A 57671-nucleotide genomic window follows, 5' to 3' on the forward strand; every position below is an offset into this window, starting at 1 on the left:
AATTATTTTAAAGAAAATTGATCGTTTGATTAATCCCACAGCAAAACCCCACTTTATACTCATTTACCAACAGACTTATCCACAAATGGTTAGTTGGATTAAAATTTATCGAGCATCACGCAAACGTTTTCGTTACAATTCGGTGGCTAAAATCATTGCGTGATTTTAGCTGACTGTTCTGAAATGTTATTGCAGTGCCCATTTTTTACGTCCTGATAATAGTGGGCTCTTCCCAATAACATGTTATTGCCTTATAAAATCCAAGGGATCAAACCAATGCAACAGCTTCGTCCAATCCGTCATGCCCTGCTTAGTGTTTCCGATAAATCAGGGATTGTTGAATTTGCAAAAGCCTTATCTCAACGCGGTGTTGAATTACTTTCTACTGGCGGCACAGCCCGTTTACTGGCTGACTCTGGTCTGAAGGTTACTGAAGTTTCAGATTACACCGGCTTTCCTGAAATGATGGATGGACGCGTTAAGACCCTGCATCCCAAAGTGCATGGCGGAATCCTTGGTCGCCGCGGGCAAGATGATGAGATTATGGAACGACACCAAATCTCACCAATTGATATGGTAGTTGTGAATCTATATCCATTCGCGCAAACCGTTGCTAAACCAGATTGCACTTTGGAAGATGCTGTTGAAAACATTGATATCGGCGGACCAACAATGGTTCGCTCTGCTGCTAAGAACCACAAAGATGTCGCGATCGTAGTTAATAGTAATGATTATGAAAGAATCATTGAAGAGATGGATAATAATCAAGGTTCACTGACACAATCGACCCGTTTTGATTTAGCAATTAAGGCATTTGAACACACCGCTGCTTATGACAGTATGATTGCTAACTATTTTGGCAAACTGGTTCCGCCTTATTACGGTGACGTCACTCAACCATCAGGACGTTTCCCTCGTACCCTGAATCTGAATTTCACTAAAAAGCAGGATATGCGTTATGGCGAGAACAGTCATCAGGACGCCGCTTTCTATATAGAAGAGAATATCTCTGAAGCATCCATCGCAACGGCAACTCAATTACAAGGTAAAGCGCTTTCCTATAATAACATTGCTGATACAGACGCAGCTTTGGAATGTGTTAAGGAATTCTCAGAGCCTGCATGTGTTATCGTTAAGCACGCTAACCCATGCGGCGTAGCAATAGGTAAAGATATTCACGAAGCCTATGATCACGCATTCAAAACAGACCCTACCTCAGCTTTCGGCGGTATTATTGCGTTCAACCGTGAACTTGATACTAAAACTGCACAAGCCATTATCGATCGCCAATTCGTTGAGGTAATTATCGCCCCTTCAATAAATGAAGATGCATTACCCATTTTGGCTACCAAGCAAAATGTCCGTATTCTGGTCAGTGGCGAATGGGAAACCCGCGTTGCTGGTCTTGATTTCAAACGTGTTAATGGCGGCCTGCTGGTCCAAGATCGCGATCTTGGCATGGTAACTACAGATAGCTTACGTGTAGTTTCCAAACGTCAACCCACGGAACAAGAAATGAAAGATGCCCTGTTCTGTTGGAAAGTCGCTAAGTTTGTCAAATCAAATGCAATTGTTTATGCAAAAAATGATATGACCATCGGTATCGGTGCAGGCCAAATGAGCCGCGTCTATTCTGCAAAAATTGCTGGAATTAAAGCCGCCGACGAAGGTTTGGAGGTTCAGGGGTGTGCAATGGCTTCTGACGCATTTTTCCCATTCCGTGACGGCATTGATGCGGCGGCAGCTGTCGGCGTGCGCTGTGTTATCCAACCAGGCGGTTCTATCCGTGATGACGAAGTCATTGCAGCAGCTGATGAACACGGTCTCGCCATGATTTTTACTGGCATGCGCCATTTCCGCCACTAATCAATAGCAGGAGTGAACTGAATGAATATTTTAATTATTGGTAGCGGTGGACGCGAGCACGCTCTGGCATGGAAAGCAGCTCAGTCTCCTTTGGCTGATAAAGTCTATGTTGCTCCAGGAAATGCAGGAACCGCTCTGGAAAGCAATCTGGAAAATATTGATATCTCAACGACAGATATCAATAACCTGCTAGCATTTGCACAAAGCCATAATATCGGGCTGACTATCGTTGGCCCTGAAGCGCCATTGGTCATTGGCATTGTCGATGCATTCCAAAAAGCGGGGTTGACTATCTTTGGTCCAACTCAGGCAGCCGCTCAATTAGAAGGCTCAAAAGCATTCACCAAAGATTTTCTGGCGCGCCATCAAATCCCAACGGCGGCTTATCAGAATTTTACAGAAATCGAACCAGCTCTCGCCTATCTGGATACAGTCGGCGCACCTATTGTCATCAAAGCTGACGGGTTGGCTGCGGGTAAAGGTGTGATTGTTGCAATGACACTGGAAGAAGCCCAGTCCGCCATAAAAGATATGCTGGCCGGAAATGCATTTGGTGATGCAGGCCATCGGATTGTTATTGAAGAGTTTTTAACTGGCGAAGAAGCGAGTTTTATCGTTATGGTCGATGGCAAGAATGTTGTTCCTATGGCAACCAGCCAGGATCATAAGCGCGTAGGTGACGGTGACGCGGGTCCAAACACTGGGGGAATGGGGGCCTATTCACCCGCTCCGGTCGTCACAGATGCAATCCACCAGCGTATTATGGAAGAAATTATTTATCCTACGGTTAATGGTATGGCTGCTGAAGGTCATGTTTATACCGGTTTTCTTTATGCCGGGTTGATGATCAACCAGAATGGCGAGCCGAAAGTGATTGAATTTAACTGTCGCTTTGGTGATCCGGAAACTCAACCCATCATGATGCGTATGCGTTCCGATTTAGTTGAACTTTGTCTGGCAGGTGCAAAAGGCGAGCTTACTGGTAAAACTTCTGATTGGGACGAACGCCCTGCTCTGGGTGTAGTGCTGGCTGCTGGCGGATATCCTGCCGATTATCACAAAGGGGACATTATTCATGGCTTGCCCCAACAAGAAAATGAAAGCATCAAGGTTTTTCATGCAGGTACAGCACTGAAAGACGGTGATGTTATTACCGCAGGTGGGCGTGTTCTGTGTGTTACCGCCTTGGGAGAAACCATTGCCGATACACAGAAAAATGCTTACCAGCAAGCAGAAAAGATTGAATGGAGTGGCTGTTTTTACCGCAAGGATATTGGATACCGGGCAATTAACCGACTGAAGTAATCACAAAACTGACGGAGGTCAGAGGCTGTCCTTCGTCGGTTCCCAACGGCAGAAGTCGTTATTGGCCACCAGCAGTAATTCGCGGCCAGCCGAAGCTTCCAACCAGGCAATTGTTAATTGACCGTAGCTTCTTATTTCTCGCTGTTCAAGCCATGACCTCGCGTAGGGTTCAAACTCGACGGAAATCGTGTCACCCGCACAAGTAGTGACTTTGCCGTTATGCCAATGCCCTTGCATCAAACGCACATTTCCCACGATCAGTGCATCACTTAACTCAAGAGCCCGTTTAGCGTCAAACTGCATGCGAACAATATCATCACTGGAAAGTGGTTCACGCCGGGTTTTTGACTGCTTTTGCATAAAAATCACATCTCCGGATTTATCTAAACGAAGTTGTTCAGCCAATGGATTTTCATCATTCAGAATTTCACGACGAATTTGGCGTAAATCGCCCTGTTTATATTCATAAAAAGTCACGATGGTATTGCCATTACGGTAAGGGCTGTAAACACTCATTAGAACCAGAGGCTTACTATTTTGATCGTTGAGGCGCCACAAGCGGACAACGCCATCATCTGCGATGAATCCACTTGCACTAAAAGAAGGTTCTTTTGGTTGATTGGTACAGGCGCTGAGCGCGAAGACGAATCCTAGTGTCATCAGCCCCTGACGAACCAACAAAAGGGGAGAGATACCCCTTCTATCTTTTCTTTTTTGCAATGAAATTATTTAACTGCGTCTTTCAGTGCCTTGCCAGCAGAGAAAGCAGGTACGTTCGCAGCAGCGATTGTAATTTCTTTACCGGTTTGAGGGTTACGGCCAGTACGCTCTGCGCGATGGTTAACTTTGAAAGTACCAAAGCCCACCAGCTGTACTGAATCACCTTCTTTCAGGGATTCAGTAATTGCATTCAAAGTTGATTCCAGAGCAGCTTTCGCCTGAGCTTTGGTCAGGTCTGCGCTTTCTGCGATTGCATCAACTAATTCAGTCTTATTCATAGATTATCCTTACAGTGTGTTTATCGTTTGCAAAGCATCGAGTGCGACGGATATGCCGAATGACAGCACCCCTGCATACACGCACCGATAGCCACTTCTTTTCACCCCCCAAATGTAGAACAGAGTGGGGGCAAAAGTGAAGCCTTTGAACATGGCATTTAAAGCATTAAATCACGTTTTTTCACTTTACTGCGTTAAATTTATGCCAATGTTGCTAATTCCTGACTCCCGGAGGTCAGCTTTCAATCCTTTAATCAACTCAATATCCCGCTCTTCACAGCCGGCCAATAAGCGATAAATTTCCCATTGAATGTCCCACTCTTGTTCAATGGCAGGTAATACTTTTAATTCTTCATCGGTCATTTCTTTCCCGGCGTGGCTCATTTCAAGCATAGCAACGGTGCGAATTGAAATTTCACTCACTGCAATTGTATGCTCCAATGTCTCACCACTCAGACGGGCATGAATAATTTCCCCTAATGCAATACACGCATCAATTGCCGGGTACACACCGTAAATATCGTAATCATCTGCTGACGGAATAATTTGTTCCAACTTTTCCAGCTGATTATCAAAATTAACCTTGGCATCTTTTACAACTAATATTTCCCACACCAAATCCAAGATACGGCGGTAAAGAGCAGGTTCTGCGAACGCTGTCTGACGACAGAACATCTGGTAATTTGGATACATCCGTTCACATAAACTCGCCATGAAAGTCAGATGCTGCCAGCTTTCAAGTTTTTCCAGCCGTAAATGTATCGGGTTTCGTAACATTAGTTCTTACTCATTAATGCATAATTTGCTTCGCAGTTTACCTGAAATTCAAGAAGATCCACACGCTTACACCGAATTTAAGGATTTTTCTGCATCATTTGTTCAAAAAACACCCTATTTGAGGCGATACCATCCGCCCAGCGGGTAGTTTCAGGTAGACGATAACCTCTCACACAACGCTCTACCCATAGCAATGCACTATCAAGACTGATTCTGTGTCCTGTAGAAATATACAATGGATTACAATGTTTTTTACTCCGCCATACCCAACCAATCTGTTCCTCTTTATCAATCAAAGGTTGGTAACTGCCGGGTTGATCACCCAATGGTTCACTTTCACCACATAAACGACGTTTTGCCACGCCAATCGTCGGTACATTCGCCAATAAACCAAAATGGCTGGCAACACCTAAACGACGTGGATGAGCAATACCATGACCATCCACCATGACCAGATCAGGTGTGTGTTTCAGCAACTGCCAAGCAGCCATCAATGCAGGGTATTCACGAAAAGAGAGTAAACCAGGGATATAAGGAAGTGTAGTTTCAATTCGGGCTATCTGATACTCCACCAGTTCAAGGGCGGGATAAGAGAGAACAGCGATAGCTGCGCGGGTAACCGTTCCCTGCTGTTCAAAGCCCACATCAGCCCCAGCAATTAATTTTGGTGAAGAAAAATCATCATAATGGATGACTTGTTGAGCCTTTTCTATTTGTTCCTGACGTAATGCTTTCGTGTTAATCATATTCTTACTGATGATATTTAGCTGAAAGTTTATGTACCGCTTCAACAAATACACCAGCATGTTCCGGCGATACATCTTGATGGATACCATGACCAAGGTTAAAAACATGACCAGAACCCGCACCAAAACCTTGCAAAATTGTCGAAACTTCCTGTTCAATCCGCTCTGGAGCGGCATATAACATAGATGGATCCATGTTGCCCTGCAAAGCCACTTTATTCCCTACACGATGGCGTGCATCAGCAATATCTGTCGTCCAGTCCAAACCAAGGGCATCACAACCTGTTTCAGCCATTACTTCCAGCCATTGCCCACCACCTTTGGTAAACAATGTTACCGGCACACGGCGACCTTCATTTTCACGGATCAGGCCATCAACAATTTTGTGCATATAACGCAGGGAAAACTCGCGATAATCCCAACCAGTCAGCACGCCTCCCCAAGTATCGAAAATCATCACGGACTGAGCGCCCGCTTTAATCTGGGCATTAAGGTAAAGAATAACACTGTCTGCCAGTTTACCCAGTAATAAGTGCATGACGGTGGGTTCGGCATACATCATTTTTTTGATTTTAGTAAATGCCTTACTACTGCCGCCTTCCACCATATAAGTCGCCAGTGTCCACGGGCTACCGGAAAAGCCAATCAAAGGAACCTGACCCGCCAGTGCCTTACGGATGGTACGCACTGCATCCATCACATAACCCAGCTCCATTTCAGGATCAGGAACCGGTAGTTTTTCTACATCAGCACGACTCAAAATAGGGGATTTAAAACGCGGGCCTTCGCCTGCCTCAAAATAGAGTCCCAATCCCATTGCATCAGGAATAGTGAGAATATCAGAGAAGAGAATCGCCGCATCTAATGGATAACGCCGCAAAGGCTGTAAAGTGACTTCGCAGGCAAGTTCAGTGTTCTTACACAGAGAGATAAAATCACCTGCTTCGGTACGGCTAGCCTTATATTCCGGCAAATAACGACCAGCCTGACGCATCATCCATACAGGTGTAACATCAACGGGTTGGCGCAGTAAAGCTCGCAAATAGCGGTCGTTTTTCAACTCATTCATAACAGGCTCCATTTATTTATTGGCCGCAATATTATCTGGCTGCAATGATTTGCTGCCATTGTAGCATGGCAGACAAATCTCTCCCGCTGAATCGCGCCAAACAGTACATTACGCATTTCGGCATAAAACAACCGTGTCTTCAATCAACCGGCGGGCTATCGTATTGGCTGGCGGGATCAATGGCAGTTGATCATAGCGATACCAGTCTGCACTAATTAGCTCTTTCGGATCATGACGGATTTCACCGCTGTCATAATCAGCCAGAAATGCCATCATCAATGAATGAGGAAAAGGCCACGGTTGAGAAGCCACATAACGTAAGTTGCAGATTTTAATATTACTCTCTTCCATTACTTCACGGGATACCGCTTCTTCAAGTGTTTCACCGACTTCAACAAATCCTGCCAGTACTGTGTACCCCCCTCCACGATGGTGCTGATGCTGCGCCAGCAGAATCTGATCATTGCGACGAATACCGACAATAATGCAAGGCGCGATCTGAGGATAATAACGTTCATGACAGTGATGGCACAAACAAGCCCATTCACTGACACTATGATACATTTCACTACCGCAATAACCACAATACCGATGAGAGCGATAAAACTCCGCCAACTGCACTCCACGGCCAGCTAACTGAAACAGCCCACTATCACTTGAAATAATTTGCCGCAGCGAAACCATATCTGAAGCCATTTTCTGACAAATAAGCCAAACTTTCTCACCCTGCCATTCACCAATAGGCCACGCTATTTTTCCTTGCAATGACCATTGGACAGCAATTCCAAAAGGTAATTCCCCTTCCGGGAGCCAAATACGATTTTCATAGCTGATAATCCACCAGCCACGTTCTGTTCCTGTGATTTGTTGTTGCATCATCATGACATCATAATTACGATTAATATTTGTATAAATCATACGCTTTCTAGTCAGAAAAACGTGCTTTTATTGCTATTGGTCACTACACAGTATTACAAGCATTATTCTCAGCTATCAACGTGCTTTGACTTGAGGAACACAACATCATGCCACAACTGCTTGCCGTGTTTGATCTGGATGACACCTTAATCTCCGGTGATTCCAGCGCTATATGGACAGAATTCTTATGGGAAAAAGGCATAATTACTGATCCCAGTTTTATCGAAGCAGATGAAAAAATGATGGCTGATTACAATGCAGGTATGTTGAATATGAATGACTATCTGGCATTTAGCCTGCAAACATTGCATCAGGTTCCGCAAGAACAAGTTGATACCTGGCTAACCGAATTTGTCGCAGAAAGAATCAGACCACGGTTTTATCCACAAGCTAAAGCTCTGCTTGAAGAATATCAACAACAACAGGTTCCGGTCATTATTATCTCAGCCACCGTCTCTTTTATCGTGAAAAAGATTGCTGCCGAATTTGGTATTCACACTGCACTGGGCATTGATATGGTAGTAGAAAACAGCTGTTATACCGGCAAAATAGACGGCATTGCCACTTTTCGTGAAGGTAAAGTAAAACGAATGAAACAGTGGCTGGAGCAACAAAATAGTCATCCTGAAACTATCCGTTTTTACAGTGATTCGATTAATGATCTGCCGATGTGTCAGTTTGCCGATGAGGTGATTACTGTCAATGCCGATACCCGTTTGCAAGCTGAGGCAGAACAACATGGCTGGAAACAATTAACCTGGTCATTGTAAATACTTTCATTTATCAAGGGTTGTAGTTTTCATAATCCCTTCTATACTAATGTTTACTTTCTTGTCGGAGTGCCTAGCGTAAGCTGTTTTATCGCAGCATACACAGGCTGAGACCGTTAATTCGGGATCCGCGGAACCTGATCGGGTTAAGACCCGCGAAGGGAACAAGAGTAATCAACCGCTGTCGGCTCACCAGGTTTTCTAAGAGTCCATTCAGCCATCAATTATTACTCCCTGCGAGCTCCAGACAAGCAACTTTCCCAATAACACGGTTAGGAATTTGCTATGTCTAATAATATTGTTATCCCTGCAACTGATATTTCGCCAAAACCCAGCCCGGCACGTCCACGTAAAGCTCAACGCGATGCCGCTCAGGAATTTATTAATTCTATTCAGGGAGTCTCATTCCCTAACTCACGACGAATTTATCTCCAAGGTTCACGTGACGATATCCAAGTCCCAATGCGGGAAATTCAGTTATCACCTACTTTGATCAGTGGAACTAAAGAAAAACCTCAATATGAGGAAAACGAAGCTATCCCTGTTTATGATACTTCCGGCGCTTATGGCGATCCTGATTCCATGCTAGATGTGCATGTTGGGTTAACTAAACTGCGCCAGCAATGGATCGACGAACGTCAAGATACTGAACCTGTTACTGCCCTCAGCTCTGATTTTACTCAACAACGTCTGGCGGATGCTGGCCTCGATCATTTACGTTTCAATAACCGCCCTCATCCATTAAAAGCTGGTAAAGGCAAACGCGTGACTCAATTGCACTATGCCCGTAAAGGCATCATCACGCCGGAAATGGAATTTATTGCACTACGGGAAAATATGGGGCGTGAACGTATCCGCGGTGATGTGCTACGCCAACAACATGCCGGACAAGGCTTCGGCGCTCAGTTGCCAGAAAATATCACACCAGAATTTGTCCGTCAGGAAGTCGCGGCGGGTCGGGCAATTATCCCTGCCAATATCAATCATCCTGAATCAGAACCCATGATTATTGGTCGTAATTTTCTGGTGAAGGTTAACGCCAATATCGGTAACTCTTCAGTGACCTCTTCTATTGAAGAGGAAGTAGAAAAGCTAATCTGGTCTACCCGTTGGGGAGCGGATACGGTAATGGATCTCTCCACTGGCCGTTATATCCACGAAACCCGCGAATGGATCTTGCGTAACAGCCCGGTTCCTATCGGTACCGTCCCCATTTATCAAGCTCTGGAAAAAGTTAATGGCGTAGCGAAAAACCTCACCTGGGAAATGTTCCGTGATACCTTGCTGGAACAAGCGGAACAAGGGGTGGATTACTTCACTATTCACGCCGGCGTTCTGCTGCGCTATGTACCGATGACAGCCAAACGCCTAACCGGGATCGTCTCCCGCGGTGGCTCAATTATGGCGAAATGGTGCTTATCTCATCATCAGGAAAACTTCCTCTACCAACATTTTCGCGAGATTTGTGAAATCTGTGCCGCTTATGATGTTTCTCTATCATTAGGGGATGGCTTGCGCCCCGGCTCTATTCAAGATGCCAATGATGAAGCCCAGTTTGCAGAGTTACATACATTAGGCGAACTGACCAAAATTGCCTGGGAATATGATGTTCAGGTGATGATCGAAGGCCCCGGACATGTGCCAATGCAGATGATTCGCCGCAATATGACAGAAGAATTGGAGCACTGTCATGAAGCCCCTTTCTACACCCTTGGGCCACTGACGACAGATATTGCACCAGGTTATGACCATTTCACCTCGGGTATTGGTGCAGCGATGATTGGCTGGTTTGGTTGCGCCATGCTCTGCTATGTCACTCCGAAAGAACATCTTGGTCTGCCAAACAAAGATGATGTTAAGCAAGGACTGATAACCTACAAGATTGCTGCCCATGCCGCCGATCTCGCCAAAGGCCATCCAGGCGCACAAATCCGTGATAACGCTATGTCAAAAGCAAGATTTGAATTCCGTTGGGAAGATCAGTTTAATCTGGCACTCGATCCAGATACCGCACGTGCCTATCACGATGAAACTCTGCCACAAGCCTCCGGTAAAATTGCTCATTTCTGTTCTATGTGCGGGCCTAAATTCTGCTCGATGAAGATCTCTCAGGAAGTACGCGATTATGCCGCCGGTATGGAACAGATGTCAGAAGAATTCCGCACCCGCGGCAGCGAGCTGTATCACAGTGCAGAGGGTGTATCTCATGAGTAATCTGCCTAATGCCTCATTTGCCCCGACTGAACACAGATTGGGGCTGTATCCGGTTGTGGATTCGCTGGAATGGATTTCCCGCCTGTTAAAGGCAGGAATTACCACCATCCAGTTACGAATCAAAGACCTGCCAGAAGATCAGGTCGAGGGAGAAATTAAGCAGGCCATCACGCTCGGCCACCAATATAACGCTCGTTTATTTATTAATGATTACTGGCGACTGGCGATCAAACATGGCGCTTACGGTGTTCATCTGGGGCAGGAAGATTTAGATAACGCCGATCTGAATGCAATCCAAGAAGCCGGATTGCGGTTAGGCATTTCCACTCACAATGAACAAGAATTGGCACGGGCAAAATCTTTACGTCCATCTTATATCGCCCTCGGCCATATTTTCCCGACGACTACCAAAGCAATGCCCTCTTCTCCACAAGGGCTCGAAGCACTAAAACAACAGGTAGAAAACACACCGGATTACCCTACTGTCGCTATCGGAGGTATCTCTCTCGAACGTGTACCGGATGTTATTGCTACGGGAGTTGGCAGTGTGGCACTAGTCAGTGCGATTACCAAAGCAAAGGATTGGCGTCAGGCAACGGCGCAGTTGATTCACCTGGTTGAAGGCATTTAGTTGACGGTATTGAGAGGTTCTTATGCTGAATGATCAAGAATTTATGCGTTACAGCCGACAACTGTTGCTGGAAGATATCGGCCCTGAAGGACAGGAAAAACTGAAAACCAGCCGCGTACTGATTGTCGGTCTGGGAGGGCTGGGCGCCCCTGCGTCTCTCTATCTCGCTGCGGCGGGTGTGGGAACAATTTATCTCGCTGATGATGACCAACTGCACATCTCCAATTTACAACGACAAATCCTTTACCGCACAGAGGATATTCCTTCGGCAAAAGCTGAACTTGCAGCTAATCAACTCAATGCACTGAATCCACTGGTAAAAATAACTGTTCTTAATAAACGTCAAGACGTGGAATCGCTGAAAGAAATCGTAAAACAGGTCGATCTGGTTCTTGATTGCTGTGACAACATGGCAACCCGCCATGCTATCAATGCGGCTTGTGTAGCAACGCGAAAGCCCTTAATCAGCGGCAGTGCCGTTGGGTTCAGCGGTCAGCTTATGGTGCTTGAACCTCCTTATCCTCACGGCTGCTATACCTGCCTCTACCCTGATCAGGAAGAATCACAGCGCAATTGCCGAACTGCGGGTGTATTAGGTCCGGTAGTCGGCATCATCGGCACATTACAGGCATTGGAAGCCATCAAAATGTTAACCGGACTTCCCTCTCCGTTGAGCGGCAAACTTCGGCTGTTTGATGGTAAGCAGCAAAGCTGGAGCACGCTACAACTCAGTCAATCGCGGCAATGCCCAATCTGCGGAGATATGGCATGAAAATTACTATAAATGACCAGTTGATGGAGCTTACCGCTCCTCTGGCTCTACAGCAATTACTGGAACAACTTGAACGGGCACAACCAGGAACTGCATTGGCCATTAATCAAACCATTATTCCGCGTTCGAACTGGAGTACGCACCAAGTTAATGACGGGGACAATATCCTTTTGTTTCAGGCTATTGCCGGAGGCTGATATGTTAAAAATCGCTGATACTACTTTTGATTCCCGTTTGTTTACTGGTACAGGTAAATTCGCTAATTCAGATTTAATGATTCAGGCTATAGCCGCCTCTGGCAGTCAGCTTGTCACAATGGCGATGAAACGCATTGATTTGCAGGGAGGCAATGACGCCATTCTGGTGCCATTACAAAAACTTGACGTCAAATTGCTGCCAAATACTTCTGGAGCCAAAACCGCAGAAGAGGCGCTGTTCGCAGCTCGTCTGGCCCGTGAAGCGTTGGCAACAAACTGGATCAAACTGGAGATCCATCCTGATGTGAAATACTTACTGCCCGATCCGGTCGAAACGCTCAAAGGTGCTGAAATGCTGGTCAAAGACGGGTTTGTCGTTCTACCTTATTGCAGTGCTGATCCTGTTTTGTGTAAACGCCTGGAAGAAGTGGGTTGTGCAGCGGTTATGCCTTTGGGAGCCCCGATCGGCTCTAATCAGGGGCTGCTAACCCGGGATTTCCTGCAAATTATTATTGAGCAAGCACAGGTGCCGGTGGTTGTCGATGCAGGCATCGGCGCACCGAGCCATGCACTCGAAGCAATCGAACTAGGGGCTGATGCCGTATTGGTCAATACCGCTATTGCCGTCGCGCGTCACCCAGTAAAAATGGCACAGGCATTTAGAATGGCAATTGAAGCGGGTGAATTATCCCATCAGGCTGGTCTGGCAAGTCCAAAACAACATGCTGTTGCATCCAGCCCATTGACTGATTTTCTGAGAACGTTCTAATGGCTAATCATCTTTTGAACAACAGTTTTGGTTATCACTGGCGGCAACTGAGTTGGGATGACATTACCCTTCGCATTAACAGCAAAACTTCGCAGGATGTCGAACGGGCATTGGGCAGCAACAAATTAAATCTAGATGATTTTATGGCACTGCTCTCACCAGCGGCGAAACCCTATATAGAACCGCTGGCACAACGGGCACAGAAATTGACTCGTCAACGCTTCGGTAATACCGTTGGTTTTTATGTGCCGCTTTATCTCTCGAATTTATGCGCCAATGATTGCACCTATTGTGGATTCTCAATGAGTAACCACATCAAGCGCAAGACACTAAATAAAGATGAAATTATTGCAGAATGTCAGGCGATTAAAGCTCTGGGCTTTGACAATCTGCTATTAGTCACGGGGGAACATCAGAGTAAAGTCGGTATGGATTATTTCCGCCGTTATCTGCCACTTATCCGTGAACATTTCAGTTCCATAATGATGGAAGTCCAGCCAATGACTCAGGAAGAGTATTCAGAACTCAAAACGTTGGGGCTTGATGGTGTGATGGTTTATCAAGAAACCTATCATGAGCCAACTTACCGGCTGCATCATCTGCGGGGTAAGAAACAAGATTTTCACTGGCGACTAGAAACACCGGATCGCCTTGGCCGGGCAAAAATCGATAAAATCGGTTTAGGGGCATTAATTGGCCTATCCAATCACTGGCGGACAGATTGTTATATGGTGGCTGAACATTTATTCTTTTTACAACGCACATATTGGCAAAGCCGTTATTCAATTTCATTCCCACGTTTGCGGCCTTGTGCCGGAGGTATTGAACCTGCATCATTAATGAGTGAAGCAGAGCTGGTACAACTGATTTGTGCCTTTCGTCTATTTGCTCCAGATGTAGAACTTTCTATTTCTACCCGGGAATCTCCCTTCTTTCGCGATCACGTAATACCACTGGCAATCAATAATGTCAGCGCAGGTTCAAAAACCCAACCCGGTGGTTACGCAGACAATAGCCATGAAGAACTAGAACAATTTATTCCGCATGATAACCGCTCCGTTTATCAGGTCGCGAATGTATTGATTAAAGCGGGGCTACAACCTGTCTGGAAAGACTGGGATGGTTATTTAGGCCGATAATTCAACAAGGGTTTATCGTAAGGAAAGGACTCCTTATGATAATACTTGGTTAATGATCTATACCCTTCATCTTTCAAATTGCTGCTTTGTTGGCTGAGTTCACTTGCCGCCGCGCTGCAACTTGAAATCTATTGGGTATATAACGCTTTTTTATTAAATGGCTTATGAATTTTTCAGAAAATAAAATAAAGTAAATGACCAAAATCAGGAAATCATTGATATAAAAGAATTAAAGATAATTTATTCCCCATTGAGAAAATTTAATTTATTTTCATAATATTTCCGATATTACAACCTATTTTTAATTTCATTAAAGAGAAAACAGAACAATATTCACTCTAATAAGAAAAAAATCTAAAAGAATTAAACAAATAGAATATTTCATTAAGAAAATAAAGCATAAAAGTAAAAAAATTGCAATTGATATTTATGATGAATATATAATCTAATGTTAAGTGAGGTAATAGGTATACGCGCTGTATATATTAATAATTACATCTATTTATTTTTATTAATTGACACAAATTACAACTCTACATCAACAAAAAATACAATTGAATATTCCCTACTACTATTGATAAAGTTCCCACCGAAAAACAACGTTGTTAATAAAAATCAAATTTATTGTTATTTATTTGAAAAGGATCAATTATGAATATGAATGAAATACTGAATAACGAAGATTATTCTGGTAATAAGAAAAACTCTCATAAAGAACTGGTTAACGGCTCATTTAATGAAGGATATCACGGCTGGAGAATCCCAGTTCCTGAAACGGCAAAAATCTTATCTGAGAATGGCATTAACTTTCTCAGAATCCAAAGCGTTACTGGTTCTGGCGTCATTGATCAAATTATAGAAGGATTAGAGCCTAACACTAAATATAAACTGACTGGCACCGCTCGCTTATCAGCAGAATCATCACCCGCTTATTTTGGCTTACAGAATCGCACATTAGGCCCGGATTCTTTTGCTGTGAGCAGCACCGAGTTTACAACAGGTTCTATCGAATTAAGTACAGATAAAGAAGGACTTTTACGCGTTTACTTGCTGAAAGACCAAATTGGCCCCAGACCAAGCGGAGCAACTGCTGATTTTACTGGCTTTACTTTAGAAAAAGCCTAAACATCTAACTTTGATATCGTTTGACATTTCAACACCCGAGGCTCATTGCTTCGGGTGTTTTAATTCTACCACTGTAGATATTATGTAATCATTCATCCTATTCTCTCCCTCAATATAATTGATATTCTGATGTAATATCCCGGACGTTATTTTTTCATTAATTGACAAAAATTTAATTTTAAATCAATAAAAACACGATTGTATATTCTCCCACTATTGATAATAATGTTTACTGAAAACCAAGTTATTAAGAAAAACCAAATTTAATTGCTCTTCATTTAAAAAGGATTAATATATGGATATGAAAAAAGTTCTCAATAACGAAGATTATTCTGATACAAAAAATGCTAATAAAGAACTGATTAATGGCTCATTTAATGAAGGATATCACGGCTGGAAAACTCCAACCTCCGAAGCTGTAGAAATCTTATCCGAGAATGGTGCTAACTTTCTTAGAATCCAAAGTTATTCTGATTCTGGCATTATTGACCAAATTATAAAAGGGTTGGAGCCTAACGTTAAATATAGACTGACTGGTACAGCACGCTTATCAACAAAAAAAACACCACAAAGAGCCTTGCCAGCTTATTTTGGTTTACAGAATAGTACATCTGGCCCCGAATCTTTTATTGTAGATAGCTTCAATTTTACAACTGGTTCCGTTGAACTAAGTACAGATGAAAAGGGATTTTTACGAGTTTATATGATGAAAGACCAATTTGTGGGCTTCCCAGAAGAAGCGACTGCTGACTTTACCGGTTTTATTTTAGAAAAAGCCTAAACACCCAACGTTGATATAACTAGACATCTTAACACCCGAAGCTCATTGCTCCGGGTGTTTTAAAGCCTATCTCAGTAAACGTAATTCTCCAAAAATAGCCTTGTCTAACTTAAATCATGCAATGGTTTCTTTATTGGCGGTGTAAGTCTGAAATCAGAAAATTTCACCTGCAACCCTTGACGTTCTGGAGAACAACACATTGCGCCAACAAAGACACGTTGCTTATCCTCAAGAAAAGGAGATAGCCTTAATAGTGGCCACCGTAAACCATCAGTAGAATACTGAAGCCTCAAATACCCTTCTTCACAAGTCAGACGTAACCAGAATTTACTTGGATTACCTGGAAATATTCCCATAGACCAATCAGAATGGTGACGTGTGAGTACACTACCAATAGTGGCCTGCCCGTCAGAATATTCAACTCCCCCTTTCAACCAATGTTTCTCATCCACTAATAGCATGATTCCAGCTTGATCATATAAATGTTCAAAACATCCTTCAATGCAGAGTTGAAAGGTAAAATTATCCTCAACATAACGCCCAAAAACATGACCACTATGACGTTGAAAACCATACCATGTTTGTTGCCAAAAATCGGTTTTATGATCTGTGGTGACATTAAGCCAGCCACTTCCAGCTTGCCAATCAGATGGTTCATTCAGCCAATCATATTGTGACAAACTCATAGGAGCTCCCTCTATTATCTTCCGCTTGGATTAATAAATTTATATCCTGCAAGTAAGGAAACAGAGAGTAAAGCAACACAAGCAAAAGCACTATGTAATGTCACAACATGTGCTAATCCTCCGATAATTGCAGGCCCAAGTAATATCCCTGAATATCCCATTGTAGAAACCGCCGCAACTGCCAGCGAGTCAGGCATAATTTTCTGTTGACCGGAAGCGGTAAAAAGCATGGGTGCTATATTAGAGAGACCTGCGCCAACCATCAGGAAGGAAAGTCCTAATATTATTGCTGTTGATGCTGAGTAAATAAGGATAAATCCAGAAGTCGCTAATAAGGCACTACTGATAAAAACCCGCCGGTGCCCATAAAGGGCAATGATCTTATCCCCCAAAAAGCGACCAGATGTCATAGCAATAGCAAAAAGAGTGTAACCGATTCCAGCCTGATGACTGCTGATGTTATGTACGCTGGTTAATAATATACCGCTCCAATCCAGCATTGAGCCTTCCATGATATAGGCAACAAAACAGAGAAAGCCCAGTAAAACAACAACTCCACGGGGAACAGCAAAAAATGGCGTATTACCCGATTCTGCTTCATTTAACAACCCACTCCATGCAGGCAACAGTAACAAGATAATAAGTAGCACCACCATGATCATCACCTGAAAAGGTGATATTCCCAGAGACAATAATGCACTGACCGAGCCTGCACCAACTATTCCCCCCAGACTGAATAACGCGTGAAAGCCAGACATGATTGGCCGCTGAGCCATTTTTTCGACCATAACAGCGTGGATATTTACTACAACATCCATCGCACCAATACCTGCACCAAAGATAAATAAAACACAGGCCAGTGTCAGTGGTGTAGGTAAAACACTGAGCCCTGGCAACATAACCAGCACTAACAGGGCACATAAAGTGAAAACTTGCCGGCATCCAAAACGTGCGGCCAACATTCCTGCCATCGGCATCATGATGAAAGAGCCAATACCGAATGCCAGCATCAAAAGCCCCATCGCGCCATTATCAAGTTGTAGCCGTTCTTTCGCTAAAGGGATGAGGGGAGCCCAACTTGCAAGACTAAAGCCGGCAATAAAAAAAGCGACGCGCGTCGCCATGATGGGTTGTTTTACCAAAGAGACCATATTCAGATCAGACAACTCATACTCCTTCTATATAAATAAAAACGCCCTCCGATATGACTCACGGAGGACATTAAATTATGCAAAATTAATCCTGGAAAATTGCGGAATATCTGTCAGCGCTCCGATAATACGGGTGGCCTGTTGATACTGTTCTGCAACGGATAACACATGAGGCCAGGCATACACATAGGGAATACCTGCCTGTATTGCTGCTGTAATCCCCAAATCTGTATCTTCAATTACCAATGTTTGATGAACATCCATAGACTTCAATTCCAACATGGCAAGATAGGGATCGGGATTAGGTTTCGTTCTTACAACATCGTCGCCGGAGATCAAAGCTGGGCTTTCACTCAATCCCAATAATCCAATATTAGCCAAACACACTTCACGCGGCGCAGTAGAGACAAAACCAAAAGGGATGCTGTGCTGTTGTAAAGCCGCTATCAGCCCGGCAATCCCTGGGCGAAGGTAACTTTGAGACAGCTTATCTTTGTAAACAGAGACAATTTTAGCCGTGATCTCTTGCTGCCGCTGAGCTGGAACCCCAATATAATCCAGCGTCTCTTTCAAACTCAGACCGATAAGTTGCTGTGGTTGTACATGATGAGTGTAGTCAGGGGCCAAATCACAAAGAACATCAAAGTGCAATTGCTCACTATCGACAATGACCCCATCAATATCAAAAATCACATTAAATTTATCCATGTGAAAAACTCCATTACTTGAGATCGGAAATGCGGATCAGTACTTTACAATTTGGAGTATAGAGCGGTTTTTGGGTTTTACCCGCAATATCACAACCCACAGTGAGAAAAGCCTGCAAGTAATCATTAAAATCAAAGACCTGACTGACCAGACGACCCGCCGGAATCACACCATCCCGGATCATGGTATAAGCACGTTCAAAGCTATTATTCAGAGAGTCAATAGAACCAATGACTGAAAGACTCTTATCCGCAATCTTAAGAATATCAAGGTTGGCATGTTTATCTTTAAGCGCAACATTCAGCAATTTTCCGCCAGGAGCCAGATGTTCGAAAATGTACTCGGTTAACTGGCCGGTAGTATCTACACATAGATCGATAAGTGCCGATTTATCGCCATATTTCTGCGTTAAAGCCTCATCAAAATCAGTATACAGCTCACATTCCGGTGGCAGATTTTCTCTGGCAAACTGAACACGGCTCTCGTTTTTCTCGACCATGAAAGCCTTGACGCCTCTGGCATGTAAAGCCCAAATGTAGAGCATACCCATTGGACCTGCGCCAGCCACTGCTGCACGAATATTAGTATGAGTGATACCCAGCTTATCGACACCGGTCAATGTACAACTAAGCGGCTCGGTCAGTGATGCCTCTTCCATGCTGACATGGTCATCTAGTTTTATCAGTGAACTCTCTTTAGCCAGATACTGTTCAGCAAATGCTCCGTCATAGGAAACCCCAGCTTCGGTTCCCAATTTTTTTTCACAATGATTTGGGCTTCCCGTCTGGCACATCCGACAATGCCCACAGGAATAAGTTGGGTTGATCACCACGCGGTCACCCACGTTAAAACGCGTAACACTTCTTCCTATTTGAGTGACAACACCCGTCGTTTCATGACCGAGAGTCGTCCCCGGAATCGCAACAGGGTAAGAACCCGTGATAATCCCAACATCCGTACCACAAACACCACAAACCGCAATATCAACCACCACATCATCAGACTCAACACAATGTAACGGTTCAACATCCCGGATTTGAACATCCCATACCTGATTAAATTTAAGTGCTTTCATTATGCTACCTCCTTGTTATCCAGCATATCTAAAGTCAGATCAGCAAAAGTCAGATCCAATTTATGCAAAATCTCGCTTAAATGTTCCTTAGTGCAAATTAATGGAGGACGAACTTTGAGTGCACGGCCTTTCCCATAACGAGAACCCCGGATGATCAAATGATGATTGTTCGCAGTTGCAATCGCTTTTGCAGCAAATTCCGGTGATGGCGTATCAAAACCAAACATGTAACCGACGCCTCTGACACCGGTAATTTCTGGATATTTACGCTGTAATGCTAATAAGCCATTACGCAAATAAGCTTCGTTACTCTGCACATTCTCCAGAACATGTTCATCTTCGATAATATCGATAATTTCGTTGAGAGCGGTGAGTGAAAGAGGGTTAGCACCTGATGTGCTGGAATGTTCGAAAGACTCTAATACATCCAATGAACTACGCATCAATACACCACCAGTAGGAATACCTATGCCACCAGCGCCTTTAGCGAAAACAATAATATCTGGTTCTAATTCTTTGGCGTAACCGGTTGATGCGAAGAATGTTCCTGTGCGTCCAAATCCTGTCTGCACTTCATCTGCAATAATGATAATGTCATGTTTATGACAGATATCTCTAATCTTACGGTAAAAATCAACAGGGAAAACGATATTTCCACCATTTCCTTGAATAGGCTCAATGATTAAGCAGGCAATATTGTCATTTGATCCCAATTGAATAAATTGTTCCAGATCAAAATACTGATTTTGTTCTGTGCCCGGCCCCAATTCAGACATGACGCTGGCAGGAGTCGGCACTTTTAAAGAGCCATCAATATTGACATGAAAATCTTTAATTCTAAAAGCATTACCCGAAATTTGCGCTGTAGCTAAAGACTGACCATGATGAGCCAGAAAGAAAGAGATAACCCCTGACCGCCCTGTTGCTTTTTGAGCAATACGAATGGCACATTCAACCGCCCCGGAGCCGGAAACATCCCGCAACCATATTCTATTAATTCCTTCAGGGGTATGTTTAACTAATTTATTCAGAATATATTGCGACATTTCATGAGTATAAGCTGAACTCAAATGTGTACATCTGTCGATCTGCTGTTTTAATTTTTCTGCTATTCTGCGATTAGTGTACCCCAGTGGAAGGTTAAATGTTCCCGAAGCCGCGTCAATATACTTTTCACCATCTATTTCTAAATAAGGACCATTACCAACAAAACGAGAAAGCATATCTTCAAATCGTTTTCCATTTTCCATCATTTCATTACCTTAATTAACCATTTCTAACTATAAGAAAGCACAATAATCTTTAACAGGTAAGAGAATATTTACTAAAAATTAATTTAGATCAACAAAAAACCGATAAAAACCACAAAAAACATTTAAAAAATTAAAGTATTTTATATAAAATACATTATTATTTTGAATGTATTGTTAATTACATACAGAACTGCTAGTAAATATGGCTAATACAGGTAATTCTGTTTAAAATCCTATAGAACTGTCCGAAAATCTTGCAACTCTACCTCAAAACGATAACCATGAGAGTATTTGTATAGCCTATGACTATTTACTTTATAATTAGGTGACCATCTTGATTATTTCTGATTTGTCAGAAAGGATATGCTTTTTTTATTGAGAATGAGTTACCAAAGAAATGAAAAAACAAAGTAACTATTTATTAATGAAATAATTTCAAATAGAACACTCTAGAATAGAGGCTGCTAATAATCTGACATACCTTAAAAGAGTGCTGAAGCAGCTTGGCCGGTTTACACAGTTAAGCAGCTCGTATAAAGTTCAGGTTTGAAAAAGCAGTAAAGAGTTCGGTTGTGCACGATATTTAAATAAACCTATCGCTAGTTTGAAATAACCCGCTAATAGGATCTCTGGCATACACAAAATCTTTAATTATGCTGGGAACTCAATGCCACTGTGCCGATTTACTAATAAAATCATCACAATTTGTTGAAATATCAAAAGAATAAATATGCGAAATTACATTTTTCTGTTACTTAGTTTGGTGCTTTTCGGACCACTGGGTATCGATCTGTTTTTACCTACAATTCCCGCCATTGCTGAAGATTTTCAAGTTAATAATGAGGTCATTCAGTCGACTATCTCTTTATTTCTGCTCATCATGGGACTGGGGCAATTAATCGCCGGACCATTGGTGGACAAATTTGGCCGTCGACCGGTTGCCTTAATGGGGATCATTTTGTACATCATTGGTTCTATGATCGCAGCACTTTCAACCAATTCCGAAATTTTTGTCGCGGCACGGATCATTCAAGGATGTGCTGTTTGCTGTACCAGTGTCGTCTGCATCAGCGGTGTACGAGACCGCCTGAATGGTGACGAGGCAGCTAAAGCCTACGGTTTTCTTAACAGTACACTGAATATTGTTCCTGCTCTCGCTCCGCTACTGGGTGGTCTTTTGGCTGAAATGTTTAACTGGCGGGCACCATTCTGGTTCTTGGTCTGCTACGCGGTTATTGTGCTGCTTATCATTGCCATTTGGCTGCCAGAAACGCGCCCCGCAAACACTAAACCCATTCATGGATTGCCGCTGAAACCGTATTATCAAATTCTCAGCAATGCCCGGTTTATGCATTTTGCACTGGTTAACGCTGGCATCATGGCAATAATGATTACTTATGTTTCATTTGCGCCAACTGTGTTAATGACCGAAGGCCATATTTCACCACTGGTATTTTCATTGATTTTTGGCGGCAACGGGCTCTGGACTATGATCGCCTTCCTACTCGCCAATAAAGTCCTTCATCGAACGGGTCGCCCTTTCTGCTTGCTGTTTGGGACAATTCTGATGGCACTGGGCTGCCTATCACTGTTCTCAGGCATACATCTGCTGCCAAATGTAGCCAGCCAACACTGGCTAAGTTATATGTTACCGGTTGCTTTCGCTTGTGCAGGTTTGGCGTTTGTTATGGGGCCCGCTACCAGTTATGCTCTAGAACCTTATTCTGAAGAAGCAGGTGTCGCTTCCGCATTGATAGGGTTCGTCCAGATGGCTGTTGGCTCTATTATCTCTCTGGGCGCTATGGCGTTACCATTTCCACCCAAACAATCATTGATGCTGGTGATGCTACTGGGTACCGTGCTAACCCTGTCAGCACACTTACTCAGTCGCAGCCTGAAAGGACGGATTGTCTCACTAAAATCTTAAAATCTGTCACGCAAAGCCATTATTCAGTATCACTGATCAGAACAATGGCTTGCTCATCGGAAGTCAAACACCTAGCCCCATCATCTGCATCAGTTGCTGTGCCTGCTGAATCGCCTCCTGGCGATTTGCAATCCCCAGTTTCTGATACAAATTCCGGATATGAGTCTTAATGGTTGTAGTTGCTACATCCAGCTCTGCGGCAATCTGATCATTGCTGTAGCCTGAATAAATCAGTCCCAGCACCTGCCACTCACGTTGCGTCAGTGGACTATTGCGAATAAGCTCCGGAACATCAGGATGTGTCAGCAACTGTGTGACGAAACTCTCATCAAAATGGGCGAATTTATGACGATGTTGACGGTTGATATCACGTAAAATGCGCTGTGCCCGGTGCAGCTCCAGTTCAGACAAAGTATTCAGCTGGATAAGCTGACGCAGCTGCTGGGCCATCAACTCACCTTCAATCACAAAATGGCTGATAAATCCGGTGCGGTTAGCCAGAGCCAATGCCTCGATAAGTGCATTCTGCGCTTCGCTTTTACGTCCTATATGCCAGTAAAGCAAATTACATAATAGTAGATTACGGTTCAGATCGCTTATTAATTGCAATTCTCTTGCATGTTGATTCAGCATATCCAAAATAGATTCCGCCTCATCATACAGGCCGAGAAGGATCTGAGCGCGGGCGATATTACGCCACTGGCCCTGATTAAAATGATTATCGACGCTGTCCGGTCGCTCGGTCTGCGCCAACCATCGAACAGCCGCACTTTTCTCTTCCATATTCTGCCAAATGATGACTCTCAGTTTGTCAGTATTGGTTCGCCAGTCTCTGTGATATTGCCCATTATTCAATAAGTTTTCACAACGGGCCAAATAACGGCGGGCATTATCAATATCTCCCCTGGTCAAAGAACATTTAGCCAACTGTGTCAGGCACTGCAACTGCTGCTGAGGCTGGAAGTTCGACAACACCTCCAAACCACGACGCGCGGCCTCTTCTGCTTCATCAAGACGGGACCAGCACCACAAAAGCTGTGAGCGGATGCGCAAAAGGAATTCATGCATCGGAAGCTGCTCCAGATGCTGTGCACGGATCAATTCAAACGCCTTGTTCTGCGTTTCATAGGCGGTCTGCAAATACCCCTGGGCCAGTAAAATCTCGCTTTGCTGCAACAATGCCCATAACGCATAGTGATGAACCTGGAAACGGCGCGCAAGCTGCTCGGTTTGTTGCATCCGCGTCAATGCATCAACCAGCTCGCCTTTACAATGTAAGACTTCCCCTTCCACGGAAGTTGCGACAATACGACTGTATTCATTCTGTGGCAACAGGGCCGCCAGGGCCTTCTTCGCTAGCTTATCAGCCATCTCCGGCTTGCCGCTGTTGATAGCGACTTGAGCCCGTAAAGCATCAAACTCAGCCAGTAAATCCGGCTCAATAGCAATTTGTTTCTGTTGCAATGCCTGTTCCGCCTGGCTCAACAGTGTATTTACCTCTGAGTAGCGATGCTGACTCTGGGCCAGCCAAGCCTGAAGCAGTACCAGGCGTGGACTCTCCAACAGTTGTTCATAAGGCAGCGCATTCATACATTCTTCCAGCAGAGATAGCTCGCTGTGGTTAAATAACGACCAGGCATACTGCAACAAAATATCGCGTAACATGGTGGTATCGCCCGCCGCTAAAGCATGATGAATAGCCTCGCCCGGATACCCTTGAACCAACCAGCCTTCTGCGGCGGCACGATGCAATTCAGGCAATTGCAACGCCATTTCCCACTGACAGCGTTGACGTAAAAATGAGGCAAAAAGTGGATGAAAGCGAAACCATTCGCCAGAATCGTCCATACGCTGGATAAACAGCCCCTGGCGCTCGGTTTCTTCAAGACGCTGTTGACCATTCTCTTCGCCGGTAAGACGAACGATCAAACCATCATTCATAGAGCGCAAAATAGAGCTGCGCAACAAAAATTCACGGGTTGATTTATCCACCTGATTCAATACTTCATCCACCAAATAGTCGGAAAGATGGCTGGCGTTAATTCCCGATAAACGTTTAGCCGACAATTCAGCGGCATCACACGACTGCCGCGCTGAAAGCGCAATCAGCTGAAGCGCCGTTGCCCAGCCAGCCACTTCGTTGCACAGGCGTTTACAATCGTCGGCGTCAAGCGATGGGGTCAAACGCTTGTCAAAAAATTGCTGGGTTTCCTGGTGATCAAAAGCCAGTTGCTGACTATCGATTTCCAGCAATTGCTCACGCACACGCAGATTGGCAACCCCAAGAGAAGGCAGATTGCGTGATAAGATGGTTAAAGTAAGATTCTCAGGCTGGTGACGCAGGAAAAACCGCATAGCCTCATGAATAATGTTATTCATAATCAGGTGATAATCATCAATCACCAAGAAAATCGGTCGTCGCCATTCATTGAGTTCAATAAACAGTTGAGCAAAGAGCGCGGGTAAATTGGCATATTGATGTTTTTGGGCCAACACTTCACTTTTGGCGCAATGCCCTTGTGTGGCCTGCTGCAACGCCGCGATAAGATAGCTGGCGAAACGCTCCGGCTGATTGTCGCTTTCATCCAAAGAATACCATCCCAGATTATCTTGCCCGGCCGCCCACTGAGATACCAATGTGGTTTTGCCGTAACCAGCAGGGCTGGTTATCAGAACAAGACGATAGTTAGACGACTCATTCAGTCTGATCAACAGGCGTTTACGCCAAACCGTATTATTCAGACGAACAGGACGACTCAGTTTTGATGGGATAAGCATTGATTTCCGTGCCCATAAGAAGCGATAAATAAAACCTGCGCCGGAACCCTATGTGATGTTATTAGATAATTTATATCACGGCCCGTAATAATGTCATTAATAAGCCCAACCAAATTTAGTGAAATACACAGCCTTTGCAAACCTGTTTGCGAACCTCATTGTACTAAGTTGCGCACCCTATCACATTCTTGAACAGCAAATTCCATTTTCCATCGATAAATTATGGAAGCCGACCGCAGACCATTCCATCAATCTCCAGGAAAAAATGGATTTAATAAATCAAAAATAATGCCAAATAGGATTACCGACTACGCCCTTTTACTCCACCCTGACTAATACCTCTCCAGGATGATGTTTTAGACTCTGAGAGCATTCAGCATAGTGTCTAAATTTTCCTTTTTCAGCTACAGGATGAAGACTCCATGCAACAGACCAGATTAGATAAAGCCCAGTTTCAAGCTGCGCTGACGCGTCAATGGCAGCGCTTTGGCCTCGGATCAGCCCAGGAAATGACTCAGCACCAGTGGTGGCAAGCCGTCAGTGCGGCCCTGTCAGAACTACTGCCCTCGAGCCCTGAAATCACTGCTCCTTCCGACCAACAACAACGCCATGTGAACTATATCTCTATGGAGTTTTTGATTGGCCGTTTGACTGCAAACAATCTGCTTAACCTTGGCTGGTACGAAGACGTTCAGACTTACCTGGCAGAAGAAAATATCATTCTTAGCGATCTGCTGGAGCAAGAAACGGACCCCGCTTTAGGTAACGGCGGCCTCGGACGGCTTGCAGCCTGTTTTCTCGACTCTATGGCAACCGTTGGTCAATCAGCAACCGGCTATGGCCTGAATTATCAATACGGCCTATTCCGCCAGTCTTTTAATCAAGGACAGCAAATTGAAAAGCCGGATAATTGGGGACGAGAATCCTATCCCTGGTTCCGCCACAATGCTCAGTTGGATGTTGAAGTTAATTTTGGTGGTGAAGTCTTAATGGCAGATGATGGGCGCGAAACCTGGGCGCCTGAATTTACATTGATTGGGGAAGCCTGGGATCTACCGGTTATTGGTTATCACAACGGTGTTACCCAACCACTGCGCCTGTGGCAAGCAACACATGCTGATCCATTTGATCTCGACAAATTCAACGATGGGCAGTTCCTGGCGGCCGAACAGCAAGGTGTTGAAGCCGATAAGCTGACGAAAGTTCTCTATCCGAATGATAATCATCAGGAAGGCAAACGCCTGCGTCTGATGCAACAATATTTCCAGTGTGCCTGTTCTGTGGCAGATATCCTGCGTCGCCATCATCTGGCGGGACGCAAAATAGAAGATCTGCCGAAGTATGAGGTTATCCAGCTTAACGATACCCATCCAACTATTGCCATTCCTGAAATGATGCGCATTCTGCTGGATAAACACCAAATGAGCTGGGAAGCGGCATGGGAGATAACCAGCCATACTTTCGCCTATACTAACCACACGCTGATGCCGGAAGGGCTGGAATGCTGGGATGAACATCTGGTAAGCCACCTGTTGCCACGCCATTACAACATCATTCAAGAAATTAACCGCCGCTTCAAAAAGCTGGTGGAGAAAACCTGGCCGGGCGATCAAGCCGTATGGGAAAAATTGGCGGTACATTATAACCATCAGGTGCGGATGGCGAATCTTTGCGTCGTCGCCGGCTTTGCCGTGAACGGGGTAGCAGCACTGCACTCAGAACTGATCGTTAAAGATCTTTTCCCAGAATATCACCAACTATGGCCGAACAAATTCCATAACGTGACGAACGGTGTTACACCACGTCGCTGGATCAAACAGTGTAACCCAGCACTGTCAGGGTTGATCGACCGGACGCTTAACCGTGAATGGATTAACGATCTTGATGCACTTAATGTGCTTGAGCCTTATGCAGATGACGCTGCTTTCCGCGAAGAGTATCGGGCTGTCAAACAGGGCAACAAGATCCTCCTGTCCAATTATGTGAATAAAGTAATGGGACTTAAACTGGATCCAAGCGCCATTTTCGATGTGCAAATTAAACGCTTGCACGAATATAAACGTCAGCACCTGAACCTGCTACACATCCTATCGCTTTATAAACAAATTCAGGAAAATCCGGCGCTGGATATTGTTCCACGCGTATTCTTGTTTGGTGCGAAAGCAGCACCAGGCTACTATCTGGCAAAAAACATTATCTCTGCGATCAATCAGGCCGCCGAAAAAATCAATCATGATCCTATCGTTCGTGATCGCATCAAGATCGCTTTTATCCCCGATTACAAAGTTTCTGTCGCAGAACTCATGATCCCGGCGGCCGATGTTTCAGAACAAATCTCCACTGCCGGTAAGGAAGCTTCCGGTACAGGAAACATGAAACTCGCGCTGAATGGCGCACTGACTATCGGAACATTAGACGGAGCGAATGTCGAAATTGCCGAGCAAGTGGGAGACGACAACATTTTCATCTTCGGACACACCGTCGAAGAAGTGAAAGCTTTGAAAGCTGCCGGTTATGATCCATTGACGTTACTCAAGGAAGATAAACATCTGGACAACATACTCAGGGCACTGGCCAGCGGCGAATTCAGCTACAGTGATAAGCGGGCATTTGACATGCTGCTGCACAGCTTGATTGAAGGTGGCGACCCTTATCTGGTACTGGCTGATTTTGCCTCCTATTGCAATGCCCATAAGCGGATCGATGCCTTGTACCGTGATACTCAAGGCTGGACACGCAGCGCCATTTTGAATACCGCACGAATGGGTATGTTCAGCTCTGACCGAACAATCCGGGATTATCAACAACGTATCTGGCAAGCAAAGAGATAAGGAAAAATCATGGAGGATAAGAGCCTCGATCATTTAGCGACCGAGGCTGGCATTGTTGCCAGCTATATCAATGCTTATGGAAAACCACAGGCGATTCCAGCAGACACCAGACACCGCTTGTTAGATGCCATAAATGTAAACAAACCGGCCAGCGAGCCGGTTTCTCCCGTACCAACGGTAAAAGTTTTTACTCAAGGGCAGCGCTTCACTATCACCCTGGAAGACGACAGGAACTACCAATGGCAGATACGGACAGAACAAGGAGAGGAGTTTCAGGGACATGGCAGCCATCAACTGACTTTTCCTGATACCCTTGCTCAGGGATATCATCGCCTTACTCTGACACAAGGTAGCCAATGCTGGTCTGTGCAAATTATCGTCGCGCCCAAACGCTGCTATGAGCCAAATGCGCTGTTAAAGGGGGAAAAACTTTGGGGTGCCTGTGTGCAACTCTATACACTGCGTTCAGAAAACAATTGGGGAATCGGAGATTTTGGCGATCTGAAATACATGCTGAAAGAGATAGCGGCACGCGGGGGTTCCTTTATCGGATTGAATCCATTGCATGCGCTGCATCCAGCTATGCCAGAAAGCGCCAGCCCCTATAGCCCCTCATCACGCAACTGGCTTAATGTGGTTTACATTGATGTTAATCAGATTGAGGATTTCAAACACAGCGAAGAAGCACAGAGTTGGTGGCAAGCACAGACGACTCAGCGCATGTTACAACATGCCCGCAGCACAAAATGGGTGGATTACACCACAGTTATGGCGTTGAAAATGGCAGCACTGCGTCTGGCATATCAACAGTTCAATACCCGTTCAGCAACTGACTCCCAACAGGTATCTTTTCACCAATTTGTCATTCAAGGTGGTGAATGCCTCTACTATCAAGCCGTCTATGACGCTCTGCACTGTCTGCTATACGCTAAAAATAGCAGCTGTTGGGGTTGGCCTGTATGGCCGGAAGAATATAGCAATCCACACGACGAAGCCGTACAAACATTTTGCCAGTCTCACCCGCAGGAAGTGGAATTCTTCCTCTGGCTACAGTGGCTAGCCCATACTCAACTTGCAGACTGCTTTGCCCAAAGTCAAACCAGTGAAATGCCCATTGGGCTTTACCGAGATTTAGCCGTTGGCGTAGCCGAAGGAGGATCGGAAACCTGGTGCAACCGGGCTGTTTACTGCACCAAAGCATCCGTGGGAGCGCCACCGGATACTCTGGGGCCACTGGGTCAAAACTGGGGCCTGCCACCAATGAATCCCCATGTTTTGCAAACCCAGGCTTACCAACCATTCATTGAGCTACTGCGCACAAATATGACCTATTGCGGCGCCCTACGCATTGACCACGTTATGTCGATGCTCAGGCTCTGGTGGATCCCCTATGGCGAAACCGCCGACAAAGGGGCATATGTACACTACCCAGTTGATGATCTGCTGGCAATTCTGGCACTGGAAAGTCAACGCCATCGCTGCTTAGTCATTGGTGAAGACTTGGGTATCGTGCCGGAAGAGATCGTAGATAAACTGCGCGATAATGGCGTCTATTCTTATAAAGTGCTCTACTTTGAGCGCAATGAACAGGGGGAAGTCCGTGCACCGGATGATTACCCAGTACAAGCAATGGCAACGATAACCACCCATGATTTGCCTACTTTGCGCGGATTCTGGCAAAGTGCCGATTTGACACTTGGGGAATCGCTCCGGCTATATCCTGATAAAGATCTTCTTCAAAAGTTATATACCGAACGTCAGGCAAGCAAACAAGAGTTATTAGAGGGATTACATCGCTACGGCTGTATTCCGGAACATATCGGCCACACGGCAAAAGAAGTAGCAATGTCACCCGAGATAAACCAAGGGTTACATCGCTATATTGCCCACAGCACCTGCGCACTACTGGGACTGCAACCCGAAGACTGGCTGGATATGGATAAACCCGTCAATATTCCAGGTACTACGATGGAATATCCCAACTGGCGACGTAAATTAAATACCACACTGGAAACTATGTTCAGTGATGATCATGTAAACCAATTACTGAATGATTTGAATACATGCCGTAAAAAAGCAGGGGCAGCCGAGGGCTGAACACCGTAACATCGGGTTCTCCTCTCTGAAAGCGCTATCCTTCCCCATTTAATAACTTAACGAAATTATAATCTAAGGATGGTTTATAATCTAAACCATCCTTAGATTATTGACAAAGTGCTTTAGTTTGGGGCGTGTGTTCAAAACTGCTACGGGTTTGGGCAGCGTGGCCGCATGCCAGCCACTTCATGATGAATGGAGGAAATATAATTGCATTACAACAGATATTAGGGCACGCCAGCATAATCCAAACAATGGTCTATGCACACCTTGCCCCAGACTATCTGCAACATGCCATTACATTAAACCCTCTTATAGGGTGAGATAGAAGTAGAATAAAGCTAGAGAGTGTGGCGAGCGTCCACATTCAAAACTTTCGTATACTTTCCAACCCCTTCATACTTTTTTATATCGTTGTTTTACAAAGAAATGCATTATAAGTGACTGAAAAAAAAGCCCCAAAAAGGGCCTGAAAGACAGGGATGGTGTTTGTTTTCCAAACATAACACATTGTAATAAAAGGATTTAAAAACAAAAATGTCCACACCGTGACCACATCGATATACAAAAAAAGCCCTTCGCATGCCGAAGGGCTTTTTTATAACTCAGTTTACTGTCAGACAAAGAAATGCTCCCAGTTATCTGGCTGGAATATTTTTGAGATTCACCTCAAAGTTTTTTACTTAAAAAAGCCCGGTTATCCTTCTGGAGGTGTGCAATATTCTGAGAATTTTTATATTTTCTATATCCTCATCGTAACGGTAGAGCATGATGAAAGGAAAATGAGGGACAACGAGTTTTCTATAACGTTTATCTGGGCTGTTACGAGCCTTTATGCCTGCATATGGGCTAACTTTCAGAAGTTCAGCCATTTCCGAAAATTTTGTATCAACTTTATCAGCCAATAACAGCCCAGCCTGTTCAAAGAAGTAGAAATAAATTTGCTCCCGGTCAGTTTGGGCGGTTTCTTCCCATGAAATACGTATCACTTTATCCCCTGCTCAGCTTACTACGCAGTAGAGCCATCCGATGATGACTTTCAGAATCATCGATGAAATGAGCCAAGCCATTTTCACATCGGTCAATTGCTTTCTCAATTTCCGCTTCTAACCAGTGAGCATGGGTATTTTTTTGATACTCACGTTCTTCATTCGCCAACTCTTCGGCTTTTTGTCTCATTAACTTTGTTAAGTCTGTCTGATGGCGTTTGGCAGTTTGCATGGCTAAACGCTTGGTTTCTTCATCAATACGAAAATGAATCGTCTCCATTCACCCTCCTTCGTTCACTATTGCCTCAAAGAATGTTGTCATTTGTGTTGTCATATTAGCACAATAACCTATAACAACAATGTTGTTTTCAAAGAAAACAATCAGATTATTGTGGTAAATCAGTAATCTCATCAGGATAAGAAATGGCTAATGACACAGGATAAGTGGAGCCGACTTCTGCCAGCAATGTAGACGTTTACCCATATCGCTACAGAGATCGGTCACTCCGTATTGATCAAAGGTGAAAGCCAGAAAGGCATTGCTGATCGGGTTGGTAGGACTAAACAGAACGTTGGTAATGCGGCCTGATTTGCTTCATACTTGATGTATTAACTATTAATACATTGGTGAGATATGAGAAAAATTACTACTGTCAGTATGGGCGAACAGCTTGACGGGTTCGTACAGCGCATGATTGAAAGTGGCCGTTATGGAAATGCCAGTGAAGTTATGCGTTCAGCGCTGCGTTTGCTGGAGCAACAAGAAGCTTACGATGAGATTGTACGCAAAGCGGTTATTGCTGGCTTGGAAAGTGGGGAAAGCTCGCTGGCCCTACGGGATATAGCGGAACAACGGAAACGCAGACATAATGTATAAGCTCACGGATCAGGCTGCTGAAGATTTTGCTGGGATTTATGATTATACACTTTTGCAGTTCGGTGAAGCTCAGGCTGACCATTATACGGAGGCACTGGAAGCATTTTTTGATACGCTAGCTGAGATGCCACATATAGGGAGGGAATACCCATCTGTCCCAGGTGTAATGCGGGTTGAGTTTCACCGTCACACGGTTTTCTATACTATCCGGGATACCGATATTCTGATTGCGCGTATCCTTCATCAACAGATGAATCACCCCCATCATCTTCTTTGAGCGGGCAGGGGCTACGTTGTGCGGTGCATCAAGCCAGCGTAGCTGTCTCGTCCTGCGAGCTGCCATCGCTGATGCAACATCAAAAATCTGCTGGACTTTGTCAATAATCTGTCCTTAAGATTGCTGACTTTTGGCTCCTCGACTATTTATTGCCAATGCAGATAATCCTCCCATGCCATTTCCGCCCAGGACAAAATCATTCTTCCAATAATCCTTTCTCAACGGTTTTACCGGCCTCCACTTCCGCGATAGCCTGGTTTAAGCGAGCAGCATTTTTGGGGCTGGCTATCAAGTAGGCCGTCTCTTCGTAAGACTGGAAATCTTCCGGGCTAATAACGACCGCTGGTTTACCGTTCTGGCAAGTGATGATAACGGGCTTGTGGTCATCATTCACTTTATCCAGGGTTCTCGCCAAGTTAGCCCGGAATGCTGAATAACTCATCGTATTCATAGTCATTACCTCACAATATTGTACCCATAACTGTACTTGTACAGTATTAGTACGCAAATGTGCGCTAACAATATTTCTGTATACCATCAGGGCTGGTTAGTTCCTCATTTTAGCAGCGAAACCATACCTGGATAGATTATAAATAAAGTGGAATCCTCCCCTAAGCGTCAAAAAGGGTAAAAGCAATTGTTAAAACCTTATACCGATTAAAACCAAAAGTTAAAAAAATGACTTTTAATAACAGTTTAAAACCTGCCCATCATAAAATTATCAGTGAAAAATGAAAACTTTATTAATGCTCATCTCTCCGGAGAAAAGATAAATAAGAATACGAATAACTTAATCATAAAGTCTATTTTACCAAAGAAACCGACTTTAATCATGTTTTCAACTGACAATAAACTTTGTCATAAATAAATTACAGTCTCTAAATAAATGATTTAACAGAATATAAATCGGGTTACTTGCTGTATTATTATTTTGCGATTTATTACGCAAAACTACAATACCTTAAATACGCCAGAGTAAACTCGATTTACACTGCTTTAATCAGTTTCGTCTGCGATTTGATTTAAACTATGCCTTTAATGTGATTTAACGCTAAAATCAATTCATATCGTTACTTTCTAAACTATTTTCGCGCTCTGTTAACGCTTAAAGACCCGTCCAACCGTTATCACTTTTCTGGCTGATTAATCTACCAGACCTTTTATCATCATTGATGCAATAAGCTGTTATTAAATAAGAGAAAACTAATCAGCCGATAACACGCTATCTGAAATTCTTGATGATGCAAAAACACCTATTTTTAAAATGGTTTTGTCAGCAGCCTAAAGGATGTTTTATAGTCTAAGCCATCCTTTCTCAATCAATTTTATCTGGACCTTGGTCAAATCTGCTGTTTACTGCAAAAAATGTCTAATAAAATAATCTAACATAAGATAGGCAATCATTTACTGAATAAGCTAGGATCCTTACCCATAAAATACCAAATTAATCTTACTAATCCATTCTAATTAAGAAGGCATTATGTGGTTTCCCAGATTTAAACAGGCTTTTATCGCTCTTTTACTTCCCTGGCTGCTGGCTGTATCGATACAAATGACGGGAAGAGTCTATCTTCTCCTCACTTATGGCAGTCATCAGCTCCTTGCTGACGCCATTCAAGATGTAGAACGAATGTTCTGGATTGGCGGACTGTTTGATATCCGTATTGCCAGTCTGCTATTTGTTCCCTGTCTGCTGATTGCCGGCTTATTTGCCATTAACAAAAACAGTTTCAGCATATGGCAACGTTTCTATCCGTGGCTGGCTGCAATACTCAATACACTGGTTGGGGCTTTAACTGTAGCCAATGTTTATTACTATGCCACTTATGAACGATCGATCGATATTTTCATCTTCGGTTTGGTGGAAGATGATACGAAAGCCGTGTTGCACACCCTGTGGAGTGACTATCCCATTATCCGTGGTTTGCTCTGTTTAGTTCTGTTCACCGCTTTCATTTTCTGGCTTTGTCTCCGCTGGCAACGCCGCCTTACCTTACGTACAGCGCGCAAAACCAACCTGCCGGTTTCTGTTATAGCGACACTGGCTATTTTAGCTGTCTGCTTCGTTGGAATACGCGGCTCCATCGGGACCTTTCCACTGCGTCAGTCCAATACACAAGTTTCAGAAGTTAAAATACTTAATATGCTGACGCCTAACGGTCCAATGGCATTGAACTGGGCCTTTAATGATCATTACAAAAACAGCTACTTCCCAGAGGCAACAGATGAACAAGGTAGCACGCTATTAAGCCAATTTCTGGATAATCCAACGCCGGCTAGCCTGTCGCCGTTTATGGCTAAAACCGCCGACAATCCTGTCGCTCAGAAAAAACCACCCCATGTAATATTTAACGTGATGGAGAGCATGGGCTATCACCTGCAAAGTCTGGATCGCCCAAACCTTGATGTTTTAGGTGCCCTACGCCAGCACTGGCAAAATGACTGGCGTTTTGAACGTTTCGTTTCTGAAGGAGATGGCACCATCGACAGTTTGAGCCGCTTCCTGGTCCGTAGCCCAAACAGCGCAATCAGCCAGTCCACTGCCCAAAATCTCGATTTCACCAGCAATATGTTTAAACCCTATCTGGCGAATGGTTACAAAATTATCTTCGTCACATCAGGTAACGGAGCATGGCGTAACTTGAATCAGTTCCTACCAAATCTGGGCGTCAGTGAATTTATCGATCAGAATGGGCTGAAAAAACGCTACCCGGAAGCCAAATTCGGTACTTGGGGTGTACCTGATGAGTTTATGTTCCGTTATATTGAAGAACGCCTGGCTCAAGCAGAGAAGAACGGAGAACATGCTCTGATTCTGTCGTTGTCCACTACCCATCACCCACCGTATAAGTCACCACAAGGCTATCAGAAAACCAACATTAAGCTAAACGATGTAGAGAAACAACGCCTAAGCCGTCTGGCTAGCGGTGATGAGTTACAGGAGGTCTTCCATACTCTGCGTTATACCAACGATCAGTTGGGGCAATTTATCAGTTGGGTAAAATCTCAGTCACTGGCTTCCCATACTATTATTGCAGCAACCGGTGACCATAATATGCGGGGCATCAGTTATCCAGATGCCCATGAACTGGCAATTGGTCACGGCGTACCACTTTATCTCTACGTGCCGCCTGCTTATCGCCAGAACATGACTTTTGATGCGACCAGAGTCGGCAGCCATAAAGATATCTGGCCAACGCTCTATCATTTAAGCCTATCAAATACGACGTATTACCGTACCGGCTGTAATTTGCTAACTGAACATCTGGACCCTATCTGGTGTCAGGGATATAACCCAGAAGTGACTATTACACCGCAAGGTGCCTATATCATGATAGGCAAAGGTGAATTTCGACCATGGGCAAACCAAACGGGATTATTATTAGGTGAACCACAACCAATGACAGCAGAGCAAGCTAAACAGTTTCATCGCTGGCAGGTATTTACTGATTTACTGTCATGGCAGTTAAACCGCCAGGTTCACCACCAGCAGTAACTGATATTTCCGCGAATTCCCTTTAATTTCAGCCAATTAAAGGGATTCTCACTTATAAATATTGCAATCAGCCTTTTACTCCTCCCGCTGTCAAACCATTGACCAGCCAACGCTGGGCAACCAGGAAGACAATGGTTATAGGGAGCGCAGAAAGCACAGCGGCGGCGGCAAAATCACCCCAAAGATAGTTCTGTGGATTAAGGTACTGCTGCATGCCCACAGCCAGAGTGTAATTGTTCACATCCCGCAACAGCAGTGAGGCAACAGGCACTTCCGTAATCACGCCAATGAAAGAAAGAATGAACACTACGGCCAGAATCGGTACGGAGAGCGGTAACAATACCATACGAAAAGCCTGCCACGGTGTCGCGCCATCAAGCGCAGCAGCCTCTTCCAGAGAGCCGTCAATGGTTTCGAAATAACCTTTAATCGTCCAGACATGCAACGCAATGCCACCCAGATAAGCAAAGATAACGCCGCCGTGGGTATTGAGGCCCATAAACGGTAAGTACTCCCCCAACCGGTCAAACAAGGCATATAACGCCACTAAGGAAAGAACCGCCGGAAACATCTGAAAAATCAGCATGCCTTTCAGCAAAGTACTTTTACCGCGAAAACGCATACGGGCAAAGGCATAAGCGCAGGTGGTTGATAACGTAACGATACCTACAGCGGTAATAAAGGCAACCTTAACAGAGTTCCAAAGCCATAGCATAACCGGAAAAGGTGGCGGAGTGACGCGCCCATCCGGTGATACCACACTAAAGCCGAGCGACAATTTCCAGTGCTCCCAAGAGATACTTTCCGGGATCAAACTACCCGTAGCAAAATTCCCCGGCCTAAGGGAGATAGTAATAACCATCAGCATCGGGAACAAAATTATGGCAATAAAGGTTAACATCAACAAATGTGTCGCCAACAAACGCCATTTCTGCGATTTGGATTGAACCATCGCCATTGCATTCCCTCCTTAGTCAAATTTAATGCGGGTGGTTTTTAGATTAATAATAGCCAGTGCGCCAACCAGCAAAAAGATAACGGTGGCAATCGCCGCAGCCAGGCCAAAATCCTGACCACCACCCCCTTCGAAAGCAATACGATAGGTATAGCTCACCAGTAAATCGGTATAGCCCGCCGGCGTCGTAGTGCCAATATGATCCGGCCGGCCATAAGTCAACAACTGAATAAGAACAAAGTTGTTGAAGTTAAAAGCGAAACTGGCAATCATCAGCGGCGTCAACGGTTTAATCAGTAACGGGAAGGTAATCTTAAAAAAGCTCTGAAATGGACCGGCGCCATCCATCGCCGATGCCTCATACAGATCATCCGGTATTGCCTTCAACAGCCCCATGCAGAGAATCATCATGTAGGGATATCCCAACCAGGTATTCACCACAATCAGCATAGTTCGCGCCAATGTCGGATCGGTAAACCAGGCGGGCTTAAGACCGAACAAGCCGTTGAGCAACAGGTTGATCTCACCAAAACTCTGGTTAAATAACCCCTTGAAAATCAGGATAGAAATAAACGATGGCACAGCATACGGCAAGATTAACAGCACGCGATAAATAGCACGGCCTTTTAGTGCTTCCCACTGCACAACACAGGCCAGAACCATGCCGACAGCAACAGTCAGCACCACCGTGAACAGAGCAAACACAACCGTCCAAACAAAAATAGAGAGAAACGGCTTCTGAATACCTTCATCCTGTATTACACGCAGGAAATTTTTCCAGCCAATGGAAACAGTAAATCCCGGCGTTAACGTCTCATTTCCCCATTGTCCCTCAGCATTAACAGACTGATAGAAACCGGTATCGGTATTAGGACGGTAAAGCGTGCCTGTTTGATTGTTAGTGAGAGCCTTGCCATCTTCCCCAAGAGAGTATTGAGGATGTACACCAGAGAATTGACGAAGCGAACTCATTCTCAGTAACTGACCATCCGGTAAAACAGCAACCAACTGATTCAGCGCTTGTCGATTCTGGGTAATAATACGCAATGTCGCCGCTTCACCGCTCTGAGCGGTATCCTGTTCATACAAACGTAAAGTCGTTTCTTCCGTTACTGACAGAGAAAACGGTTCCGATACCAGTTGCTTAGTCTGGCCCGGCGCATCCAATGCCAGAACCCATAGATCGGATTTTGGATAGAGCCTGAAAGTGAATGTTTGCCCCGACTGATACTGACGGCTCATCAGGACAGATTGCGCACGCTCAAAAGTCAGTTGATTAGTACTGCTATAGTTGGTAAAGGCAATGGCAATGGTGCAAATGAGCGGAAACAGCACAAACAGTCCCATTCCCGCGATGCCCGGATAAGCATAGCGCCAGGCATAAGTATTGCGGTTGGCGAAAACGTAAATTCCGGTTCCCAACAATACCAGTGTCAGCATTGCAAACAGATACTCTCCCTGAGAATACATCAATACCACCAGATAACCGGTAAAGAGTATACACAGGCTCACTGCAAGCCATTTCAGAGCAGAATACTGCCACCATGATGTTTTTTTGAGCGTCGCTGACATAATGCTCTTATTCCTTTTACTACGACTGTAACAGCTTTGCTGATAATTTGAGCAACCTTCCGCAAGTAACATCCTTAGTCGTTACGGGAAAGAGACACCCTTCAGAAAAGGGTGTCTACAGGCTACTTGGTCATACGGGCTTCTGCGTCACTCAGTGCGGCATCAATAGTCTGACGGCCGGTCAACGCATTAACAACAGCGTTACGCATGGCATACCAAAAACTGCTCATTTGCGAGATATTCGGCATGATTTCACCTGTTTGAGCATTTTCCATCGTGGCAGAAATGCGCGGGTCCTTAGCCAGAATATCGTGATAGGATTTCAGCGCCACGGCTCCCAGCGGTTTATCCTTATTCACCATTGCCAGACCATCGTTGGTCAGCAAATAGTTCTCCAGGAACTCCTTCGCCAGCTCTTTATTCGGGCTGGCGGCATTAATACCTGCCGTCAATACGCCGACAAACGGCTTGGACGGATGACCTTTAAACGTCGGCAACAACGTCACACCGTAATTTATCCCGCTCTTGTCGATGTTGGCCCACGACCACGGACCATTAATGGTCATAGCCGTTTCACCTTTGTTGAACGCCGCTTCGGCAATGGAATAGTCGGTATCCGCATTCAAATGCTTATTTTTTACCAAATCGATAATAAAATTCAGCCCTGCTTTAGAACCCGCATTATTAACCCCGACGTTCTTGGCATCATATGCGCCGTTTTCCATTTTGAAAGCATATCCCCCATCAGCAGCAATCAGCGGCCAGGAGAAATAAGGCTCTTGCAAATTAAACATAATGGCGCTTTTGCCCTTACTCTTCAGTTCTTTATCCAGAGCAGGGATCTCTTCCCAAGTTTTGGGTGGTGTCTTCACAAGGTCTTTATTGTAAATCAGGGAGAGGGCTTCAACCGCAATAGGATAACCCACCAATTTACCGTCGTAGCGCACAGCATCCCAGGTGAACGGAAACAGTTTGTCCTTAAGGTTTTGATCCGGCGTAATTTCCGCCACCAGACCAGACTGAGCATAACCACCAAAGCGGTCATGAGCCCAAAAAATAATATCCGGCCCATCACCGGTTGCTGCAACCTGCGAATATTTTTCTGCAAGCTTGTCTGGATGTTCAACAGTCACATTGACACCCGTATCTTTTTCAAATTTCTCACCGACTTGCGCCAGGCCATTGTAGCCTTTGTCGCCGTTGATCCAGATAACCAGCTTACCTTCCTCAATTTTTGCCAAAGCAGAGGCAGAAAGCACAAGAGTGGCTAAAACAGAAAGCGCCAGGGTACGGGCGCCCATTTTCAAGTTTGTTTTTGTCATCATTCCGTCCTTTACTTATAGTTTGAATAGGTTCAGGGTGAATTGTTTTGTTACATTGGCGGAGAGTGCGAAGCTAGTGTGCAACCGACAATAGAAATACTCATCCTCCCCCGCTCTACGCCCCAACTGAGATGGGTGTGATCTGTATTACAAAAACAGCGGAACCGTGTTGTTGACCACAAAAAGAGGCATCTTTTTTTGCAGTAAAGATCACACTTTATCCAGCAGCTCATACCTAACCGCCTCAACAACTCTTATCTCATCCTCCTGACTCCTCCCCCATAAAAAACTTGGGCATGGAGGATTTACTCACCCATTATCTTAAACACACTCTGGCTTATCATTTTTCACCGTGGATTGCGGTGATAGTCCGGGGGAACACATGTCGAGCGTCACACTACGTAATGTATCTAAGGCTTATGGTGAAACTATTATTTCTAAGAACATCAACCTTGAGATACAGGAAGGAGAATTCGTGGTTTTTGTCGGTCCATCAGGATGTGGAAAATCGACACTATTAAGGATGATTGCAGGTCTGGAAGATATTACTTCTGGTGATTTGCTGATCAACAATATACGTATAAACGATGTACCACCAGCCAAACGTGGCGTTGGGATGGTTTTTCAGTCCTATGCACTGTATCCCCACCTGTCTGTTGCAGACAATATGTCGTTTGGTATGAAGCTGGCCGGCGCCAAAAAAAGTGCCATTCAGCAGCGCGTGAAGCAAGTTGCGGAGATGCTTCAACTCGCTCATCTGCTTGATCGCCGCCCCAAAGCACTATCAGGTGGGCAGCGCCAGCGTGTCGCCATTGGCCGTACTCTGGTCGCTGAACCAAATGTTTTTCTATTGGATGAACCCCTTTCCAATCTGGACGCTGCACTGCGCGTCCAAATGCGCATTGAAATTTCACGCCTGCACAAACGCCTGCAACGTACGATGATTTATGTCACCCACGATCAGGTTGAAGCAATGACGCTGGCCGACAGAATCGTGGTGCTGGATGGCGGGGATGTTGCTCAGATCGGCAAACCACTTGAGCTTTACCACTATCCCGTTAATCGTTTTGTTGCCAGCTTTATTGGTTCACCCAAAATGAATTTCCTGCCGGTTAAAGTAACAGCCACCGCCGTCGATCAGGTGCAAATTACTCTGCCCAATCGCCAGCAAATCTGGCTGCCCGTAGAAAGCCAAGGGGTAAAAGTAGGCAGCAATGTATCTCTGGGAATACGCCCAGAACACCTCCTTCCGAGTGATATCGCAGATGTCACGCTGGAAGGCATAGTTCAGGTTGTTGAACAACTGGGAAATGAAACCCAGGTTCACATTGAAATCCCGGCTATTCGTCAAAATCTGGTTTATCGCCAGCCTGATGTTGTGCTCGTGGAAGAAGGGGCCTCCTTCACCATCGGATTACCTCCCCACCGCTGCCATTTATTCCGGGAAGATGGAACAGCATGCCAGCGTTTGCATAAAGAACCCGGTGTTTGAGCCTGAGCCAATTAAAAAACAACAGGAGAATAATTGATGAAATCAATGCGTATATTACCTATATCATTAACGGTTATCGCTGGATTACTGTCCATGCAGGCGTCAGCCGTAGAATTCCACGGCTATGCCCGTTCCGGTATTGGCTGGACCGGCAGCGGTGGCGAGCAACAGTGTTTCCAAAGCACCGGTGCACAAAGCAAATATCGTTTAGGTAATGAATGTGAAACCTATGCTGAACTTAAATTGGGTCAGGAGCTATGGAAAGACGGCGATAAGAGCTTCTACCTCGATACCAACGTAGCCTATTCCGTAGCGCAAGAAAAAGATTGGGAATCCACCAATCCCGCTTTCCGTGAAGTGAATGTCCAGGCGAAGAACATTATCGACTGGTTACCAGGTTCAACGCTATGGGCCGGTAAACGCTTCTACCAGCGTCATGACGTGCATATGATCGACTTTTATTACTGGGATATCTCAGGACCAGGTGCGGGTGTGCAAGATATCGATCTGGGCTTTAGCAAACTCTCTTTGGCCGTCACCCGTAACACCGAGTCTGGCGGTTCCCATGGCTGGATTGCCGGCCGGAACCATGAAATTTCTACTTCTAACGATGTCTACGACCTACGTCTGTCCGGCCTGGAAGTTAACCCAGGCGGTAGCCTGGAGCTTGGTTTTGACTATGGTCGCGCCAATGCGCGAGACGGCTACCACCTTAACCGAAACGCTTCCAAAGATGGTTTCATGTTTACCGCCGAACATACTCAAAGCATGCTAGGAGGCTTCAACAAATTTGTCGTACAGTACGCGATTGATTCCATGACCTCCTCCAGTAATGGTCGCTCTGAAGGCGCCAGCGTAAATAATGATGGTCATATGCTACGTATCCTGAATCATGGTGCGATTAATCTCGCGGAAAAATGGGATCTCATGTACGTGGCGATGTATCAGGATACTGACCGTGATAACAACAACGGTAACACATGGTATACCGTTGGTGTGCGTCCAATGTACAAATGGACACCAACGATGAGCACCCTGATGGATATTGGCTACGATAACGTCAAATCCCAGCGAACCAGTGACACTAACGATCAATACAAAATCACCCTAGCCCAACAATGGCAGGCTGGTGACAGCATTTGGTCTCGTCCGGCTATCCGTCTGTTCGTCACCTATGCCAAATGGGATGAAAAATGGGGTAATGCGAATAAAAACGACGGCTACATCGATGGCATGGCTTACAGCGATACAGCAACACATAAATTCAGCCGTGGCAACGATGATGAATTCACCTTTGGTGCACAATTCGAAGCCTGGTGGTAATGCCATTAAAAACTGCTGGTTTTAGATCAACCGGATTATTTAGCCACTTTTAGCGCCTTGGACTGATATGCCTTTTGCCCGTGGATATCAGTCTCTTTTTTTCAACCGAACAAGGGTAAGAAATGAAAACCAAACTTATCTCATTTTGTCTTAGCGCCTTACTTTGTAGCACAGCGCCTCTGATAAGCTACGCAACACCTATCACTACAACAACTAAGGCAACCACAACTCAGGATATTGTTGCACCTTCCCTCTCAACAGCAGCACTGCAAAAATTAAACTGGCAGCCGATTAGCACCAGCAGTACACAGACCATTATCCTTAATGCCACATCCCAGCACCTTAATGAAGGAAATATCCAAGGGCCGATAGCTGCGTTCGCAATTCCGGCAAACCGGGGCTCACTGGACATTATGTTGAGCAGTTTAGTACAAGATAAACAAGTTTACGCACCGAATGTTCTGGTGCTTGATCAGGGATTACGCCCCGCTGCATTTTATCCAAGTGACTATTTTCCGTATGAACGTCCAGGGGTTATGTCCACAGATCGGTTGGAAGGCACATTAAAGCTGACGCCAGCATTGGGGCAGCAGCAAATCTATGTACTGATCTACACCACTCGTACCGATTTGCAAAAATCGACACAAATGATTGATCCAGCCAAAGCTTATGCTCAAGGCGTCGGCAACGCCGTTCCTGCCATTCCAGATCCCGTTGCCCGCCATACAGAAACCGGCACGTTGAAGCTGAAAGTGAAATCGGAACAAAACGCCGGCAACATCACTATTGGTCAAGTCTTATCAGGCCCGGCACCGGAGCCAGTCGTTGTAGGGTCAACACAAACTACCGCAACACAGCGCACGCCACTGAAAACCAAACCGGTCCTGAGCGACACCGAACGCTATTTCAGTGATGCAATTAAAAAAGAAATTAATAACGGCAATATTGATAAGGCGCTGAATCTGCTTGATGAAGCAGAACGCCTGGGATCTTCAACTGCACGAGAAACGTTTATTAACAGTATCAAAAACAAGAAATAAACCATTTACCTATGTTGGCTATAGGGTAAATACACTATTAGTTTGTTCAATGCAAAACAAATGCTCTCCGAATAGGAGGGCATAAAGTTTAATTCTCATAATATTTTACGACCGGAGATACTTATCGGTGGAGGGATAAAGCTTTAGTTATTCTTAATAGGAAATTATCTTCATAAAGAAAGGCAATAGAATTTTTTATTGCATAATGATCTCTTATTTTATATCCATCAATAATGAGTTGTAATTTTTTAGACAACTCAGGAATATTACCTGATTTATAAAGTTCGCCATTTAAATCGTTAATAATATCATTAGGACCACACTGACAATCTGAACTTATACAATAGATACCATAAGATATTGCTTCTGCTAATACCATGCCGAAACCTTCATATTTTGATGTTAAAACAACAGCTGATACTTCTTTTATATTATCCATAACAAACTCCCACGGCTGATCTTGCCAACCGTGCCAAATAATATTGTTATTTATATTGAGTTGTAAAGATAATTCTTTTAAATAACCTTCATCATCACCGGAACCTACCATATGTAATGCCCAATGACCATATAATTGAGAAAGCGCTAAAAATAGTTCAGTTAGATTTTTTGACTTATAGGCAAGAATTCTTCCAACATATAAAAATCTAGCTATGTGTTTTGGTTGAGGGATTATAAAGGAGTTCATTTTGATAGGATTGAAAATAAGATGAAGCTTCTCTGTTTTTATCCCAAAGGATAACATTTGATCTCGTAAACCAGAACTAATTACAAGGTGCTCGTCGGCACAGCATAAATCTTTAATTTTCTGTGAGGTAGGATTCCTAATGGAGGTATGCAGCCAAGAATAAATTTTTGCCGGGAAATTAATTCTTTCACAGGAAAGTCGAGTAATATTACAGGATGTCGTGTCCAAACTGATTAAAATATCCGGGCAGAATTTTTCTAATATCAAGGATAATTCACACGCAATATCTTGGCGAGATTTATCACTACTTGACGTTAAAGAGATATACTGAGCATGGGATAACCAAGCACGACTTTCAATTCTGTTTATCTCATTTAGAGATATAAATATGAAATTAATTTCAATATTGGCACAGTCAATCAAATTTATTAAATTTGAACATACCGTTTCTACCCCGCCATATCCATTCAAGAAAAGATCATGGTATATTATAAATATATTTTTCATTATTAATCCTTTACTGAATTAACCAAAAACGTTCTTGGATTTTGGTTTTATTAATAGAGTGATGATATTTCTCCAATGAAATTAAAAGATTTGATTCATTCCCAAATAGAGGTTCTAATTGAGACTCATAAAAGAGGATATTTTGCATTTTTTCTTTTAAATCAATATTCACCAATATTGCACGCTTATCAAATTTATTATTTCTTAATAAAGCATGTTCTAAACTATCGGGATCTATAATAGGATATTCACCTAAAACATAGGGAAAATCTTCATAAAGTAATATTTTTAACTTACGTGAACCTTTTATATTATGTACAAGATTATTTATTATGATGTGGTCTACATGTCGACCTATTCCCAAAGGAGCATATATATAATCAGGTTGATAATTTAACAATGTTTCGTCGATGAGATCTTGAGCCACATCGAATGCATAATCTGATTTATGTACTAGGCCACTATAAATTACGGCAGAATTTTTATACATAGGTTCACCGTATTGATCGGTTCTGTAAATGCAATCTAAAATTTTACCATGTATTGGAATCGCTGATAATTTATTGCAAAAAACAATATCCTCATTAACTCGCTTTGAATAAAGCTTTATAAATGAATTCATATTATCATTATTCACAGAGTGTAAATAATGAGATGTAAGATTTTTGTCATATTCAGTAAAAAATGTTAAAACAACTACCTTTTGATTTTCTGAAACTAATTTATGTATTAAACCACCAGCGCTTAAAGCAGCATCATCTAAATGGGGGGATAGAAATAAATGCATCATTTTAAACCTCCATACAAAGGCTGTTATATTTTATTTCCATGAGTACAATATAAATAGCGGCTAAATCAATGCGTATCCCATCCCTGTTTTTTATAAAATCTGAGTTATTAATATTTGGCTTTTCTTTGGATTGGACTCTTTCATCATCGGCATAAAATTCTTTCATTATATCAAACCAACTGGCGTGGATTTTTTCTGCTGCAATTTCTATTATACTGTCACTGTGGCCTAATATTGTCATTAAATCTGAAAAAATGGCATCGTTTGTAGAAAGTAACATCTCATAATTAAAATTGCCGGATGCAATATTGTCATCGTATAAATAAATACTTTTCATCACTTCCGATATAATACTCAAATCACTCTTGATTAACCTTTTTTCAAATTTCTTCTCTTTTTCTGTGAATGCCTGATAAGGTTTTAAAAAATTGACTTGTAAGTTGTACTCAATTTCAAGTTTTGTTATTGAATCTTGCGTAGCAGTTCTATTATCGATTAAATATTTCGCACACCATAAATCGTGTATGCAAGAGGCAAGAATATCTAAATTACCGTCCTGTTCCAAGAACGCACATATCTCAGAAAATAATTTAATTTGTGAACTATCTAGCTGGGAATTTAAAGTTATATCGCTAGGATTAAATATAAATGAAGCTTGTTTTAATCTTCTCTGAATTTCTTTGGTTAAATATGTTGAATTTGAATTAACTTCATTATCCAGCAGATTTTTGTTATTTTCTTTATTCATGATCCATCTCCTTTTCTTTATTCATTAACCTTATTTTTGTTGATGATATATCTAAGCGAAATAGACTTTCTGGAATAGATTCAAATAAAAAACGATGTTCCATTCTAATATTTACCAAATCATCAACTGCATGATATTTATTATTAAAAAAACGTCCAGCCACAAGAAATCTACAATCATTATCCTTAATTGTCATAAGGGATTTTTTTAATCCTTCTTCACCTCCATAATAAATAGGGTTATTAATTTCTTGACATAAATCAGCGCCAATTACGAAAATCGCTCCTTGATAAATATGTGATTTTTCAATAAAAAATTTAGCGTCGCTTAAAACGATATCACCTTTTTCCTTGAATTGCCTTATCCTCTTGAAAATTTCATCGGTTGAAATTGTAAGTTTTACCGCGTTCTTGATTGACAGTTCATAATACGGCTTTCTTTTAGTCATCGTTGTAGCGATTTCTTTTAATTCTTCATGTCCTTTATGAAGTGGATTGAAAGAACCAGATAAAATTACAGAATCTTTCCAGTCTATTTTTGTATTATTAAAATCTCCGTTTCTATCAATATGTATATAATTCAATTTACCATTAATTAAATCAATTAGATAACGCTCATTCTTGTTAGGCATATTCATATATATTCTCACTAATTATAAGTACTTCCTTTATAACTTTCCTCAGTGATTTCAGCTAAAGCCGATTTTATTTTTAAAATATCTTCCGTTGTATGCGACGTATCAAGACTAACCCGAACCGCACCATCAGGATAAGTGCCAAATTTTTTATGGGCTAATGGTGCGCATTGTAATCCGGGACGTGTAATAATATTGTATTTGTTCTCGAGTATATAAGAGACTTCTCCAGGATGATAACCTTCCACTGTAAGAAGAATTGTTGGTAAGCCAACGTTATGTTTACAGATTAGCTTGACTTTATTTAATTGTGATAACTCATCTATAAGATTTATTCGCAGAGTTTGCAGTTGATTTTGAATGTTCTCTATCCCAATTTTTTTTAAACGTCTTATGGACGCAAGCAATGAAAGTATGCCAATAGTGTTTTGTGTTCCTGATTCATATTTGTATGGTATTCCAGCTGGTTGTGTTGTTAATCTTGATAATACACCTGTCCCGCCCTGGATTAATTCATTATGAGAAAATTCATTATCAAGAATAAAATATCCCCCAATACCAGATACTCCTCCTAAGCTTTTGTGCCCGCTAAAAACAAGGTAATCAATATTACCTTTCGATAAATCAATTAATTGTGAACCAAAAGACTGTGAACCATCAACTAAAACCATTGCTCCGTATAAATGTGCCAGTTTTCCTACCTCATCTATATTACAAAATGTACCAATAGTATTCGAGCAACTATGAACGACTAGTAGCTTAGTTTTCTTATCCCTTAATAGAAGCTCCAAATGCGACATATCAATTTCACCATCTGTCACATCGATCAATTGACTACTTATCCCAATATCTTTTAAATGGTTTATGGGTCTAAGTACGGAATTATGTTCTAAATGGGTAGTAATGACATTATCACCCGGCTTAAGCACACCTTTTATACATTCATTGAGTGAGTACGTTGCTCCTGAGTTAAAAATGACTGTCCCATGACCATTTAATTTTGCTTGTTCGATTAATTCATGTCGGCACTCTTCAATGAGTTCTGTAACCTTTTTAGATTGTTGCGATAAAGATCGCCCTGGAGTTACCCCAAGAGTGTCTAAATACATATTTATCATGTCTTTCACTTCTTGTGATTTTGGCCATGAGGTAGAAGCTGCATCTGCATATAACATTATTCAATCTCCATATAATTATTAATATATAATTTGAATTTTCTAGCAGTCGCATCCATCTCTTTTATTCCTTCATTATCTTTCCAATCAGACCTTTCTGGCATATTTAAATTATTTGCCAATACTGTTCTTATCATTCCTCTCTCAATGAAATCTGATTCACCTATCGTAAAAACATATTTATTATCACTATCTTCAACATAGATATAGGGGCCAGCCTCACCGAACATTTTCAGTTCATCTAATGAGTCTATTGTATGCATTTTAAATTGATTCTTTAATTTATTATGAAGATCAATCTCAGTAGGGAAACAACATAAGTGTGCATGATAACAGTACCTTTGATTTGGGTCCATGACGATACAACCACCGGCTCGTCCATTTTCATAACAAAGAGGATTGCTTATATTGTAATATTCGCGATAAAAATCATTTATTATATCCTTAAACTGTTTCAGTTCTTTTATCGCTTCTTCATCGTATATCTCCGCAAAGCACCGGCATCCCCCTAAATCAGTATCACATTTGTTGGTGGCAATGATGATATAGCCCTCAATTATCTGGCCTTTAGGTACGAACGCATAGAAATATTTTCCTTGTAAAAGTATTTTATCTTTTGCAAAGGAAGACTCTGGGTGACAAAAAATACATCCCATTTTAAACTCCTTTATCGTTTGTCGATTCTGCTGATAAATATATTTTCATGACATAAATTGAAATCTTCTTCGGTATGCCAGGCAATCATCATGCTAAACTTATTTATAATACTATGTTTACTCAGTCTACTTTGTAGTTCAGAATAAATAGGATTTGGTAAGATTATTCTGCATTTCCTCCTAATAGCAAGACAAGAATCAACTATAGACATGATTGTATGGGGAGCTGTACCTGACAAATTTATCACTTCTACAGTGATATCATCAAAACCTAATATCGCTACTTCTTCTCCAACAGTTAATAATTTAATATCGCTATAGAGAGGGCACTGCTTTGCGTAAGCGATCCAATTGTTATTTACTTTCCTGCCGAAAAAATTGATTTTATTAATATTATCTATTTCATTAAAATCATTCAGATCTACATCTATTTTGGTAGCTCCTTCCACTACTATTTCTGTAAAACCAAAAACGTTCACTTTGCTACAGATATATTTCTCAAAAATTTTTGAATAACATTTGACCTTTCTTTCATCTGAGTAACAAACTGTCGCATCTATATCATTACGGTGTGTCTGTCTGGCACTTTCTATTATCAAAGTGCGTGATTTTACACTTTCATTTACACCAAAATCACTAAGCATATTAATGGAAACCTGCCTATGCTCAAGATTAAACTCACATTTTCTTGCTATAACAATTGACAAGCATGTATCATCTCTTTTAAACGAAAGTGCTTTTATCTCATTAGAAAGATTATATTTCTTTTCTTTCAAGTTTTTCCAAATAAAATAATCTAAGCTTCCTATATCACGCTTATAAAAATTATTTAGTAGGATATAATTATCTTCCGTTATATCTTCATAGACTAGGGTTACTCCATTTTTCACTAATTTACCCCGTTATTTTATATTGGTAGCAATCGCTTCTTATTTTTAGTTTATATTCATTTCCGAGTATATGAATCATGAAATATTGTATTTTATGACCTGTATCATAATTTAAAGATCCAACAGGAGAAAAAACTGTGATTATTTATCCTGAAAAATTCAATTTAAGTCTTCATCAATCATGCAAGAATACAGATAAAAATAGGGTCTTTAAAGAGAATAATCTTTCATAAATTCTATGTGATTGGACTTTAAATGAAATAATTATATTGACCAGACTCTTGAATTAAATACGATGAGCTATTTCTGCATACAGAATAATATCCCTTACATAGCCAAGGTGATTTTGCCGGTACCAAATTTATGGAATACTTAATCATCAATGTATATTCCGATGCGAATGAGCGCTGCTTGAATCACTGTACGATCAACTATCCTGTGACTATTCCCCGCCCGACTGAACACGAAGATTCCCACTTCATTGGCTGTCGCGCTCATGCTTGGCAAGTCTGACACGAACCTCAGCGGGCAGAAATGAAAAACTCCGCCGCTTTTACTGAGGCAACGCCATAATATTCAAAGGTCAAATATGGACTACGATACGTTTACCATCAGGAAGTTGAACATCAAGGCTCAACTCTCCACCTAACGCTGCAACGTAGCGTTTCAATGTTGAAAGTTTAGGGTTATTACCAGGCTGTTCTATTTTAGCAATAGTCGGTTGCTTGACTCCAAGCGCAGTTGCCAGCTCAGTTTGTGAAACATCAAGAGCCTCGCGGATCTGATAAAGCCCTATCTCCCGTTTCATTTCATCAACTTTTTTAGCAATCCTACGGCGGCTTTCAGGGCTGCGTTTTTCAAGTAATTCATCAAGTGTAGCCATATTTCAGTTCTCTAGTTTAGTTAGTTCTTAAGATGCTTCTTAAACTCAGCATCAGCAAGTTTGATCATATCCTTATAGAACCGTTTTTCATTCAGTCCGGTTTTATTGCCAGCGCAAAGGACAATGGCATTCCGACATGGATCAAAAGCGAAGAATGCCCGTACAGGATTTCCGGCATGCTGGATACGTAACTCTTTCATATTGGGAAATTTGGAGTCATGCAGCGTATCAACGTAAGGTCTGCCTAATTGCGGGCCGTACTCTCTTAAAATTTTCAGCATAGCCAGAATATCATCCTGTAACTCTTCACTTTGTTCGTTATACCAATCATCAAACACTTCTGTTGTGATAACTTTCCACATGTTCATTTCTCATAGTTTGTAAACTACAAAACCAACATATAGCCTGCTAGCTATAATTGCAATCCCTCACTCTAAATTTAACTTATCACTAGTCTCTGTAGAACAAGTACGACTTCATTTAAAAAATACTTAACTAACGGTGCAATATAGGAAGGATATAGTAAGAAATCTCAGCGTATCTGTTTCTACATTGTATAAGCTGGGTGCCAGCATTGACTTTACACACCAGATGATTGTGAGGAACAAGGTCTTCAAGTGAACTCTTTTCGGAAAGAAAAATTTGAGGGGAGGATTCTTAACGTGGAGGCAAGATCCATTTAGTGAATGAAACTCAATTAAAACAGAGCACCAAGTAAAAAATTGGCACGTTATCAAAAAGTTGAAATGCCCTCTCAAAAAGAGGGCATTTAGTTAGCGTGTTCTAAGAATTACTTCTTATCGCCACCAAAACCGGCATTCAATAGTTCTGCCAGGTTTGCAGTTGCTTCATCTACACTCACTTGTGGTGCTTCAGAAGGCTCATTCAACTGACGACGACGCATACGATCCTGATGGTAAGCATAACCCGTACCGGCTGGGATCAGACGACCTACGATGACGTTCTCTTTCAAGCCGCGCAGTTCATCACGTTTACCCGCAACCGCCGCTTCTGTCAGCACGCGGGTCGTTTCCTGGAACGATGCCGCAGAGATGAAGGATTCAGTTGCCAGAGACGCTTTAGTGATACCCAACAGATCACGTCCATAAATTGCAGGGACTTTACCTTCCTGTTCCAGCTTACGGTTTGCCACTTTAACGCGGGCATATTCAACCTGTTCGCCTTCCAGGAATTCGGAACTACCTGCACTTTCGATGGTTGCTTTACGCAGCATCTGACGAACGATAACTTCAATGTGTTTATCGTTAATCTTAACCCCTTGCAGGCGGTAAACTTCCTGAACTTCGTTGGTGATGTAACGGGTAACCGCATGAACGCCACGCAAACGCAAGATATCATGTGGAGACTCTGGGCCATCGGAGATCACATCACCGCGCTCAACAACTTCACCTTCGAATACGTTGAGCTGACGCCATTTAGGGATCATCTCTTCGTAAGCATCACCACCATCTAATGGGGAGATAACCAGACGGCGTTTACCTTTAGTTTCTTTACCGAAGGAGACAATACCACTGACTTCAGCCAGGATTGCAGGCTCTTTCGGACGACGCGCTTCGAACAGGTCGGCTACGCGTGGCAGACCACCGGTAATATCTTTCGTACCGCCGGATTCCTGAGGAATACGCGCTAACGTATCACCCGCAGAGATGCTGACGCCATCGTCTAACTGAACAATTGCTTTGCCTGGCAGGAAATATTGAGCAGGCATATCAGTACCTGGGATCAATACATCGTCACCCTTGGCATCAACGATTTTCAGTGCCGGACGCAAGTCTTTACCACTACCGGTACGCTCTGCACTATCCAGAACAACCAGTGAAGACAGACCTGTCAACTCATCCGTCTGACGGGTAATGGTCTGACCATCTACCATGTCAGCGAAACGGATGATACCGGATACTTCACTGACTACTGGCATGGTATGTGGATCCCAGTTAGCAACGGTTTCGCCGCCGTTAACTGCTTCGCCATCACCTTTACCCAATACCGCACCGTAAGGCACTTTATAGCTTTCTTTAGTACGGCCAAATTCGTCGATCAGGCACAGTTCGGTGTTACGGGAAGTAATCACCAGCTTACCTGCGGAGTTGGTAACGGATTTCGCGTTAAACAGTTTCAGGCTACCTTTGTTACGAACCTGAATGCTAGATTCCGCTGCCGCACGAGATGCCGCACCACCGATGTGGAACGTACGCATCGTCAGCTGTGTACCCGGCTCACCGATTGACTGCGCCGCAATAACACCAACCGCTTCACCTTTATTGATGATGTGTCCGCGAGCAAGGTCACGGCCATAGCAGTTCGCACAAACACCGAAGTCAGTTTCACAACATACAACGGAGCGTACTTTAATGCTGTCGACAGAGCTCTCTTCTAACAGATCACACCATTTTTCGTTCAGCAAGGTGTTACGTGGAACCAGAATGTCAGCCGTACCCGGCTTCAGAACATCTTCTGCCGTTACACGACCCAGTACACGCTCACGCAGTGGCTCTTTAACATCACCACCTTCAATAACCGGCGTCATCAGAATACCGTCGTGCGTACCACAGTCGTCTTCTGTAACAACCAGATCTTGTGCAACGTCAACCAGACGACGGGTCAGATAACCAGAGTTCGCCGTTTTCAGTGCGGTATCCGCCAAACCTTTACGGGCACCGTGGGTTGAGATGAAGTACTGGAGTACGTTCAAGCCTTCACGGAAGTTCGCGGTGATTGGCGTTTCGATAATGGAACCGTCTGGTTTAGCCATCAGGCCACGCATCCCCGCCAGCTGACGGATCTGGGCGGCAGAACCACGCGCACCGGAGTCAGCCATCATAAAGATGCTGTTAAAGGAGACTTGTTGTTCCTCTTCGCCGTTACGGTTAATGACTGTCTCAGTAGACAGGTTTTCCATCATCGCCTTAGCAACACGCTCGTTTGCTGCGGCCCAGATATCGATAACCTTGTTATAACGTTCGCCAGCTGTTACCAGACCAGATTGGAACTGTTCCTGAATTTCAGCAACTTCTGCTTCTGCTTCCGTAATGATCCCAGCTTTTTTCTCTGGGATAACCATGTCATCAATACCAACAGATGCACCTGAACGTGCAGCGTAGGCAAAACCGGTGTACATGATCTGGTCAGCGAAGATAACCGTTGGCTTCAAGCCCATCACACGGTAGCAAGTGTTGAGCATTCTGGAGATAGCTTTTTTACCCAGTGGCTGGTTAACCAGAGAGTAAGGCAGACCTCTTGGGACGATCATCCACAGGATTGCCCGACCAATAGTCGTATCAACCAGACCAGTGCTGGTGGTGATATTACCCTCGCCATCTCTCACTTCTTCAGAGATACGAACTTTAACACGGGCATGCAGAGAAGCCAGACCTGCGCGGTATACGCGTTCTGCTTCTTTAGGCCCGGTCAGCACCATGCCTTCGCCTTTAGCGTTAACACAGTCACGAGTCATGTAATACAGACCCAGAACAACGTCCTGAGATGGCACGATGATTGGCTCACCACTCGCAGGAGACAGGATGTTGTTGGTCGACATCATCAATGCACGCGCTTCCAGCTGGGCTTCCAGAGTCAGCGGTACGTGAACAGCCATCTGGTCACCGTCGAAGTCGGCGTTATATGCCGCACACACCAACGGGTGCAACTGAATCGCTTTACCTTCGATCAGAACCGGTTCGAATGCCTGAATGCCCAAACGGTGAAGTGTTGGTGCACGGTTCAGCAGAACCGGGTGTTCACGAATCACTTCATCCAGGATATCCCATACCACCGCCTCTTCACGCTCAACCATCTTTTTGGCTGCTTTAATCGTAGTCGCTAAACCACGCAGTTCCAGCTTGCCATAGATGAATGGCTTGAATAGTTCCAGCGCCATCTTCTTAGGCAAACCACACTGATGCAGACGCAGGTAAGGACCTACGGTGATTACAGAACGGCCTGAGTAGTCAACACGTTTACCCAGCAGGTTTTGACGGAAACGACCCTGTTTACCCTTGATCATGTCAGCCAGGGATTTCAGAGGACGTTTATTAGAACCGGTAATTGCACGACCGCGACGACCGTTATCTAACAGGGCATCGACTGCTTCCTGCAACATACGTTTTTCGTTGCGAACGATGATATCCGGCGCAGCCAGATCCAGCAGGCGTTTCAAACGGTTGTTACGGTTAATAACACGACGATACAGATCGTTCAGATCCGACGTTGCAAAACGGCCGCCATCCAATGGAACCAGTGGACGTAAATCAGGCGGCAGAACTGGCAGAACGGTCAGAACCATCCATTCTGGTTTGTTACCGGACTGAATAAAGGCTTCCAACAGTTTAATACGCTTGGTCAACTTCTTACGTTTAGTTTCAGAGTTAGTTTCATTTAACTCTTCACGCAGAGTTTCACACTCATTTTCCAGATCGAGATTTTTCAGCAAAGACTGGATAGCTTCCGCGCCCATCTTCGCATCGAATTCATCACCGAACTCTTCCAGTGCATCCAGGTATTGTTCTTCTGTCAGGATTTGACTGCGCTCCAGGCTGGTCATACCGCCTTCTACAACCACATAGGATTCGAAGTACAGTACGCGCTCAATATCACGCAGTGGCATATCCAGCAACAAACCGATGCGGGATGGCAATGATTTCAGGAACCAGATGTGTGCCGTTGGAGAAGCCAGTTCGATGTGACCCATACGCTCACGACGAACTTTAGTCTGGGTAACTTCTACGCCACACTTCTCACAAATCACACCACGGTGTTTTAAGCGCTTGTATTTACCACACAAGCACTCATAGTCTTTTACCGGTCCGAAAATACGGGCACAGAAAAGGCCGTCACGCTCAGGTTTGAACGTACGGTAGTTAATCGTTTCCGGCTTTTTCACTTCACCAAATGACCACGAACGGATCATATCTGGTGAGGCCAGAGCAATTTTGATCGCATCAAACTCTTCGGTCTTAGTTTGCGCTTTCAGAAACTTCAATAAGTCTTTCACGAAATGGCTCCTGTCGGAGTTAGACCTGTCAGGAGAGCAGCCCATGCCACTCTCCCCTATGACCAGTGCAACCACTGGCTGGTAAACTGCCCGTCATATCCATTCAGGGCAGTACCAGCGGGAATACGGTTTATTCGTCTTCCAGCTCGATGTTAATACCCAGAGAGCGGATCTCTTTCAACAATACGTTGAAAGATTCCGGCATTCCTGGTTCCATCTGGTGGTTGCCATCCACGATGTTTTTATACATCTTGGTACGGCCGTTAACATCGTCGGACTTGACGGTGAGCATTTCCTGCAAGGTGTACGCGGCACCATATGCTTCCAATGCCCACACTTCCATCTCACCGAAGCGTTGACCACCGAACTGCGCCTTACCACCCAGCGGTTGCTGAGTAACCAGGCTGTACGAACCGGTTGAACGAGCATGCATTTTGTCATCCACCAGGTGGTTCAGTTTCAGCATATACATGTAGCCAACTGTAACCTGACGTTCGAATTGCTCACCAGTACGACCATCAAACAGGGTAATTTGCCCAGAAGTCGGCAAGTCACCCAGTTTCAGCAGTTCTTTAATTTCTTTCTCTTTCGCACCATCAAATACTGGTGTTGCAATTGGCATACCTTTTTTCAGGTTTTCTGCCAGACGCATAACTTCTTCATCAGAGAAAGTGTTCAGATCAACTTTCTGACGGGTTTCATCACCCAGGTCATAAGCTTTCTGGATAAATTCACGCAGTTTGGCGACTTCTTGCTGCTGTTTCAGCATCGCGTTAATCTTGTCGCCAATACCTTTCGCAGCCATCCCCAGGTGAGTTTCCAGGATCTGACCAATGTTCATACGTGATGGTACGCCCAGCGGATTCAGTACGATATCTACCGGAGTGCCGTTTTCATCGTAAGGCATATCTTCGATCGGGTTGATCTTTGAGATAACACCCTTGTTACCGTGGCGGCCCGCCATCTTATCACCAGGCTGAATCTGACGCTTAACCGCCAGATAAACTTTAACGATTTTCAGCACACCCGGTGCTAAGTCATCGCCTTGTGTGATCTTACGGCGTTTAGCATCCAGTTTTTTCTCGAACTCAGTTTTCAGTTCGTCATACTGTCCAGCCAACTGTTCCAACTGATTCTGTTTTTCTTCATCAGCCAGACCCAGTTCTAACCAACGCTCACGAGGCAGTTTATCCAATTTCTCAGCTTCAATGCCGCCAGAAATCAGGACAGAACGGATACGGGCAAACAAGCCAGCTTCAAAGATCCGCAACTCTTCTGTCAGGTCTTTCTTAGCCTGACGCAGTTGCATCTCTTCGATTTCCAGAGCACGTTTATCTTTTTCAACGCCGTCGCGGGTAAATACCTGTACGTCGATAACCGTACCGGATACGCCATTTGGTACGCGCAGAGAAGAGTCTTTAACATCAGACGCTTTCTCACCGAAGATAGCACGCAGCAGTTTTTCTTCCGGCGTCAGTTGAGTTTCACCTTTAGGTGTCACTTTACCAACCAGAATGTCACCGCCAGTAACTTCTGCACCAATATAAACAATACCGGATTCATCCAGTTTGGAGAGTGCAGCTTCACCCACGTTAGGAATGTCAGCGGTGATCTCTTCAGGCCCTAATTTGGTATCACGAGACACACAAGCCAGTTCCTGGATGTGAATAGTTGTAAAGCGATCTTCCTGGACAACACGCTCAGAAACTAAGATGGAGTCCTCGAAGTTATAACCATTCCACGGCATGAACGCTACACGCATG

The 57671-nt window shown here is 43.7% G+C and carries 50 protein-coding genes, 1 pseudogene and 1 riboswitch (1 of these 52 running past the window's edge); of the genes and pseudogenes, 22 read left to right on the forward strand and 29 right to left on the reverse strand.

Features of this window, described 5'->3' with window-relative positions; genetic code table 11:
- Positions 1-276: 276 nt before the first annotated feature.
- Together purH and purD are read left to right on the forward strand one after the other, a co-directional pair.
- Positions 277-1866, forward strand: coding sequence for a bifunctional phosphoribosylaminoimidazolecarboxamide formyltransferase/IMP cyclohydrolase (gene purH / locus LGZ99_RS13665; RefSeq protein ID WP_023045538.1), 1590 nt, complete (start codon positions 277-279; stop codon positions 1864-1866).
- Positions 1867-1887: 21 nt separating this feature from the next.
- Positions 1888-3171 (forward strand): phosphoribosylamine--glycine ligase, encoded by a 1284-nt coding sequence (purD, locus tag LGZ99_RS13670; RefSeq protein WP_262979198.1) that lies wholly within the window; start codon positions 1888-1890, stop codon positions 3169-3171.
- An 18-nt stretch (positions 3172-3189) separates the two neighbouring features.
- On the opposite strand, the gene LGZ99_RS13675 is transcribed toward purD, so the two are convergent.
- From LGZ99_RS13675 to nudC, 6 genes are all read right to left on the reverse strand, one after another.
- On the reverse strand, positions 3190-3831 hold the full coding sequence (locus LGZ99_RS13675) for a DUF1481 domain-containing protein (protein ID WP_023045536.1): 642 nt from the start codon (positions 3829-3831) through the stop codon (positions 3190-3192).
- Positions 3832-3896: 65 nt separating this feature from the next.
- Complete coding sequence (hupA, locus tag LGZ99_RS13680; protein WP_021322843.1) at positions 3897-4169, reverse strand: nucleoid-associated protein HU-alpha; 273 nt, start codon at positions 4167-4169, stop codon at positions 3897-3899.
- Positions 4170-4355: 186 nt separating this feature from the next.
- Positions 4356-4946 carry a YjaG family protein gene (locus LGZ99_RS13685; RefSeq protein WP_021322844.1) on the reverse strand — a complete coding sequence of 197 codons (591 nt, stop codon included), beginning with the start codon at positions 4944-4946 and terminating at the stop codon, positions 4356-4358.
- Positions 4947-5023: 77 nt separating this feature from the next.
- Positions 5024-5692: a deoxyribonuclease V gene (nfi, locus tag LGZ99_RS13690; RefSeq protein WP_023045535.1), complete on the reverse strand. Its 669-nt coding sequence runs from the start codon at positions 5690-5692 to the stop codon at positions 5024-5026.
- 4 nt (positions 5693-5696) lie between these two features.
- A complete protein-coding gene (gene hemE / locus LGZ99_RS13695) occupies positions 5697-6761 on the reverse strand; it encodes a uroporphyrinogen decarboxylase (RefSeq protein ID WP_021322846.1) in 1065 nt (354 codons plus the stop codon).
- Between the two features lie 108 nt (positions 6762-6869).
- Positions 6870-7637 carry an NAD(+) diphosphatase gene (gene nudC, locus LGZ99_RS13700; RefSeq protein ID WP_021322847.1) on the reverse strand — a complete coding sequence of 256 codons (768 nt, stop codon included), beginning with the start codon at positions 7635-7637 and terminating at the stop codon, positions 6870-6872.
- Between the two features lie 149 nt (positions 7638-7786).
- On the opposite strand from nudC, the gene LGZ99_RS13705 reads away from it, so the two are divergent.
- The 9 genes from LGZ99_RS13705 (at position 7787) to LGZ99_RS13745 (ending at position 16077) form a co-directional block, all read left to right on the forward strand.
- A complete protein-coding gene (locus LGZ99_RS13705) occupies positions 7787-8449 on the forward strand; it encodes an HAD family hydrolase (protein ID WP_021322848.1) in 663 nt (220 codons plus the stop codon).
- A gap of 55 nt (positions 8450-8504) precedes the next feature.
- A riboswitch (TPP riboswitch) is annotated at positions 8505-8630 on the forward strand.
- Between the two features lie 104 nt (positions 8631-8734).
- Entirely contained in the window at positions 8735-10663 is a 1929-nt protein-coding gene (gene thiC / locus LGZ99_RS13710; RefSeq protein ID WP_262979199.1) for a phosphomethylpyrimidine synthase ThiC, read from the forward strand.
- Entirely contained in the window at positions 10656-11294 is a 639-nt protein-coding gene (thiE, locus tag LGZ99_RS13715) for a thiamine phosphate synthase (RefSeq protein ID WP_262979200.1), read from the forward strand. Before thiC ends, thiE begins: the two co-directional genes overlap by 8 nt.
- A gap of 22 nt (positions 11295-11316) precedes the next feature.
- Complete coding sequence (locus tag LGZ99_RS13720) at positions 11317-12066, forward strand: HesA/MoeB/ThiF family protein (RefSeq protein ID WP_036840128.1); 750 nt, start codon at positions 11317-11319, stop codon at positions 12064-12066.
- Positions 12063-12263: a sulfur carrier protein ThiS gene (gene thiS, locus LGZ99_RS13725; RefSeq protein ID WP_021322852.1), complete on the forward strand. Its 201-nt coding sequence runs from the start codon at positions 12063-12065 to the stop codon at positions 12261-12263. The genes LGZ99_RS13720 and thiS overlap by 4 nt, the downstream gene beginning before the upstream one ends.
- A 1-nt stretch (position 12264) precedes the next feature.
- Positions 12265-13032, forward strand: a complete 768-nt coding sequence (locus LGZ99_RS13730; protein WP_036840131.1) for a thiazole synthase — start codon at positions 12265-12267, stop codon at positions 13030-13032.
- On the forward strand, positions 13032-14171 hold the full coding sequence (thiH, locus tag LGZ99_RS13735; RefSeq protein ID WP_023045531.1) for a 2-iminoacetate synthase ThiH: 1140 nt from the start codon (positions 13032-13034) through the stop codon (positions 14169-14171). Before LGZ99_RS13730 ends, thiH begins: the two co-directional genes overlap by 1 nt.
- A 651-nt stretch (positions 14172-14822) precedes the next feature.
- The gene (locus LGZ99_RS13740; protein ID WP_023045530.1) at positions 14823-15296 is read left to right on the forward strand and encodes a hypothetical protein; all 474 of its coding nucleotides are present in this window, start codon (positions 14823-14825) and stop codon (positions 15294-15296) included.
- Between the two features lie 295 nt (positions 15297-15591).
- Complete coding sequence (locus LGZ99_RS13745; RefSeq protein ID WP_036840133.1) at positions 15592-16077, forward strand: carbohydrate binding domain-containing protein; 486 nt, start codon at positions 15592-15594, stop codon at positions 16075-16077.
- A gap of 104 nt (positions 16078-16181) precedes the next feature.
- On the opposite strand, the gene LGZ99_RS13750 is transcribed toward LGZ99_RS13745, so the two are convergent.
- From LGZ99_RS13750 to LGZ99_RS13770, 5 genes are read right to left on the reverse strand one after another with little or no spacing between them, the layout of a single operon-like run.
- On the reverse strand, positions 16182-16763 hold the full coding sequence (locus LGZ99_RS13750) for a DUF1349 domain-containing protein (RefSeq protein ID WP_023045528.1): 582 nt from the start codon (positions 16761-16763) through the stop codon (positions 16182-16184).
- A 14-nt stretch (positions 16764-16777) separates the two neighbouring features.
- Positions 16778-17929 carry an MFS transporter gene (locus LGZ99_RS13755; RefSeq protein WP_036840135.1) on the reverse strand — a complete coding sequence of 384 codons (1152 nt, stop codon included), beginning with the start codon at positions 17927-17929 and terminating at the stop codon, positions 16778-16780.
- Between the two features lie 60 nt (positions 17930-17989).
- Positions 17990-18622 (reverse strand): HAD family hydrolase, encoded by a 633-nt coding sequence (locus LGZ99_RS13760; protein ID WP_023045526.1) that lies wholly within the window; start codon positions 18620-18622, stop codon positions 17990-17992.
- A 13-nt stretch (positions 18623-18635) separates the two neighbouring features.
- A complete protein-coding gene (locus LGZ99_RS13765) occupies positions 18636-19697 on the reverse strand; it encodes a zinc-dependent alcohol dehydrogenase (RefSeq protein WP_036840137.1) in 1062 nt (353 codons plus the stop codon).
- Positions 19697-20947: a class-III pyridoxal-phosphate-dependent aminotransferase gene (locus tag LGZ99_RS13770; RefSeq protein ID WP_021322856.1), complete on the reverse strand. Its 1251-nt coding sequence runs from the start codon at positions 20945-20947 to the stop codon at positions 19697-19699. Before LGZ99_RS13770 ends, LGZ99_RS13765 begins: the two co-directional genes overlap by 1 nt.
- A gap of 733 nt (positions 20948-21680) precedes the next feature.
- On the opposite strand from LGZ99_RS13770, the gene LGZ99_RS13775 reads away from it, so the two are divergent.
- On the forward strand, positions 21681-22877 hold the full coding sequence (locus LGZ99_RS13775) for a multidrug effflux MFS transporter (protein ID WP_021322857.1): 1197 nt from the start codon (positions 21681-21683) through the stop codon (positions 22875-22877).
- A gap of 63 nt (positions 22878-22940) precedes the next feature.
- Here LGZ99_RS13775 and malT read toward each other — a convergent pair whose 3' ends face one another.
- A complete protein-coding gene (malT, locus tag LGZ99_RS13780) occupies positions 22941-25655 on the reverse strand; it encodes an HTH-type transcriptional regulator MalT (protein ID WP_021322858.1) in 2715 nt (904 codons plus the stop codon).
- A 422-nt stretch (positions 25656-26077) separates the two neighbouring features.
- Here malT and malP point away from each other — a divergent pair, with 422 nt between their 5' ends.
- The 3 genes and pseudogenes from malP to LGZ99_RS13795 form a co-directional block, all read left to right on the forward strand.
- Positions 26078-28486: a maltodextrin phosphorylase gene (gene malP, locus LGZ99_RS13785; RefSeq protein WP_021322859.1), complete on the forward strand. Its 2409-nt coding sequence runs from the start codon at positions 26078-26080 to the stop codon at positions 28484-28486.
- Positions 28487-28495: 9 nt separating this feature from the next.
- Positions 28496-30583 carry a 4-alpha-glucanotransferase gene (gene malQ / locus LGZ99_RS13790; RefSeq protein ID WP_036840142.1) on the forward strand — a complete coding sequence of 696 codons (2088 nt, stop codon included), beginning with the start codon at positions 28496-28498 and terminating at the stop codon, positions 30581-30583.
- Between the two features lie 176 nt (positions 30584-30759).
- A pseudogene (locus LGZ99_RS13795) lies at positions 30760-30906 on the forward strand (site-specific integrase); the annotation flags it as partial.
- 360 nt (positions 30907-31266) lie between these two features.
- On the opposite strand, the gene LGZ99_RS13800 reads toward LGZ99_RS13795, so the two are convergent.
- Together LGZ99_RS13800 and LGZ99_RS13805 are read right to left on the reverse strand one after the other, a co-directional pair.
- Complete coding sequence (locus tag LGZ99_RS13800; protein ID WP_023043869.1) at positions 31267-31572, reverse strand: type II toxin-antitoxin system RelE/ParE family toxin; 306 nt, start codon at positions 31570-31572, stop codon at positions 31267-31269.
- A 1-nt stretch (position 31573) separates the two neighbouring features.
- Positions 31574-31852, reverse strand: coding sequence for a hypothetical protein (locus LGZ99_RS13805; RefSeq protein ID WP_021322863.1), 279 nt, complete (start codon positions 31850-31852; stop codon positions 31574-31576).
- 354 nt (positions 31853-32206) lie between these two features.
- On the opposite strand from LGZ99_RS13805, the gene LGZ99_RS13810 reads away from it, so the two are divergent.
- Together LGZ99_RS13810 and LGZ99_RS13815 are read left to right on the forward strand one after the other, a co-directional pair.
- A complete protein-coding gene (locus LGZ99_RS13810; protein ID WP_021322864.1) occupies positions 32207-32449 on the forward strand; it encodes a type II toxin-antitoxin system ParD family antitoxin in 243 nt (80 codons plus the stop codon).
- Positions 32442-32726 carry a type II toxin-antitoxin system RelE/ParE family toxin gene (locus LGZ99_RS13815; protein WP_023043871.1) on the forward strand — a complete coding sequence of 95 codons (285 nt, stop codon included), beginning with the start codon at positions 32442-32444 and terminating at the stop codon, positions 32724-32726. The genes LGZ99_RS13810 and LGZ99_RS13815 overlap by 8 nt, the downstream gene beginning before the upstream one ends.
- A gap of 196 nt (positions 32727-32922) precedes the next feature.
- On the opposite strand, the gene LGZ99_RS13820 is transcribed toward LGZ99_RS13815, so the two are convergent.
- Complete coding sequence (locus LGZ99_RS13820) at positions 32923-33177, reverse strand: type II toxin-antitoxin system Phd/YefM family antitoxin (RefSeq protein WP_021322866.1); 255 nt, start codon at positions 33175-33177, stop codon at positions 32923-32925.
- 1029 nt (positions 33178-34206) lie between these two features.
- Here LGZ99_RS13820 and LGZ99_RS13825 point away from each other — a divergent pair.
- Positions 34207-36222, forward strand: a complete 2016-nt coding sequence (locus tag LGZ99_RS13825) for an LTA synthase family protein (protein ID WP_023043873.1) — start codon at positions 34207-34209, stop codon at positions 36220-36222.
- A gap of 67 nt (positions 36223-36289) precedes the next feature.
- On the opposite strand, the gene malG is transcribed toward LGZ99_RS13825, so the two are convergent.
- The 3 genes from malG to malE form a co-directional block, all read right to left on the reverse strand.
- A complete protein-coding gene (gene malG, locus LGZ99_RS13830; protein WP_021322868.1) occupies positions 36290-37180 on the reverse strand; it encodes a maltose ABC transporter permease MalG in 891 nt (296 codons plus the stop codon).
- A 12-nt stretch (positions 37181-37192) separates the two neighbouring features.
- The gene (gene malF, locus LGZ99_RS13835) at positions 37193-38749 is read right to left on the reverse strand and encodes a maltose ABC transporter permease MalF (RefSeq protein WP_023043874.1); all 1557 of its coding nucleotides are present in this window, start codon (positions 38747-38749) and stop codon (positions 37193-37195) included.
- Between the two features lie 122 nt (positions 38750-38871).
- Positions 38872-40071, reverse strand: a complete 1200-nt coding sequence (gene malE, locus LGZ99_RS13840) for a maltose/maltodextrin ABC transporter substrate-binding protein MalE (protein WP_021322872.1) — start codon at positions 40069-40071, stop codon at positions 38872-38874.
- Positions 40072-40453: 382 nt separating this feature from the next.
- Between malE and malK the strand changes: the two genes are divergently transcribed.
- The 3 genes from malK (at position 40454) to malM (ending at position 43926) form a co-directional block, all read left to right on the forward strand.
- Positions 40454-41563 (forward strand): maltose/maltodextrin ABC transporter ATP-binding protein MalK, encoded by a 1110-nt coding sequence (gene malK, locus LGZ99_RS13845; protein WP_036840146.1) that lies wholly within the window; start codon positions 40454-40456, stop codon positions 41561-41563.
- A 36-nt stretch (positions 41564-41599) separates the two neighbouring features.
- Positions 41600-42886: a maltoporin gene (locus LGZ99_RS13850; protein WP_036840148.1), complete on the forward strand. Its 1287-nt coding sequence runs from the start codon at positions 41600-41602 to the stop codon at positions 42884-42886.
- Between the two features lie 122 nt (positions 42887-43008).
- On the forward strand, positions 43009-43926 hold the full coding sequence (gene malM, locus LGZ99_RS13855) for a maltose operon protein MalM (protein WP_036840151.1): 918 nt from the start codon (positions 43009-43011) through the stop codon (positions 43924-43926).
- A 121-nt stretch (positions 43927-44047) separates the two neighbouring features.
- Here malM and waaB read toward each other — a convergent pair whose 3' ends face one another.
- From waaB to LGZ99_RS13890, 7 genes are read right to left on the reverse strand one after another with little or no spacing between them, the layout of a single operon-like run.
- Positions 44048-45121 (reverse strand): lipopolysaccharide 1,6-galactosyltransferase, encoded by a 1074-nt coding sequence (gene waaB, locus LGZ99_RS13860; RefSeq protein WP_021322874.1) that lies wholly within the window; start codon positions 45119-45121, stop codon positions 44048-44050.
- A gap of 10 nt (positions 45122-45131) precedes the next feature.
- Entirely contained in the window at positions 45132-45911 is a 780-nt protein-coding gene (locus LGZ99_RS13865; protein WP_021322875.1) for a PIG-L family deacetylase, read from the reverse strand.
- A gap of 1 nt (position 45912) precedes the next feature.
- The gene (locus LGZ99_RS13870) at positions 45913-46659 is read right to left on the reverse strand and encodes a hypothetical protein (protein WP_036840152.1); all 747 of its coding nucleotides are present in this window, start codon (positions 46657-46659) and stop codon (positions 45913-45915) included.
- Positions 46652-47296 (reverse strand): nucleotidyl transferase family protein, encoded by a 645-nt coding sequence (locus LGZ99_RS13875; protein WP_036840154.1) that lies wholly within the window; start codon positions 47294-47296, stop codon positions 46652-46654. Before LGZ99_RS13875 ends, LGZ99_RS13870 begins: the two co-directional genes overlap by 8 nt.
- Positions 47297-47307: 11 nt before the next feature.
- A complete protein-coding gene (locus LGZ99_RS13880) occupies positions 47308-48468 on the reverse strand; it encodes an aminotransferase class V-fold PLP-dependent enzyme (RefSeq protein ID WP_036840156.1) in 1161 nt (386 codons plus the stop codon).
- Complete coding sequence (locus LGZ99_RS13885) at positions 48468-49124, reverse strand: hypothetical protein (protein ID WP_036840157.1); 657 nt, start codon at positions 49122-49124, stop codon at positions 48468-48470. The genes LGZ99_RS13880 and LGZ99_RS13885 overlap by 1 nt, the downstream gene beginning before the upstream one ends.
- A gap of 11 nt (positions 49125-49135) precedes the next feature.
- Complete coding sequence (locus LGZ99_RS13890; RefSeq protein ID WP_036840159.1) at positions 49136-50014, reverse strand: hypothetical protein; 879 nt, start codon at positions 50012-50014, stop codon at positions 49136-49138.
- 363 nt (positions 50015-50377) lie between these two features.
- Here LGZ99_RS13890 and LGZ99_RS13895 point away from each other — a divergent pair, with 363 nt between their 5' ends.
- Positions 50378-50527: a hypothetical protein gene (locus LGZ99_RS13895; protein ID WP_155806586.1), complete on the forward strand. Its 150-nt coding sequence runs from the start codon at positions 50378-50380 to the stop codon at positions 50525-50527.
- Positions 50528-50597: 70 nt separating this feature from the next.
- On the opposite strand, the gene LGZ99_RS13900 is transcribed toward LGZ99_RS13895, so the two are convergent.
- From LGZ99_RS13900 to rpoB, 4 genes are all read right to left on the reverse strand, one after another.
- Complete coding sequence (locus tag LGZ99_RS13900) at positions 50598-50897, reverse strand: helix-turn-helix domain-containing protein (RefSeq protein WP_023043883.1); 300 nt, start codon at positions 50895-50897, stop codon at positions 50598-50600.
- Positions 50898-50917: 20 nt separating this feature from the next.
- Positions 50918-51259, reverse strand: a complete 342-nt coding sequence (locus LGZ99_RS13905) for a type II toxin-antitoxin system RelE/ParE family toxin (RefSeq protein WP_021322879.1) — start codon at positions 51257-51259, stop codon at positions 50918-50920.
- Between the two features lie 428 nt (positions 51260-51687).
- Positions 51688-55908 carry a DNA-directed RNA polymerase subunit beta' gene (gene rpoC / locus LGZ99_RS13910; protein WP_021322880.1) on the reverse strand — a complete coding sequence of 1407 codons (4221 nt, stop codon included), beginning with the start codon at positions 55906-55908 and terminating at the stop codon, positions 51688-51690.
- Between the two features lie 130 nt (positions 55909-56038).
- Positions 56039-57671, reverse strand: the final stretch of a protein-coding gene (rpoB, locus tag LGZ99_RS13915; protein WP_021322881.1) for a DNA-directed RNA polymerase subunit beta. 2396 nt of this gene lie beyond the right edge of the window; 1633 of the gene's 4029 nt are visible here — the last part of the coding sequence; its start codon lies off the right edge, out of view; its stop codon occupies positions 56039-56041.

The sequence above is a fragment of the Photorhabdus temperata genome, from assembly GCF_025384845.1.
GTDB classification, from domain to species: domain Bacteria; phylum Pseudomonadota; class Gammaproteobacteria; order Enterobacterales; family Enterobacteriaceae; genus Photorhabdus; species Photorhabdus temperata.

Coding starts and splice junctions, on each gene's coding strand:
- purH (WP_023045538.1), top strand. CDS start 277: ATGCAACAGCTTCGTCCAATCCGTCATGCCCTGCTTAGTGTTTCCGAT.
- purD (WP_262979198.1), top strand. CDS start 1,888: ATGAATATTTTAATTATTGGTAGCGGTGGACGCGAGCACGCTCTGGCA.
- LGZ99_RS13675 (WP_023045536.1), bottom strand. CDS start 3,831: ATGACACTAGGATTCGTCTTCGCGCTCAGCGCCTGTACCAATCAACCA.
- hupA (WP_021322843.1), bottom strand. CDS start 4,169: ATGAATAAGACTGAATTAGTTGATGCAATCGCAGAAAGCGCAGACCTG.
- LGZ99_RS13685 (WP_021322844.1), bottom strand. CDS start 4,946: ATGTTACGAAACCCGATACATTTACGGCTGGAAAAACTTGAAAGCTGG.
- nfi (WP_023045535.1), bottom strand. CDS start 5,692: ATGATTAACACGAAAGCATTACGTCAGGAACAAATAGAAAAGGCTCAA.
- hemE (WP_021322846.1), bottom strand. CDS start 6,761: ATGAATGAGTTGAAAAACGACCGCTATTTGCGAGCTTTACTGCGCCAA.
- nudC (WP_021322847.1), bottom strand. CDS start 7,637: ATGCAACAACAAATCACAGGAACAGAACGTGGCTGGTGGATTATCAGC.
- LGZ99_RS13705 (WP_021322848.1), top strand. CDS start 7,787: ATGCCACAACTGCTTGCCGTGTTTGATCTGGATGACACCTTAATCTCC.
- thiC (WP_262979199.1), top strand. CDS start 8,735: ATGTCTAATAATATTGTTATCCCTGCAACTGATATTTCGCCAAAACCC.
- thiE (WP_262979200.1), top strand. CDS start 10,656: ATGAGTAATCTGCCTAATGCCTCATTTGCCCCGACTGAACACAGATTG.
- LGZ99_RS13720 (WP_036840128.1), top strand. CDS start 11,317: ATGCTGAATGATCAAGAATTTATGCGTTACAGCCGACAACTGTTGCTG.
- thiS (WP_021322852.1), top strand. CDS start 12,063: ATGAAAATTACTATAAATGACCAGTTGATGGAGCTTACCGCTCCTCTG.
- LGZ99_RS13730 (WP_036840131.1), top strand. CDS start 12,265: ATGTTAAAAATCGCTGATACTACTTTTGATTCCCGTTTGTTTACTGGT.
- thiH (WP_023045531.1), top strand. CDS start 13,032: ATGGCTAATCATCTTTTGAACAACAGTTTTGGTTATCACTGGCGGCAA.
- LGZ99_RS13740 (WP_023045530.1), top strand. CDS start 14,823: ATGAATATGAATGAAATACTGAATAACGAAGATTATTCTGGTAATAAG.
- LGZ99_RS13745 (WP_036840133.1), top strand. CDS start 15,592: ATGGATATGAAAAAAGTTCTCAATAACGAAGATTATTCTGATACAAAA.
- LGZ99_RS13750 (WP_023045528.1), bottom strand. CDS start 16,763: ATGAGTTTGTCACAATATGATTGGCTGAATGAACCATCTGATTGGCAA.
- LGZ99_RS13760 (WP_023045526.1), bottom strand. CDS start 18,622: ATGGATAAATTTAATGTGATTTTTGATATTGATGGGGTCATTGTCGAT.
- LGZ99_RS13765 (WP_036840137.1), bottom strand. CDS start 19,697: ATGAAAGCACTTAAATTTAATCAGGTATGGGATGTTCAAATCCGGGAT.
- LGZ99_RS13770 (WP_021322856.1), bottom strand. CDS start 20,947: ATGGAAAATGGAAAACGATTTGAAGATATGCTTTCTCGTTTTGTTGGT.
- LGZ99_RS13775 (WP_021322857.1), top strand. CDS start 21,681: ATGCGAAATTACATTTTTCTGTTACTTAGTTTGGTGCTTTTCGGACCA.
- malT (WP_021322858.1), bottom strand. CDS start 25,655: ATGCTTATCCCATCAAAACTGAGTCGTCCTGTTCGTCTGAATAATACG.
- malP (WP_021322859.1), top strand. CDS start 26,078: ATGCAACAGACCAGATTAGATAAAGCCCAGTTTCAAGCTGCGCTGACG.
- malQ (WP_036840142.1), top strand. CDS start 28,496: ATGGAGGATAAGAGCCTCGATCATTTAGCGACCGAGGCTGGCATTGTT.
- LGZ99_RS13805 (WP_021322863.1), bottom strand. CDS start 31,852: ATGGAGACGATTCATTTTCGTATTGATGAAGAAACCAAGCGTTTAGCC.
- LGZ99_RS13810 (WP_021322864.1), top strand. CDS start 32,207: ATGAGAAAAATTACTACTGTCAGTATGGGCGAACAGCTTGACGGGTTC.
- LGZ99_RS13815 (WP_023043871.1), top strand. CDS start 32,442: ATGTATAAGCTCACGGATCAGGCTGCTGAAGATTTTGCTGGGATTTAT.
- LGZ99_RS13820 (WP_021322866.1), bottom strand. CDS start 33,177: ATGAATACGATGAGTTATTCAGCATTCCGGGCTAACTTGGCGAGAACC.
- LGZ99_RS13825 (WP_023043873.1), top strand. CDS start 34,207: ATGTGGTTTCCCAGATTTAAACAGGCTTTTATCGCTCTTTTACTTCCC.
- malG (WP_021322868.1), bottom strand. CDS start 37,180: ATGGCGATGGTTCAATCCAAATCGCAGAAATGGCGTTTGTTGGCGACA.
- malF (WP_023043874.1), bottom strand. CDS start 38,749: ATGTCAGCGACGCTCAAAAAAACATCATGGTGGCAGTATTCTGCTCTG.
- malE (WP_021322872.1), bottom strand. CDS start 40,071: ATGACAAAAACAAACTTGAAAATGGGCGCCCGTACCCTGGCGCTTTCT.
- malK (WP_036840146.1), top strand. CDS start 40,454: ATGTCGAGCGTCACACTACGTAATGTATCTAAGGCTTATGGTGAAACT.
- LGZ99_RS13850 (WP_036840148.1), top strand. CDS start 41,600: ATGAAATCAATGCGTATATTACCTATATCATTAACGGTTATCGCTGGA.
- malM (WP_036840151.1), top strand. CDS start 43,009: ATGAAAACCAAACTTATCTCATTTTGTCTTAGCGCCTTACTTTGTAGC.
- waaB (WP_021322874.1), bottom strand. CDS start 45,121: ATGAAAAATATATTTATAATATACCATGATCTTTTCTTGAATGGATAT.
- LGZ99_RS13865 (WP_021322875.1), bottom strand. CDS start 45,911: ATGATGCATTTATTTCTATCCCCCCATTTAGATGATGCTGCTTTAAGC.
- LGZ99_RS13870 (WP_036840152.1), bottom strand. CDS start 46,659: ATGAATAAAGAAAATAACAAAAATCTGCTGGATAATGAAGTTAATTCA.
- LGZ99_RS13875 (WP_036840154.1), bottom strand. CDS start 47,296: ATGAATATGCCTAACAAGAATGAGCGTTATCTAATTGATTTAATTAAT.
- LGZ99_RS13880 (WP_036840156.1), bottom strand. CDS start 48,468: ATGTTATATGCAGATGCAGCTTCTACCTCATGGCCAAAATCACAAGAA.
- LGZ99_RS13885 (WP_036840157.1), bottom strand. CDS start 49,124: ATGGGATGTATTTTTTGTCACCCAGAGTCTTCCTTTGCAAAAGATAAA.
- LGZ99_RS13895 (WP_155806586.1), top strand. CDS start 50,378: ATGGAATACTTAATCATCAATGTATATTCCGATGCGAATGAGCGCTGC.
- LGZ99_RS13900 (WP_023043883.1), bottom strand. CDS start 50,897: ATGGCTACACTTGATGAATTACTTGAAAAACGCAGCCCTGAAAGCCGC.
- LGZ99_RS13905 (WP_021322879.1), bottom strand. CDS start 51,259: ATGTGGAAAGTTATCACAACAGAAGTGTTTGATGATTGGTATAACGAA.